This is a genomic window from Pseudanabaena sp. Chao 1811 (genome assembly GCF_027942295.1).
In the GTDB taxonomy this organism is placed as follows: Bacteria; Cyanobacteriota; Cyanobacteriia; order Pseudanabaenales; family Pseudanabaenaceae; genus Pseudanabaena.
Window position 1 is genome coordinate 1,755,172 of sequence record NZ_CP101416.1, and the last position, 57,671, is coordinate 1,812,842.

A 57,671-nucleotide genomic window follows, 5' to 3' on the forward strand; every position below is an offset into this window, starting at 1 on the left:
TGACTTGGAACATATCGCTTTACCGTGTCAATAGTTTTATTAAACCTAAGTTGATATCCATAGGTATATCCCAGATTTCCTGTGTCTCCAAAAAATTCGAGCAAATCAGATGAATAGCTTGATTTCCAAGATTCCAGCCATTCAGAATTATAAACAGGTTTTTTCATAATGTAGTTTGATTCTTGAACAGTATCATGTACAAAATCTAAATAATTCTTGGAATATATTCTAGACTAGGAAATGCCAATATAATATTATTAAATAGTAGTATTCTTGTTTTTAAATTGATTGCATTATTCTCAAATAAACCCAAGGTTAGTAAGACAATATATACTGTTCTTGCTCAAAATCTGCTTGTCAATTATCGGGATATATTTCAAGCCGATTTAAAGGAACAAGAACTAGCAGAAATCTCATTTCTCCAAGAGAAACTCAAGAAACAGGCGATTGCGATCGCTTTGTTTGGGATGGTATCACGGGGGAAGACTTCGCTACTCAATGCTTTATTTGGGAAGAAATTGGGAGAAACGGGGGCGATTAATGGTGTTACGCAGGGGATTAGTACATATGAATGGAAGATCTCGGCGAAATCTTCGATTGATGATCAGGAAAACCAGAAATTAGAATTGCAGTTTATTGATACACAGGGGCTGGATGAAGTTGGTGGCGAAATCGGTGGTATGGCTGCCCTTGAAGCAGCTAAGCGAGCGGATTTGATTTTGTTTGTGATTGCGGGAGATATGACGAGGCGGGAGCAGGAAGCGATCGCCCAATTACAGACTTTCTATAAACCGATTTTGTTGGTTTTTAATAAAGCTGATCTCTATCCTGAAAGCGATCGCGAGGCAATTTACAAGGCACTACAGAACGAAGAAATGCGAAAGCTCATCTCTCCGCAAGAGATTGTCTTAACGGTAGCGGAACCGCTACCTGTGAAAGTGCGCTTGCAATATAGTGATGGGCGAGAAAGCCAAGAAGTGTGGGAACGTCCTCAGCCCGATGTGCAAGCGTTAAAGGAGCGAATAGTTTCTTTGCTGAATACCGAAGGTAAAGCCTTACTGGTGATCAATGTCTTGAGGTCATTGTTAGAGATCCAAGATGCGGTTACCCAACGTCATTTACAGAAGTTGCAAAGATCAACGGCGATCGCTGCAGTAATATTTGTTAGTGAAGCGGTGGGGCTATTAATATCGCCGCATTTATGGCTTGATGGTTTGATTAGTGGTACTTTTAATAGTCTATTTGTGCTTTGGGCGATCGGGAAATATTCTAGTCAGAAGAAGTATTTGTGGTTGCTGCTGATTGTCGCGATCGCCTGTTTATCTGGCGGATTGGGAATCCATAGTGAAGCTGCTCGCTATCTGCAAATCCTATGGGTAGGTTTGAGTATATCGGTTCTTTTTAAGGGAATTATTACGGATATCAACCATAGTCGAGGTTCTGGGAAGTTGGGTGCAAAAGCGTTAATGGCAGAAATTATTCAATCTGTTCCTGATGACTCAATACTGCGACGATTCCAGTAACTAAAATATATAGATCCAGCCTGTTGAGGCTTAAAGTAGCCCAGAGAAATTTTTGAAAGCGTGGCGAATCCGCGCTTTCAAAAATTTCTCTCTCTGGTTTGCAAGACAGCGCAAAGCGCTATAGCTAATTAACGTCAGTTTGACGAAGGCGAAAAATGGTAAAAATCGCTAAGCGATTTTTACCATTTTTCGCCATTTGTGCGGCGCAAAGCGCCGCGCAAATGGCGTTATCGAACTCGCGTTAATTAGTCAAACCCAAAACAAAATAATTACAACAAAATTTCTCTTAAAGGTATTATGATAATGATTATCATTTTTATAATACCCTAATGACTGCAAAAGTGTCCTCAAAATTATCCTCAGACTGGAGTTCACGTAAAGGTAGCTTAAGACTTAAAGCGATCGCCCCTCTCGTAATTGCGATCGCTACTAGTATGACTGCTTGCAGTGTTACTAACAACCCCACTGTTAGCAGTCCCACTGCTATAACTACTGCCAAAAGTGAAAATTTGCCCCTTGTTGTGGCAACTAATTCGGTTGCCTGTGACATTGCTAAGCAAATTGCAGGGGAAACGATCAATCTCCAATGTTTAATTGAGGCTGGTACTGACCCTCACATTTATCAGCCAAAGCCTGAAGATCGTAAAGCGATCGACTCAGCGAAATTAGTTCTTTATGGTGGCTATGACTTTGAGCCAAATTTAATCAAACTGATTCAATCAAGTTCTAATTCTGCTCCCAAAATTGCCGTGAATGAAATTGCTGTGCCAAAGCCATTGATGGATGAAGGTCATGACCATGATCATAGTAAGGAAGATAAAAAGGATGCTAAGTCCGAGAAATCAGCTGATCCCCATGTGTGGAACAATGCTCAAAATGGCATCAAAATTACTCAAGCGATCGGCAAAAGTTTAAGTAATCTTCGTCCTGATCAGGCAGAAATCTATGCTAAAAACACGACTAAACTTGTCAGCGAATTAGAACAAATTGACCTATGGATTAAATCCCAAATCGCCACAATCCCAGAAAGTTCGCGAAAACTAGTCACTACTCATGATGCTCTAGGCTACTATGCTACAGCCTATGGAATTCCTGTTGAGGGAGCCTTGAATGGAATTAGTACTGAGGAACAACCAACTCCCACTAGAGTGAAGCAGTTGGTCGAAGTTATTAAAACTAGTAAGGTTCCCACAATTTTTGCTGAAGTATCAATTAATCCTAAATTGATTACGGCTGTTGCGAAGGAAGCGAGTGTGAAGGTTAGCGATCGCGAACTCTATGCCGATGGACTAGGTGCAAAGGGCAGTGAAGCTGAAACCTATACAAAGATGCTGATTGCCAATACACGCACAATTGTTGAGGGATTAGGTGGTCAGTATACGCCCTTTCAGGTGAAAAACTGATGATTGATATTTTCCCTCCCAAAAAGCCTGCGGTTAGCGCTGAACAGTTGCAGCAGGTCAAAGATTGGCTATATGAGATATTGCAAATCGATAGCAATACAATTATTTCGATCAGTCAGATGCAATGCCAAGATCTTAATTGTCCACCTATGCAAACTGCGATCGCAATAATGACCACCCCCCATCGTGTAATTCGCATTCATAAAGCTATTCCTGACATTACCCATGCTGATGTGGTACAAGCGATCGCTGTACAAAAGCACAAATTAACACAGCCATAAACTCCCCATTTCAAAAACATGCAAACCCTTCAACCCGATATCCCAAAGCGCGGAATGCCTGTGACAATTGTTACGGGATTTTTAGGCAGTGGCAAAACCACACTTCTCAATCAAATTCTCAAGAACCGTCAGGATTTGAAAGTGGCAGTTTTGGTAAATGAATTTGGTGACATTAACATTGATGGACAGCTTCTAATTGATATTGAAGATGGAATGGTAGAGCTAAGTAATGGCTGTATTTGCTGCACGATTAATGATGGCTTAGTCGATGCTGTATATAACGTCTTAGAACGAAGTGAACGAATTGATTACATGGTGATCGAGACAACTGGCATTGCTGACCCTTTACCGATCGCCTTAACTTTTTTGGGGACAGAACTCAAGCATCTTACTCGACTCGATTCCATTCTCACGGTGATAGATGCAGAGACATTTACTTCCGAACATTTCCAAAGTGAGGCAGCGCTGAGTCAGGTAGAATATGGCGATATTGTGCTGTTGAACAAAACTGATTTAGTTCCTGAAAAGCAAGTTGAAGAGCTAGAAGAGTACCTCCGCAAGAAGAAATCCAAAGCGCGAATTTTGCGATCGCAATATGGAGAAGTTCCATTACCCCTAATCCTAGATGTAGATCTAGCCCCAACTAGTGTTTATCAACAAGTAGAGAAAGAGGATGAGATTCATGAACATGAGCATCACGAACATCATAACCATGAACACCATGAGCATGAACATCATCATCACCACTCTGACCATTTAGCCAATGATGGATTTATATCTGTCTCATTTCAAAGTGATCGCCGATTTGATTTAGACAAGTTCACCTATTTCCTTGATAAGGTAATGCCTAATGATGTATTTCGAGCTAAGGGTGTTCTCAGCTTTACATCTCAAGATTTGCGTTTTATCTTTCAGTTAAGTGGTAAGCGTTATGAATTAGCCTACGATCATCGACAAAAGCCTGCTGGAAATCAATTAGTTCTCATTGGCAGGAATCTTGATGGAATATCACTTCAACAACAATTGCAAGAATGCTTGGTATAGTACTGCGATCGCGACAAGAGCTATGGCATAAGGGTGCGACTTCAGGGCATATTCAAAAGCTCAAAAAACTCTATTGCGATTGCGATCGCGATGTGATTTTGGTCAAAATCGAGCAGGTTGGTGATATTGCCTGTCATACAGGTGCGAGAAGTTGCTTTTTTACAGAAGTTCCAATATGAACATTTAACAAATACTGAATGACCGAATTGTTGACTTGGTTAGGGTTGGCACAATGCGATCGCTACGTGCGATATTGTCCAATAAAAACCTACTGCCCCTCAATTCCGTAACTTCTCTCCTAGGCGCACCGATTATTGTCTGGACAATTTTGCGGCGACGATGAGTTAGAGCCATGCAAAAATATTCATCATTCCAATAAAAACTCCATTCACAATAGGCAATATTCAACTTAAATCAGCAAGTCCTTTACAAGCAGCATGAGAAAAGCTTGCTACTTTATCTAGATGGTTCGTCTCAGTTTTCAATTTCCAGTCACCTGTGGTTTCCGCAAGAATCGTGATTTCTCCTGCACATTTTGTAGCTTCAGATAATCCTTTTGTCATAGTTGCGCGATCGCTAGCTGAATGTTTACAAGTGCGCGTAACTTCCGTGCAGATAAATTTATCGAGACGTTTATCTTTGTTGTCCTTTAAATCAATTAGAGCCTTGAAAAGCTCTGGTTGAACATGACCATATCGATTTGTACTGCCCACAGACAGAACTGCAAGTTGAGCATCAATCAAAGTCAATAACTCTTGCAATTCATCACCATTTTTAGGATAGGCTCCATGATGAGGGATTTTGACAATATTCGCTGTAAAGTCGTCACTGTCTGAGTTTGCCTCTAAAAAGCTGAGTAATTCTGTAAGTCCAGCACCTTCAATATCAGCAAGAAGAAATGCAGAAAATTTACTATAGCTAACTCGTAAAACTGTAGAGATTTCGTTTAGCTTACCAGCAATGAGAGCAGAATGATTTTCAACATAGTATTGACTTGGATGTAGGGCTTCAATCTTTAATAGCCCATCAGAATATTCTTCGCCGTCCCTCTCAATGTGAGAAAACTTTGGTTTACGTCTTTTTTCCCATTCTGAAATACTTTTTAGAGCTAATCTCAGTTTTCCAATTTTTGGATCATTATTTTTATCAGATGAAACTTTTTTTCTGGCAATTTCAAATACTTTATAAGGCAAATGAATTTTATCTATACTTATAATCTCCTGCCAATCAGTAATAAAGTCTTTCAACCTGATTAGTGATGGAAAATGATCACTGTGAGCATGAGTAATGTAAATTCTATGTATTCTAGATATTTCATGCTCTTGAAGCCAGCTTTCTAGTACATCAAGCTTACCAAGATCGACAATTATAGTGGAGATATCAGTTTGAATTACGATACTGTCTGCATTACCAACAGGTAAAAAGGTGATTTCGCAGGTCATGATAGAACCTCCAATTCTGGGATTGTCAGAAATTCTTCTAACTCTTCACCAGTTAGATATGCACGTTGTTCATGGCGAAATTTTCTTAAAGCCCAAGGACGCTCTCTAAGTTGTACAAATGTTTTTACATCATGACTTAACTGCACCTCAAATGGAGTACCATCTAATGCCCAACCTGGTAACTCTTGAGGTAAGGGAATCCATTCGCCTTCAGTATCATCATCCATGAGTCTACTGATATACATAAGAACTTGGCTCTTATCCCCAGAAATTTCTAAGACTTGACCAATAGCAGTTTTAGTCTTCTTGATTTTTTGCTCTAACTTCCAAGCTTCTAATTCTGGCGATTTACCTGTACGCTGACGTTTAATCCAAGTGGGATTTCCATAGGATTTTTCTACTAGACGATTTAACTCTTGACGCATAGGATCTGGATCTGGAATAGCTTCACGGGCTTGATTTCGTTTAACCATTTGATCCGTAATTTCGATTATTTGTGGATCAACTATTAAAGGAAGTGGAAATTGTAATAGGACATCTTTTGACAAATGAACATTTCCACGACCTAACATGGATAACTTGATAGCTAAATCTGAAGTAAGAATACCTAATAACCATAATTTTTGTTGTTCGATACTCAGATTTTTCCAGTTTTCGGGTTCCTGATCTAATTTAGCCCCTTTGTTTGTTTTTTGAGCATCATTAACAGGCAAGATACACCAAATACCTGTATTAGGGCATAAGCCTGTGGTATCCAGTTGTACGGACAAAGATCTTTTAGAAGCAATATTTGCTATGCGACCCAAAAATATTTTGGGTTTGTCAAGAAGATCAGAATCTCGCATTCCTTCTAAGGCAATTGGATCATAAATAACCCAACGCATTAGAGGATCGACTCTTGATGGATCAGCCCACAGAGAAACATCTTCCGCCCATATTCTCCGCCATGCTGGTTTGTATGGTCTATCTTTAGGAGGTGTGCCGACAGGTACATCACCTGCCCGATGATTTACTCCATTAAAAACAAAGAAAAGATTTAATAAGGGAGTTGTTGGAACAGATAGATTAATTATGTCTTCTATAAGGTTAGCCCAATCACCATTAGACTGAATTTTTGTAATACGCGCATTGCCTAAGTAACCATTTTCCCGTATTTCTGATGCTTCAGCCCTAGAAATTACAGAGCGTGAAATTGTATAAATCTTGTTTTTAGGTTGTCCAATTTCTCCTATCAGAATGCTTACATCCTGCCTCGCGTCAATACCGATAGTACCTTCAGGATATCGACACACTTCAAACAATTTACATTTTTCGGAAAAGGATTTCCGAATATCTAATACGCCATATTTCGTTCCTGAGATAAATGAACTTGGCAAAATAAACGCGAATTGTGAACCTTCATCTAGCCAGTTGGTAGCTTGTTTTACAAACTCAAAAGCTAATTGCTTCTTCCCCCTAATCTCAAAAGGAGGGTTAGCAATAACTATTCGTGGCTTATGACCAATTTTTTGTGTAATATCTTCCTTGGTGAAAGATTCGTAATCCTCATGATGAAAATTTGGGGATGGGAGAAAATCACCAATACCAATAGATTCTGTAGCTAAAAAATAGCGAAGTTGAGTGATTAAATTGACATCTCTATCTAAATCGTTACCAATGACATGATTAGCTAAATAATCTCTTCGTGATTGTTCATCAGTAGGAATGTCTGACATTTGAGCAAGCCGAGCAGTAGCTGCTAAAAGCAAACTTCCTGAACCAGCCGCAGGATCGAAAATAAAACGTTCTTCTGGTCGAATACGTTCTAATGGCAATAACTCCAGCATTTTTTCGGCAACTTTGATCGGGGTGTAATGTCGATTCAAATCACCCCAAGTATTTCCATTTAAGTCGTCAGGTAATTCTATAATTGCTTTTTCGTATAAACTGCCCACATCACGATGATTAGTTAAAGCAAAGCTAACAGATTGCCCCATATACAGAGCAAGTTGTTGTCGAATTACTTCGTTAGTATATTGAGCAGACTCTAAAGCTCTACGAAAAAAGCCATTGGTACGAGTCACCATAAGATTAAGCAAATCTAAGGGATCGTTTGTTTGAAATAATTCAGCAGTTCCGAAAAAACCTTTGTCCTGCAAAATTCTTGCTGCTAAATAAGCGATTGCTACTCGGATAACATGACCTTGAATCTCATTCCTTGATGAGCCTAGACCTTTAGAGGACTTAACTTTTTTTAATGCTTCTTCAATAGCTTTTTGGAATGCTTTATCAATCCGTTCCTGTTGACGGAGTAAAAATGTAAAACTTCTTTCAGAAATAGTTTCTTCTAAATCTGAAAGTGATAACTGCCCTTGACGAAACTGTGAAAGAGCTTTTGGCGTAAAAAGATGAGGCTTAGGCGAAACTAGAGTTTCACGCCAAGCATTAATATCTAAAGTTTTTTCATCTAACCTTTTAGAAGAATCAGAAGGTGTTACAAGATGTAGATGATCAGAACCAACCAGTAAACCTCCCCGAACTGGCCATTCTTCCAGTCTGCGTCTCCATCGATCTAGATCATTTTCATCAGAGACAGGCTGAACAAAGAAAGCAAGAATATTAGCATTAGGACGTAAACCACCATCTGTCCATAAAGCATCAATTTTTACTATTCCTTGAGTGTCAATTTCTGGCATAGGAATATTCCGCATTGGTTCGATCTCATAACGATCCATCCAAATACGTTGAGTTAAATCTAAAGCTTCATTAAACAGTGCTTGGCTAGTCATGGTGATTCTTAACTTGCTAATGCAAGCCCTGCACGTTTCTCAAAATCAAGTACATGATGCTTTTCAGCCTCCCTGAATAATTCAGTAATAATGTCACCGATCGCACCAACTTCATGGATCACAACCTGACCTTTATTCACTCCTGAAGCCTCCAATACAGTCAAGCCAAACTGCCGCAGATCTTCAACCAAATACAACTGTGAATTTACCAAGACAAGTTTGTGTGCAAAAAAGGAAGGCTCATAATCATGTTCTTTTAGAAAAACAAGTACTTTGCGGATCTCCTGAAGCGTTAAGTTTTCTCTGAGTCTCTCAATAGTTTTAATCTCAAGCACCTGCTGCCAGCTATAAACTACCTTTGGATGCTTAGGATTACCAAATTTCAGAGGTACGACTAGCTTCGTGCGATCAAGATAGCTAAGCCTACCAGAGTCGATCCCTGTCAGATCGATTGCTTCTTGTCTTGTAAAACCATTAGTCATATTGAGTTTAAATACTCCGATGCTAGAATTTTACTCACTTGTTTAAATTAAGCTTTTAAATTCAAACATTTGTTTACATTTACTTTAGATTGTAAATGCCATTAAATCTAGTAGTCTCCTAAAGAAAAATTTCGTGGCTCTAATGATGCACTAACGAGTATGAAAAGCTAATCGTAGATTTGGTCAGTGCAGGCACAATGCGATCGCTTGCCATTCTTGCGCCCGAAATATTTCTTGCTGTTGGTCCCACACGTAACGCAGCTAGACCTCCCATGACAAATAATTCGCAGCCATGCCATCGCAAATGTTCGTCGAGAATTGGAAATCCGTTAACTAGGGGTTGGGGATATTGCTGCATGACTTGATGTAGCAACGGTTCCGCTTTTGCGTCAAACCTTGTACCTGTGGCTAACCAAAGGCGATCGCAAGTAAGTTCCATGCCGTCAGTGCAAACAATTTGCCATTTTGTTCCATTCCAACTGGCTTGAGCAACTTCGCATTCTGGATGAAATTCTAATCTGCCTTGATGATGCTCTCTGCGTAATTGTGTCATCACCGAGGGAGTCATCGAACCACCATCTCTTGCAGTTAAGACAGTTTCCCGCCGTTTTTGCCAATCGGTTTCGGCATGAAAACCCTTGAGATATTTGGGACCAAGCCATCCTGCATCAGCATCAAAGAGTTTTTCTTTGAATTGCCGACGGGAAAGCAATAATACCCTTGCGCCACGGGCGATCGCGCCTAAAGCCAAATGTCCACTAGTTAAGCCACCACCAACGATCAAGATAGTTTCTCCTGCTAAGTGTTGCGATGCTAGATTGAGGTCACTAGAATGCACAAGGCGATCGCTAGGAAAGTTAGGGGCAATCCGCTCGACCCAATTGGGAATTTGTTTAATGCTGTTATTGGTTGCTAAGACAACGCGCTTAGCAGTGATGCTTTTGCCATGATTTAGCCCAAGCCGAAAGCCTCGACGGGGTGACAGAATTGGCTCTAGGTCGATGGCTTTAGCTGTGATTAGTCGCTCATCAAGTCGCTGGGAAGCGATCGCCTTTTGGCAAAAGTCACAAAATAGCTTTGTGGATGGCAAGTCATAGGGAGGAAATAAGTCATTGGGACGGTTTTCAGCAAAGCGTCTTAAGGCAAAGGGATCGGGGTCAGGATGGTGAACGGCAGGCGATCGCAGATGGGGAATTTCTTGGGCGGCAAATTGGCGATGCCATTGGGTGAGCCAATTACCACTGGGATCAAAAATTAGGATTTTTTCTCGTAAATCCTGACGTTTTTGCAAGAGATGTAGGGTTAAGGTGAGGGCATGGACTCCTGCACCAATGATAGCGATGTCAATATCAAAATTGCCTTTAGCTTGAATTTTGGCTTTGCTGTGTTGATAATTCAGGAATTGGGCTGAAGAATTATGTGTAGATTCTGCTAAGCGATCGCCCAAATTAACAATAGACATAGTAAACTAAATAGCAATAATGATAATCGTTATCATTTTATACTGCCTTAACTGCTAAATGTCTATGTCTATTGCTACAGCTTCACCACAGAAATCTGCCGCACCTGTTCAGGTATGGGCGATCGCAGGAGCAGTGGGAATTGGCAAAACTGGTTGGATCTTGCAGCAAATTGAGCAAATATCTGCACCAGTTGTTTATTTCTGCCCTAGTGCTGGTAATGTTCCCATCGATCCAACTTGTCTTATCGCAGAATTTCCCCATGTGCAAATTTTCACCGATGGGCAGGAATTAGAACTGATTGAAAAAGTGGAACAGGGCGCGATCGCTTTAATCGAGTTAGGCTTTCACTTGGATCTGCGTTCGGGCGATATGTTGCTAGAAACACTGGCAGCTAATAGTGCCTTAAAAAAGATTGCCCTTGTACCTTTAGGCTTGGCAAATTCGGAATGGCATCACTGGGCTGATCAAGTCATAGAAGTCAAATATGATTTAGATTTTCATGATTTGCAGATTTGGCGCTCGCCCTTTACAGGACAGGTTTTTGATCCTTCAAGTTTGAATGTCTTGTGGTACGAAATCACCCAAGGTGCTTATGGAGAAGTGACGCGAGTAAAAGGGATTTTTGATCTGTTTGACGGTAGAGCCTTTCATCTTGATTTTGTCGCAGGCATGGAAGATAGCCTCTATTTACCTCTTGATGTCCCGCTTTGGTTAGATGGTCGTCCTGAGCGCTTTAGTGGGATTGAAGTTGTCGGGCGTAATCTTGATGGCAAGGCGATCGCGCAGTGCATTATCGATTGCTGCCTGTCCGAGGAAATCATGCTCCATTATCAAAACCAAATCAAACAATCGCACCAACAATCACGCCAAGTGGCGGCGTAAATCCTATAAAAGTTGGTCAGGCAAAGCCTGACCAACTTTACCTACCTAACGGAATAAATCACAAAATGAAAATCGCTGTAATGTCTTGCATTCATGGCAACTATGAAGCCCTTGATGCAGTTTTGAGAGATATAGACCACCAAAAAGCCGAAAAAATCTTTTGCTTAGGGGATCTCGTTGGTTATGGTCCCTATCCTAGTAACGTCGTGGAAATGGTGCGATCGCTCGATATTCCCACGACACAGGGTTGTTGGGATGAGGATATTGTCGAAGGATTGAACTCCTGTGAATGTAGCTATCCCTCGATGCTTGCGGAAAAGCGCGGTCGGCTTGCCCATGAATGGACAAATGAGCATATTTATCCTGAAACCAAGGAATATCTGGCGGCTTTACCGAAAGTGATTAAGCATAACAACCTCGCCTTTGTGCATGGTAGCCCGCAAAGTCAGCATGAATATCTTTTGCCAGAATTGGATGGATTCATTGCCCTAGAGCGAGTTCTCTCGACGGGAGCCGATACGCTCTTTTGTGGTCATACCCATGTGCCTTATGTGCGAACCCTAGATGCGGGTAATTTGCGCCTCTTGGTGAGAACTGGTACTGAGATTCCAGAAGCAGAAATGCGCGAATTTAATGCACCCTTAAAGCGGATCGTCAATGTTGGCTCGGTCGGTGAGCCGCGTCATGGTCGCCCCAATGCCACCTATGTAATTTATGATACGGATAGCGATCGCGTTACCTTGCGGGAAGTGGAATATGACTATCAAAAGACCTGTGTTGCCATTATTGAGCGAGGGTTACCACCAATTTTTGCATGGCGTTTAGCTAAGGGTTTAGAATTTGCCGAACGTGCCGATGATGCTTCCCATTTGTGCGAGAGAGGTGTGTAGATGTCACATTGGGCAATTTTAAGTGGCATTGAGGCGAATCTCACGGCTTATGAAGCAGTGCTAGAAGACATTAAGCGACAGGTTCCGAAAGTTACCGAACTTTATATTCTTGGTGATGTGATCAATGCGAGTGCTGCCAGTGAAAAAGTCGTAGAGAGAATTCGCAATCCCCGCATTGGTGAGCTAGTGCCGCAGGTCTGCAAAGGCTGGTGGGAAGAGCAAGTGCTGATGCTGCATGGATTCGTTCCCGATCTTGAGCCAAATCCTTTGGTAGAAAAATATGGCGTAGCTGCTGCAAAATCTCTTTGGGACAATATCTCTAAAGAAACCGTGTCATGGATTAGCAATCTCCATTTTGCCTTTATGGAATTTGACTGTCTATTAGTACATGGTAGTAGTTTGAGTGTATTGGAAGTTCTCACCCCTGAAAGTTCGCCTTTACTACTCCTAGATCGCATTGCCCGTAGTAATGCTAATCGCCTATTTTGCGGACGTTCTGGACAAACCTTTCGCTACCATATTAAGGATGGTTCCCTCAATTCCCATGTGTTAACCCTTGATGGTGAAGAGGTTTCGCAAACCTTTAATACTAGCGATAGCCTTGCAATCGGGGTGGGCAATGTCGGTGGCACTCCCAACAAAGCAACCTATACAATCTATAGTCCCAATACGGATATCGTGCAGTTTCGGACAGTACGCTATGGTAAGAGCAAAGGCTTTGGGAAAAGTTAATGCAACATTTAGTTAGCCTTCCAAAACAAACTATTGATGCCTTGAGTAGTACAGAAATATTTTTGAAAGCGTTGCGAAGCAACGCTTTCAAAAATATTTCTGGGTTTTAAGTAAGCGCAAAGTGCTGTACGCCAATTCACGAAAGTGTTGCCACACTTTTTTGAATTGGTATTACATGGCTATTGCTTTTGTGATTCTCAACAAATTGGGCAAAGTTATTAGACACAGAATAATTGGATTAACCCAAAAACCATCTTACTCCTGTAATTAAATAATAAATTCCTGCCAAAATTAAGGCTATGCTTCCTAATTTAGTGATTAGTTCTGAGTGTTGCAGTAATAATCTTGCTTGTTTGGCAAAACCAGCTAATAGACTTGCCAAAAAGATGATCGCGGTGTAGCCAAAGGCATAGCTTGCCATCGTTAAAACTGCCAGTAATTGAGAACCACTAGTGCTGGACGCAGCGAGAACTGCAAACAAAACTGGGCTGGAACAAGGAGAACTAATCAGGGCAAAGGTTAATCCCACACCAAAGGGTCCCCAATGGGAACCATCGATATGGATTCGGGGCAAGGGAATCTGAATCAGTCCCAATAAGCCAATCCCCATAAACAAAATAATTGCGCCCACTACGACATTGACATGACCGCGATATTCCACAATCACAGCACTCGCAAAGGAGGATACCAATCCAAATAGACTGAGGACTATCACATTCCCTAAGACAAATAGCCCCGCTTTGAGTAAAGCATCACGGCGAGAGGTAATATTACGTGTGCCGATGTAACTAAGATTGACGGGCAGCAAAGCCAAAATGCAAGGGGAAACGCTGGCTAGTAAACCACCCACAAAGGCAAGTGGCATCAGAACTAATGGATTGGTTGTATCCTGATTGGAGAACCATTGCTGATAGCTATTTTCAGCTAGGGAAATGGAATGTTCAAGTCCTTGGGAAACGGAACCGTTAGTTAATAGAACTAGTACTAAACCTAGCAAGGCTAGGCTGCCAAATATTAACCATTTTGCAGGGATTTTCATATTATCTAGCCAAAGCCTTGTCTAGCACTTGAGTATAGGCGGCTTTATCGGCATTGTTACGGTACTGCGCTAAGACTTTGCCTGTAGCAGGATCGATAATCGTGAGAGAACCAGTTTGAGTTTTATTCTCGGCAAGAAATTTACTCAATCCTAGCTCTTTAGCAGTGGCTTCCGCAGCAGCCGTAGTGGACTTGTCCGATACATCTAACACCACAAATTCCACTTTGCCTTCGTACTCTTTCTTGAGATCGGATATGGTTGGGGCGATATTTTTACAAGCAGGACACCAAGTAGCATAAACATCAACCACAACGGGCTTGCCTTGCAGCTTTTGAGCAAGCGGTTCACCGATGGAAGTAGATGCAGCTTTTGCTGCACAGGGATTAGCTTTGTCTTTTGCCGCGCAAGGATTGGCTTTATCTTTTGCCGCGCAAGGATTAGTTTTGTCTTTTGCCGCAAAGGGATTTGGCTTAACTTCGGCAGCATTGCTGGCAACCGTATTGGTGGCAGGAGTGGTTGCGCTTGGGCTAGAAGAACAGGACGAGATCGCTACAGTAGATAGTAATGAAATCACAGCTAGGGTGGCAATATGTTGGGCTTTCATGGTTTTGAGTTCCGTTAATAGGGATTTAAAGAGAATAGTGATTAGATAGCGATCGCCTTACCTTCTCGCCAAAGCTGCATCTAACACTCTGGTGTAAGTAGACTTGTTAGGGTTGTTATAGTTTTGTGACAGAATCTTGCCTGTAGATGGCTCAACAATAGTTACTGAACCAGTTCGATTCTTGTTAGCAGCAAAGAAATCACTGAGTCCTAGCTCTTGGGCGATCGCCTCTGATTGAGCCGTAGATGCTCTATCTGATACATCTAGCACCACAAAGTGAACCTTCCCTGCATATTGTTGTTTCAGTTGAGAGACAGTTGGGGCAATATTTTTGCAAGCAGGACACCAACTAGCATAGATATCAACCACTACAGGTTTGCCATGCAATTTCTTGGCGAGAGATCCACCCACAGATTGGGCATAGGCGGCTTCACCTGCGATCGCTTCCGATACGGATTGTTGAATATGTTGAATAGTTTCTGGCTTTACTAAGGCGATCGCCGTACCAAAACTTAGTAAGGCGATCGCGGCAACTGTTGACAGAGACTTAACTTTCATAGGAATTACTCAGGTGAAATATTAGGCAAAATTCAAGACTGAGCCTATTAAAGCCGAGAAAAATGAGTGCCAGATGAGGAGTAGATGGAGATTACATAAAGCTTGCAGACTTGAGAAAGTAGTGGTAATTCATGAATTGCCGCTACGCTAAGCATTACAAGCCTGATTGCCGAGCAGAATACCTGTCTTCATCAAAAATTTATCTTGGAGTCACTTGTCACTCATCTAGAATCCCCAACTTGGCTCTAGACTGAAGAAAATAAACCCATACTTCAGTTTAAGATTTGCTATAGCGGGTTTGACATTAAACTGCCGTAAAAATATAAATCAATGCAAGCGATCGCTCAAGACTGGTTAGTTACTAATGAAAGTGAATGTATTCCCCTTGCGCTACAGCATAATCTGCAAGATCTGCTAGAAGATTCACGCGCATACCCCTATCGACTTTATCGCTTTCTTACTGATGTTGAAAATATCATCTGGCAAGAACAAGATGATCACTTGCGATTGCAAAAAATCTATCCATTAGTACGGCGTTTACTCAATAATTCGGAATGGATTTTAACTAGTTTTGCACTACCTGATCCTGAAACGGGTTGGTCAGTCCAAATACTCTATGATGAGCCAGACTTTGAGCTAACGGTACAGACAGTAGCTTGGTCACCGCAAAGTATTTCGCCAATTCATAATCATGCAACATGGGGAATTGTAGCGCTGATTGACGGCGAAGAGAAAAATACATTTTGGCGGCGATCGCCTACATCAGAGTTTCCCAATCACATTACTAAAACTGGCGAACATATTCTCAATGCTGGCGATATTCTCTGCTTAATGCCCGATGCCATTCATCAAATTGAAGCCATTAGTAATGAACCTACAATTAGCTTTAATCTTTATGGAATTACTGACTATCAGCAACGTTTCGAGTTTGATATCCAAGAGCATAGCGCTAAAATTTTCTAAAAATGCCTAACCCATTCAAAACTTCACTCCAGTTCCGATTGACCATAGAATTGATTGCCATTTCGATCATTGGGTTAAGCAGTGTTTCCGTTTGGGCAGGTTGGAAAATGGAGCAGACCTTGATCACCAGTCATAAGCAGCTATTGGAATATGTGGCGATGCGTTTTCCTGAGCAGGTGGAAATGTATCTGGAAATGGGTGAAGTGAATACGGGCATAGAACGGACAACCAATAAACTCGCGACTGCGGAACTCACAATTTTAGTACAGAGTAACGATGGTAAGGTTCTTGCCAAGTCTAGCAACAATCCTAATTCAGAGGCTGATCCAACAGCTATAGTGGCAACCACAGCAATTCCCACTACGCCACAGGTAATGCGCTTTGGCGATCGCTATCTGGTAATCTGCGGCAATGAACTGAAGGTAAATGGAAAGATTGTCGGTAAAGTGTATCTATCGCAGGACATTACCAATCAGCAGCGACAATTGACGAATGGACTGTATGGCTTGGTGATTACAAGCACTGTGGTGGCGTTAATCTTAATTGGGGCGATCGCCTATCGGATTCAGAATGCGCTCTATCCATTAAAACAAATGAGTGCATCCGCAAGCACCACTGACTTAGAAGATTTGCAATCGCTCAAATTGCAGCTTGCACAGGCTCCCGATGAGGTGCGAGGACTTGTGCAAGCTTTTAACGAAACCCTGTTACGATTGTCTAGTGCTTGGGAACAGCAACATCAATTTGTCGGCAATGTATCCCACGAATTACGCACCCCCCTAACCGTAATCAATGGTTATCTCCAAAGCTTGCTACGCCGAGGCGACAACCTCAGCATTTATCAACAACAAGCCCTTGAAACCGCCAGTGCCGAAACCGATCGCACAATCACGATGCTCCAAGATTTACTAGACTTAGCCAGAGCCGACAGTGGTAATTTGCACTTCCGCCAAAGCCCTGTTTTTCTGAATACCTTAGTGGCGGAAGTTGCCAAAATGAGTGAAAAAGTCAGCGATCGCCCCGTGAAGTTATTAGCCACCGATCAAGATATAGTCGCCCTTGCCGACCAAGATCGCCTGCAACAAGTCCTGATTAATTTAGTGGATAATGCCATCAAATATTCTGCTGAACCTGTGGAGATTCAACTCGAAAGTACTGCCGATCAAGCAATTATCCATATTTGCGATCGCGGCATTGGTATTTCTTTGCAACATCAAAATCGTATTTTTGAGCGTTTTTATCGCGCCGATGAAGCTGCCACACGTTCTAGGGATGGTACGGGCTTGGGACTTGCGATCGCCAAGAGCCTAATTGAAGGTATGCATGGTCGGATTACCCTGCGTTCCAAGCCCAATGAGGGTAGTATCTTTACGATTGCCTTGCCTCTATGGAAATCAACCAACGGAAATATAATATGAGCGATCGCATTCTCTTAGTTGAAGATGACCCAAAATTATCAAAATTCATCGCCTCAGAACTGAGTTTAGAAGGCTATCAAGTCACCGTTGCTAACAATGGTATTGATGGTTTAGCGATCGCCAGAAACTTGATTGAGTCACAGCAACTTGATCTCCTGATTCTAGATTGGATGCTTCCCGAAATTTCTGGACTAGATATCTGTATTCGGCTTCGCAAACATCAACTGGGAGGGGGGCTACAAGTACCAATTATTATGTTGACGGCAAAGGATGAAATTCCCGATCGCGTGACGGGTTTAAATGCGGGAGCTGATGATTATCTAGTCAAACCATTTAGCATTGAAGAACTCCTAGCCAGAATCCAAGCCAGACTCAGACGCATCCATCCTGAAATCACGAATAGTTTACAATTTGCCAACTTGACCCTAAACCGCCTCTCCCGTGAAGTTTATCGCGCTACTCAAAAAATCGAACTAACTGCCAAGGAATTCGATCTTCTAGAATTCATGCTACGCCATCCTCACCAAGTTCTCACCCGCGACCAAATTCTAGAATCAGTATGGGGCTATGACTTTATGGGTGAGTCCAATATCATCGAAGTCTACATTCGCGCTCTACGGATCAAGTTAGAAGTAGGTGATCGACAACGACTTTTACACACAGTACGCGGAGTGGGCTATGTGTTGCGCGAACAGCCCTGAAACTATTAGGACTTACCACATTCACATTATGAAAGTGCGCTATAGCAAGAGCAAAAACTTTGGGAAAGTTGAGACATTCTAAAAATAATTTTTAGGATGTTTTCACTTAGAAGCGATATGATAATGATAATCATTATTAAATAGCAAGCGACAAAAATCCTATGAATACCACATCCTCTGCAATCCCTGTCACTGTGCTAACAGGCTATCTCGGTGCAGGCAAAACCACATTACTTAATCGCATTCTTACCCATGAGCATGGCAAAAAAGTTGCTGTGATCGTCAATGAATTTGGTGAAGTTGGCATCGATCATAAATTGGTCGTTAACGCTGACGAAGAAATCTTTGAAATGAACAATGGCTGTATTTGCTGTACTGTGCGTGGTGACTTGATTAGAATTATCACTAATCTGATGCGCCGCCGTGACAAGTTTGATCATTTAGTGATTGAGACCACTGGACTTGCTGATCCTGCACCTGTAATTCAAACCTTCTTTGTGGATGAAGATGTCAGCACTAAAACCAAGCTAGATGCGGTAGTCACAGTAGTTGATGCAAAGCATATCTCGCAGCATTGGGATGCTGAAGAAGTACAGGAGCAAATCGCTTTTGCCGACATTATTTTATTAAACAAAACAGATTTGGTAAGCGAGGCAGAACTCGAAGATCTAGAGAAACGCATCAAAGCAATGAACTTGATGAGCAAAATCTATCGCACTCAAAACTCAGAAATTGATATGGATGCTGTGTTAGGAGTCGGTGCATTTGAGCTAGAGAGAGCTTTACAAATTGATCCTGAATTTCTCGGTGAAGATGCCCACGAACATGACGACACCGTAACATCTGTTGCGATTGTCGAAGAAGGCGAACTCTATTTACCGAAGGTAAATAATTGGATTAGCACACTATTGCGTGAACAGGGTGTGGATATCTTTAGGATGAAGGGAATTCTCAATATCAAGGGAATTGATGAACGCTTTGTTTTTCAAGGTGTGCATATGTTATTTGATGGTACTCGTGATCGCCTATGGCAACTTCACGAAAAGCGCCAAAATGAGCTAGTATTCATCGGACGTAACCTTGATGCTGAAAAATTAAAAGCAGAGTTCCTTGCTTGCTTGGCTTAATTACTCTGATAGAGATTGTTACAACAATTCACCCGACTCTTGCAAAGAATGTAAGCGATGATAGATACCACCTTGAGCGAGAAGCTGTTGATGGGAACCGATTTCAACGATCGCACCTTTATCTAAAACTACAATCTTATCGGCTTCGCGCACAGTGCTGAGTCGGTGAGCAATCACAATCGTGGTGCGGGTTCCCTGAATGCGACGCATGGCGAGTTGAATCGATCGCTCGGATTCGTAATCAAGGCTAGAAGTTGCCTCATCAAAGACGAGAATATCAGGATTAACTAGTAAAGCTCTGGCAATGCCTAAGCGCTGACGTTGACCACCAGAGAGACGCACACCCCGTTCACCGACGATGGTGTTATAGCCCCTTGGTAATAAATGGAGAAACTCGTCCACACTGGCGATCGCACAGGCTTCTTGAACTTGAGCGAAAGTTGCCGTAGGATTGCCGTAAACCAGATTATCCATCAGGGTTCCATTAAAGATATCTACTTCCTGATGCACGATCGCTAAACGTTTACGGTAGCCCGTAATATCTAGTTCGGTGATATTTGTCCCATCAATCAAAATGCCGCCACTTGATGGCTCGAAGTAACGGAATAGCAATTTAACTAAAGTGGATTTACCAGAACCTGATTTTCCTACTAGGGCAACGGTTTCATAGGGATTGATGGTAAATTGAATCTTTCCGAGGACAGGGCGATCGCGGTCATAACCAAAGGTGAGATTGCGGAACTCGACTTTACCTGTCAAACGATATTGCGGATATTTGGTATCAGGATGCAAGGCGATCGCCGCATCCTGTCCATTGGCTTGTTTCATGAACTCATGGAAGCGCAACATCGAGGAATAGCGACGGGCAAAGACTTCGGCAAGTAAACAAATCGGTTTGATTTCCGAATAAGCCATGCTAGCCAAGGTGGAAATGGTGATGAAATGCCCAATGGACATCTTGCCACCAAAAGTAGCGAATAGGGCAGCTCCAAATACGACAAATTGACAAGCTTCCAACACCGTATCGCGCACCATGCCTAATTTTACATAGCCAATGTGAATGCCCCAAAGTGAGACTTTTGCTTCCCGTTCAAGGCGATCGCTTTGGCGTTTATATTCTTTCGCTTCATTAGCAAAAGCTTTGACAGTCTTGATGCTAGTAATAATTTCGGAAGTGCGACTTTCGGTATTCTCTTGATAGATATCGAGATTCTCTTCCGTTTTGACTAATCCCTTCAGTTTTTGCAAACTTCCTAATAGCACTAAAATAAATGACACTAAAAAGAATGCCGAGATCCACCATGCGATCGCACAGATGATTACAAAAATACCGAGAATTCGCACGACTTTTGGAATCAATTGCCCTGCGATTTCGGGATATGACCACATGTGATTGGCTAAACCTCGCGCCACACGTCCTGCAATCCTGCCCGCATTATTCTCATCGTAAAACTCGATGGGTAGGGTCAAAATTTTGGCGATCGCTTTTTGAGTCTGATCGCGGCGTGATTTGAGGGCAATTTCCCAGTGGAAGTTATTGGCAATCCAGACCTGAATCGGTGCGCGTAAAACCGTCACCACAAAAATCAAGCCTGATAACATAATTAATGCGGTAGTGGGATTCGGAGACTGTCCAAAAATACCCGCCATTGCGATAACAAGGCTATTGATTTCAGGATCGAGCGATCGCCCTGATAACACATTCAGAATTTGCCCAACGGTATAGGGAACGGCGAGATCGATGATTTCAAATAGACTGGAACCTGTAATGCTCCATATCGCCGTGTTGCGATAGCGTTTAAAGTAACGGACAATGTCCCAAAAGTTAGCGGTCATGCTCATTCAAAGAAATTAATTGGCGATCGAAGAACTGTTGCTGAAACAGGATTTCATTGGCAGCTTGGATAAACTGTTTGGTAATAGTTGATGATTGCGTCGATGATTCTGCTGATAAATGATCGGTGGCAACAGAATTGATGCGTATGTGAGGATCATCTAGTTCACCATTACTTTCATTATGAACGATCTCCACAACATAGCCATATTGTCGCAATTCCTCAAAGCCAAGCTGCAAGACACTTTGATCTTCGATTCCCAATTTAGCAATTAATTGCGATCGCTTGATTTCTTTGCCTGTACGACTAAGGTATTTAGCGATACCCACAAGGGTTTGCCATGCGATCGCACCATTAATCTTTTCAGGATTGGTATAAACTAGCGCTAAGGCTTGATCGGATTGCGCCGCTTGCTCGATGAGCATGTTTAAATCATGCCAACTCGTGGGACAGCGATCGCAGATTGTAGCTTCTAATTCTTGTTCTAACTGCCCATGCCCCCGCCGATCGATGATTTTCAGATTGGGATTGCACTTTTTGATGGAGTTTGATGCAAGCGTAGATTCCTCGGACTTTAGTGGGGCGCTTTGAGCATGGATATCCAACAGACGTACATCATAGCGTTTGCGAAAAGCATTATCCACTAGCTCGATCACCACATCACAGGCGGTATCTGGCAACTCATAGCTATAATGTCCCCACCAATCGCCATGAATTTGATTGCCTTGGCGATCGCTTAAGGTAAATTCGGTTTTGATATATTCAACTTTTTGTCCTTTATGAGTGCGAATATTGGCATTGGATATATCGACAAACTCACAGTTCCGTACTAGTAACTTCGGCGCAGGATTACCCATACCAAAAGGTTCTAACTGCTTGAATTCATTAAATAAATCCTTATTCAAATCGGCAATTTTTACTTCCAAATCAATAGTTATAGCTTTACTCTGTAACTGTCCATATTGACTCCAAAAGCGCTGATCGATCGCCTCAGCAAGTACCTGCAAATTCTCTAGCGCAAAGCTCAAACCACCTGCGAGGGGATGTCCTCCAAAGCTCAGCAATAAATGCTCTTGTCCCTTCAGTAGTTCATAGAGATTAATCCCTTCTAGCGATCGCGCACTGCCTTTCGCGATACCATCCTCAACCGTACAGAGAATCGTCGGGCGACCATATTCCGCAACCACTTGACCTGCGACTAATCCCAAAACTCCCACCGACCATTGCGGATCGGCAAGAATAATAATTCCCGTTGTTGATAAATCAAGCTGTTCAATTTTTCCTTGTACCTGTTTGAATACTCTTTTCTGTAAAGCTTTGCGTTGTGTATTCGCTAGTTCTGTTTGATCGATTAAAGACTTGCAAATTTTCTCATCACGGGTGGTGAGAAGTTCCACACATTTGCGGACATCGCCCCAGATGCGGCTGACGGCATTAATGCGTGGCGCAATGCCAAAGCTGATATCAATCGGGCGATCGCCAACGCGCTTACATTGTTCTAGGAGCATCCGTACACCGAGACGTTTCTTTTGTCGCAAAACCTCAATTCCCTTTTGGGCAAGATAGCGACAATCGCCTGTCAACTGCACTAAATCTGCAACTAGCCCGATCGCTACTAAATCTAATAAATTCTCTAGGGGCTGTTGGGGAACTTCAGGCAGTTTTTCATACAATGCTTCCATTAATTTATAAGCAACTGCCACACCCGATAAATGGAATAGTGGATGCTCATTACTTAAATAACGCGGATTGATAATTGCGACGACATTGGGACGTGTATCAGGCAAGGTGTGATGATCGGTGACAATCACATCGATTCCTAGTTCGTTAGCGTAATTAATTGCCTCTAAACTAGTGCTGCCCGTATCACAGGTAATAATTAAATTGACAGATTTTCCTATGGATTCATATTGCGATCGCAGATCATCTAATCCTCTGATCGAGATGCCATGAGATTCCTTAAGGCGAGCGGGGATATAAAAAACTAAGCGATCGCCTTGTGTAAAAAACTGCCCTAAGCCTTCCCACAATACCGATGTAGCCGTAATCCCATCCGCATCAAAATCTCCCCAAATCGCGATCGTTTCACCTTGTTCATAGGCTTTTTGAATTCTGGCGATCGCCTGCTGCATCTCAGGAAAAGCAAAAGCACTAGTTGGTTGATAAGCTTCCGTTGATAAAAATGCGTCTACTTGCTCAGGCTCAAATATGCCTCTTTGATAAAGTACCTGCGCCGCAAATTTGCCAACTTTAGTAACTAACCAAGTGGGTGGTTCAACGGTTTCTAAAATATGCCAATTGGTCGGTGACATGTTTATTACAATAGTTTTTTCTCCCCAAATAACACATGAACTATTTGTAGACTTAGCTCAATGGTAGTCTTGATAACTTTCCATCATCTGAATGGTGGCGATTAATTTTTTGGCGATCGCTTAGGTTTAGACGATTTAGGCATCTTGGATTTTTGGGAAAGCTTTTTTAGTTTTTCAACTTGTTTGAGGGTGAGTCCTGTAAATTGAGCAACTAATTCTACGGAAATATTGGAAAGCAACATATTTGTGGCAATTTGATTAGCTGTTTCAGCTTTGCCTTCAGCCTTACCTTCAGCTTTGCCTTCAGCCTTACCTTGGAGTAAAATCTCTTGATAAATTACTGATTCTTTCATGATCTCGCTCCTCAAAAGTCTTTGGATGATTTCTTTATTCAGGGCTATACCTGATATTATAGCGGTCGAGGCAGCTACGTTACTTTGTACTTCTTTATCTTGGATATTTTCGATTTGCTTGGCAACTTGTCTTAGCGTTTCTTCGGGGTTGCTGGTTTGAGATAATGTTGCAAAAGGAAATAGTCCCTGATATTGCTGAAATATTTCTGTAGGCTGTTCCCATAGCCTAATTACGCTAAATTCATGATTTAACTTGCCAACCCTAAAAGTTGTTTCATGTACTAATGGTGATTGGCTGGCACTGAGATAGATAACGACCTGATGAATTTGTCTATCGGGAAATTTACGATATAGCCTGAGCCGATAATCTGCCATACGGAAGGGAATATTTTTATTTGGCTCGGTCTGAAATTCAATATGCAGGATTATCTTGGTTGATTCGAGGAATATCACTGAGTCAGCACGGATTGGCTCAACCAAAAGTTCGGATGGTTCGATTTTGGTTAAGGCGATCGCTTCTCCTAATATCCAACTGGCGAAGTCTGCGGAGAAACTTTCGGCTAGAAACTTACAGATATTATCAATCATGGCAAGATTTTAGCAGCTTAAGATTTGAGCACGGACTTCTTGGAGAATTTTGCCTAACATATTTTTGCCAGAGCCATCGGCTCCACAACCCCAGTAATAATCACCTGAGGCGTTTTCCACAATTTCCTGATCGCCTGTGGAAATCAACAGAGAGCTGAGCTGTGGATGAGTCTGAAACTTCTTAAGGACTGCCTGCCGCATTACATCATCTTTGATCTCTTCCCAATCATCTCTGATGGGAACATCACGACTTCTTCCTAAATTGGCAGCAGTTTTCGGATCAGGCGCGAGACGAATTTTTTCTTGATAGGCTTTGTCTAAAAATTTTTGCGCTTGAAAATAATGTTCAGTAGTACGCCACCATTGTCCATCTAGCTCGATACCAAAGGGAGCAAAGTTAGAGAACTCTGCGTAGGCTTGGTTTTGACTGTAGAAATAGATTGTCATAGGTCATGTTTTTGAACAATAATAAAAGTTTTAGAGCGTAGTTCATCTTTATGGAATTTAAAAATTGGGAATACGTCAAACTTTCTTGAATTGGTGAAGTAATATAGCGCCATTTAAAGTATTATTCCTGCGTAAATGGCGATAAAATAAAGCTTTTAAACAGGAAATTTATAGGTTTCTTGCTTTGAAAACACCTGTTTGGGGTAATTTATCTCATCCCTTTGTAGGATGATGATATATGGGTTTAAGACCTAGACTTTTGTTGAAAGATTGGGATTGCAAAAGCAGTGTTAAACAACCGATGGAGGTCATGTTATGAATACACAAGAAGCGACCATCGAAGTATTACAAAATCGTATTAAGTACCTAGAAGCTCACCTCCAGATGGCTTTACAGATTTTAGGTGAAATGGAACGAGATACAAGAGACTATTCTCAAGAAGTAGTTACGGATTTGCAGAGACAGTTTATTGATGTAGTCCCTACGAGTGAGGTGAAGCTACCCACGTTCCTCAATTCACGCACATGGAAACATCCTTATCCTGAGCCAGCAAATTTACGAGAGTCTCGCGATCGCTTAGTAGCTAATGCTTCCTAAATAAACGTGAGTTTGATATTGCTATTTGCATCGTGCTTGGCACAGTGAAAATAGCGAAAAATGGTAAGAATCGTCTAGCGATTCTTACCATTTTTCGAAACAAAAAAGAAGGCTTGCATAGCAAGCCTTCTTTAGTTTCATGTAAACCTTGCTGGGCAGGGCTTGTGAAAAAGTTAAACTTCGCCGATGTATTTCAAGACAACTACGCCTAACGGTGGAGCAGTCACATCAACGGAATAGGGCTTGCCGTGAGTGCCATAGTCATCGCTATATTTGCCGCCCATGTTGCCAATGCCACTACCACCATAGATTGGAGCATCACTGTTGAGAACTTCTTTGTAGAAGCCTTTTTCAGGAACACCGATGCGATAGTTATGGTGGGGAACGGGAGTGAAGTTACAGACGACTAGTACAAATTCACCATCTACACCTTTCCGTAGGAAAGAAATAACGGAATTTTGGGTGTCGTTGCATTCAATCCATTCAAAACCAGATTCTGAGAAGTCTTGGGTATAGAGTTCAGGTAGCGATCGCAAAAGTTTGTTGAGATCACTGACATAGCGCTGGAGGGTTTTGTGGCTAGGATATTGCAGCAAATGCCATTCTAAATCGCCCCAGACATTCCATTCCGCCCATTGACCGAATTCCATGCCCATAAACATGGTTTTCTTACCAGGGTGGGTGAACATATAGCCATAGAGACAGCGCAGGTTCGCAAACTTCTGCCATTCATCCCCAGGCATCTTGCCGATCATCGGACTCTTGCCATGCACGACTTCATCATGGGAGAGCGCCAGCATGAAATTCTCACTAAAGGCGTACCAAATGCTGAAGGTGACATAGTTGTTGTTATGTCCACGGAAATAGGGGTCAAGCTTGAAGTAATCGAGCATGTCATGCATCCAGCCCATATTCCACTTCAGGTTAAAGCCTAAGCCTCCTGAATAGGCGGGCCATGTCACCATCGGCCAAGAAGTTGATTCTTCAGCGATCGACAAGGCTCCAGGGTAATAGGTGAAGAGAATGCTGTGTAAATGGCGGAATAGCTCGATCGCTTCGAGGCTTTCACGACCACCATATTCATTGGCAAGCCATTCGCCATCTTTGCGGTTGTAGTCGCGGTAGATCATCGAAGCTACGGCATCGACACGAATCCCATCAATGTGATATTTGTCGAACCAGAACAGGACATTGGCGATCAAGAAGTTTTTGACTTCACTGCGCTTGTAGTTAAAGATTTTGGTTCCCCATTCCTTATGCTCACCAATGCGGACATCCTCAGGCTCATAGAGAAATGTACCGTCAAAGAAGGACAAGCCATGACCATCTTTGGGGAAATGGGCAGGAACCCAGTCCACAATGATGCCAATGTCGTTTTGGTGACACTTGTCGATGAAATACATCAAGTCTTGGGGTGTGCCATAGCGTGAAGTCGCGGCATAATAACCTGTGACCTGATAGCCCCATGACCCATCAAAGGGATGCTCGGCGATCGGCATCATTTCGATGTGGGTATAGCCCATTTCCTTGACGTAGGGGATCAGGTCTTCGGCGAGTTCGCGATAGGTGAGAAATCTTGCCCCCGGCTTGAGATCGGCGGCGGATACGGAGGGGTAACCACTAGCGGGAGGATTGGCAGTGGCAGCGTGCATCCATGAACCGAGATGTAGCTCATAGACTGAGATGGGTTTTTTTAATGGATCTTCAGTACGACGGGTTTCGAGCCACTTTTGATCACTCCATTCGTAGGTATTGAGATCAGTAACGATGGAGGCAGTTTTGGGGCGAATTTCTTGGAAGAAGCCGTAGGGATCGGACTTTTCGTAGATATGTCCTGCGGGGCTTTTAATTTCGTATTTGTAAACTGTGCCAACCTTGAGTTCGGGGATAAACAAGTCCCAAATGCCTGTATTTCCTTTACGCATTTGGTGTTTGCGTCCGTCCCAGCTATTGAAATCACCAATGACGGAGACATTACGGGCATTGGGAGCCCAGACGGAAAAATAAACGCCATCTACACCGTCAATGGTGGTGGGGTGAGCGCCCATTTTTTCGTAAATCTGGTAATGGGTTCCTTCACCAAATAAATAGCTGTCAAACTCAGTTAGTAAGGGAGATTTGAAGTAGTAGGGATCGTGAATGAGGCGATCGCTATTGCCCGACTTAACTTTAAACTGATAACTAAAGAGGTGGGGCGCGTCAGTAATTATACATTCAAAAAAGTGGGGGTGATGCACCGAATGCATCGGATATTCCTTGTGCTGATCGGGCGTAACTACGGATACCGCCTCTGCGTCGGGTAGATACGCTCTAACCACCCATACCGACTTACCATCTTGCTCAATTTCATGGGGACCAAGGACTGTAAAGGGGTCGTGGTGTTGATTCCACACAATGCGATCGATTTGCTCGGTGGGGAGGGTTGGGGTCATATCTCTTTAAATAAACACACATAATTAAATTACTGCATATTACTCACCAAATTACAGTGTGTAACCTAAACTAAAGACGGATGTATAATTTCTTCTATTTATTAGATATATAATATATAGCTGTTTTTATATAAATTGAAGATCTTTAAAGTCCCGAATATTGAAATGTGATAATTCACGATGCGCTTCACATTTTGAGTTTTGATTGGTAGCTATCTGTAAAACGAGCTTTGAGACTGAAACATCTTAATAAAATCTGAGTTCTCTATAGCTGTTTAAGCTATGTAAAAAATGGTGAAATGGCGAAAATAAGAATTGTTTGGCAATTCTTATTTTCCACAACCAGTTATGGATAAATTCAAAATCCAGAAGAGAGTTGCGGTGCAAAGCACCGCAACTCTCTTCTGGATTTTTATTTAGGTAGAGCACACACAGCGTGCGCTACAGGTTTTATAGCTTCATATCTCAACTTAATAAAAAATTTATATTAAAAAATGCCACAAGTATATAAATCCCTAAAAGCATCTTGAAATGGAGCAGTCTTAAATGGTTTATGGAAGCCTAATCCTTGGAGTTAGGCTTCCATAAATCCAAAAATCTACAGAATGATTGAGGAATACTATATGTAAGTTAATAGATCTAGAACTAGGGCTAAAATGATGTTATGGATATGATAGGGAAGTGTTTACTAATTCTTTATGCACTTATGTAAATAACCAGTAAATAAACCTATCAAACCTGATTCTTTAGATAATTTAAAAAGTCTCACTATGTCGTTTAACTTGTCTAGCAATAGCTTAGGAGAAATTTTAGAGCGCATTACCGCGCTCTCTTTGCGAATAAATTCTGCTGCTAGTTTAGATGAGATGTTAAACATTACTGTCCAGCAAACAAGAGAGCTGTTAGATTGCGATCGCGTATTGATCTATCAGTTCCTGCCCGATGGAGATGGGGCAATTACGGCTGAGTCGGTGGGGGCAAAAGTGCAATCAATTCTAGGGGAATTGATTTACGATCCTTGCTTTGCTCAAAAATGGTGGGGGCTTTATCTAAAAGGAAAGTTTAGTGTGATTGAAGATACACAGACTAAGCCGATGGAGCCTTGTTATGCCAATTTGCTAGCGAGGATGCAGGTTAGGGCAAATCTAGTCATGCCGATTTTGATTGGACAAAAAGTATCAAAATATCTATTTGGGTTGCTGCTTGTGCATCAGTGCGATCGCCCCCGTCAATGGCAAGATCAAGAGATTAGCATACTGCACAATATTGCTACACAACTGGGACTTGCCCTACGCAATAAGACCCAAAGGAAGAAAATAGAAGAAAATATCATTGCGAGTACGAAACGTTGGCAATATGCTATGGATAGTAGTGGCGATGGTATTTGGGATTGGAATCTCCAGACTAATGAGGTTTTCTTCTCACACCGATGGAAAAATATGTTGGGATTTGCCGATCATGAAATTAGCAATAAATTAGAGGAATGGAAGAATCGCGTTCATCCTGATGATCTTGAGCAAGTTTATGTAGATATTGAGAAGCATTTGCGTGGTGAAACTCCACAATATGTGAATGAACATCGACTGAAATGTAAGGATGGGAGCTATAAATGGATTTTGGATCGAGGTTTAGTTTTTAGCTATGATGCCGATGGAAAACCCTTACGATTTATTGGTACGCATGTTGATATTAGCGATCGCAAAAAAGTAGAATCGGAGCTACAAAAGGGTGAAGCTAGGCAGAGAGCCATCCTTGAAGCTCTGCCCGACTTGATTTTGCGCGTTGATCGTGATGGATCATGTTTAGATTGTATGATGCCTACAAACTCGGAACCTAACCAGTTTGTACCAATTGCTAAGCATTTATCTGAAGTCTTACCTCCCGACCTATTAACAATTCAACTGCAAGCAATTGAACGGGCGATCGCCACTAAAGATCTGCAAATATCCAATCATCAACTTTTTAAATTTGGAAAACTTGCCTATGAAGAAGTACGGATCGCAGCAATTAATGAGAATGAAGCTTTAGTCATCGTTCGCGATATTACCTCTCAGGTAGAGCTATCAAGACGATTGGAACAGATCTCGCACAATGTGCCTGGGGTGATTTATCAATACCGACTGAGAGCCGATGGTAGTTCGCATTTTCCCTATGCTAGTCAAGGTATTCGCGATATTTACGATCTTTCCCCTGACGATGTGTGCCAAGATGCTTCTGCTATTTTTGAGCGTCTCCACCCAGATGATATAGAACATGTGGGACAGACAATCATAGAATCCGCTCAAAAACTAACTGTGTGGCAATGTGAATATCGAGTATGTTTTGACGATGGTCGGATCATTTGGGTTGAAGGTCAGGCAACTCCACAAAGAGAACCTGATGGCAGTACTCTCTGGCATGGATACATTACGGAATGTACGAGGCGTAAACAATCAGAAATTGATTTACAGCAGAGTGCTACAAAATTGAGAGAAGCCTATGCTGAGCAAAATGCGCTATTTGCGGCGATGTCTGATTTGGTGTTCATTCGTAATTCTGAAGGGAAGTGTCTTAAAATCGTAACTAATGATATCCATAACTTGTTAGGTACTCCTGAGGAAGTGCTAAGCCGATCAATTATGGAGGAACTTCCTCAACCAGCAGCTAGCATTATTATGTTGGCAATTCGAGAAGCTCTATTTACTAAGAAAATTGTAAATTGTGATTATTCTTTAGAGCTACATGGCAAAGTTGCGTGGTTTTCATCAAATATTTCACCAATTGCCCACGATAAAGTTATTCAGATTGCCAGAGATATTACAGAGCGTAAGCAAGCGGAACTAGCCCTTGCACAGGCTAAGGAAACCGCCGAAGCTGCAACCAGAGCTAAGAGTGAGTTTCTAGCTAATATGAGCCACGAAATTAGAACTCCTATGAATGGGGTCATTGGCATGGTAGATTTGCTCATAGCTACACCACTCAATAGCGAACAGTTGGAATATGTGCAAACGATTCGAGATAGTGGAAATATTCTGCTTTCTATCATTAATGACATTCTTGACTTTTCTAAAATTGAAGCAGGAAAATTAGAACTCGAACAACGTTCTTTTATTTTAGTAGATGCGATTAAGTCCGTTAGCCAGATTTTGAGTAGTCAATGTGCTAATCAAGAAAATACATTCAAATACGCGATCGCGGCTGACGTTCCTAATGTGATTATTGGTGATGTTTCGAGATTAAGTCAAATCTTGATTAACTTAATCGGGAATGCTATTAAGTTTACGAAAAAGGGAGAAGTCACCTTAACCGTGAATTATCTGCGACCTTCCCAACTACAATTTGCCATTCAGGATACAGGTATTGGCATATCTAGCGATCGCCTTAACAGCTTGTTTCAAGCCTTTGCACAGGCTGATACTTCGATCAATCGTCGCTATGGTGGTACAGGGCTAGGTTTGGTAATTTGTAAATGTCTAGTGAAGTTGATGGGTGGTACTATTTGGGTAGAGAGTAAAGGTGGTATTGGTGGCGAACCTCCTATGTTCTGGCAAACAAGATCTGCTACTACTCAAGGTTCTACCTTCTACTTCACCCTCACTTTGCCCTTGACTGCCAAGGCGATCGCGACTACAGATATGCCTGTGAATATGGGGAATGAGAGTTTGATGGCTGAGCAATTTCCTCTCAGGATTTTAGTTGTAGAAGATAATCCTGTAAATCAAAAAATTGCTATGCTCATGATTCTAAAACAGTTTGGTTATCATGTTGACGTTGCTAACAACGGCATAGAATCTGTCAATAAGGTCTCTCAAGGGGCTTATGATCTGGTGTTTATGGATGTACAGATGCCTGAGATGGATGGATTGACAGCGACTAAACTAATTCGAGCTAATCTCTCCATTCCTATCCAACCCTATATTGTGGCGATGACTGGAAATGCTATGCCAGAGGATCGCCAAGCTTGTTTTGATGCGGGGATGAATGATTACATCAGTAAACCAATAAGAAGTAACGAAATTGCACGAGTGTTTGCTCAATATAGAAATTTTGCTCTTAATTCAAAGATAAATTGACTATTCATATCTATTTTTCTTCCAAATCTTGATTCTAGTTCTGTTTTGAGACTGGCGCATTTTAATATATTCGATTCCATTAGACTTTACAAAATTATCAACTAAACCCTCTCTCAACGTCAAAAGGCAAAATCCTTGCTAAGCAAGGATTTTGCCTTTTGGCTTTTAAAATTTTCCAGCTTAATCCGAACTGACGTTATCCTTAGGAGGGAAGTTAAAGGATAAAATCCTTACTCAAAGTGGCACGAACTGCAAGTGTATTAATGGCGACAATCTGTGATATTCCTGACTTTGATACTGCTGAGCAACTTAGCGATCCGCACCCTAGCCCCAACAAACTAGCAAATAACTTTTTCATAACCATAGAGTTGTCACTTACCAATATTTCATGTAAGAATTCATGGGATATTTTGTGCTTGTGACAAGGGATCAGGAATTATGCGTTTAGGACAATTGCTTGCGTTAGCAGGGTATCAAAATTCTCAGCCTGAACTAGATGGGCTAGAAGTCAAGCGTTTAATTACCGATTCACGGGCTTGTCAAGATGGGGACTTGTTTATCGGCATGACTGGTACACAGGTGGATGGGGGCAAATTTGCGCCACAGGCGATCGCGCAGGGCGCGATCGCAGCAATCATCTCCCTTGAGGCTCATGCAAATTTGGCGGTTAAGGATAAAGCGATCGCCGTCGATGATGTGGTTGTCGCTTGTAGCAAATTGGCGACAGCATTTTATGACTATCCTGCTCAAAAGCTAAAACTGGTGGGCGTGACGGGGACAAATGGCAAAACGACGACGACCCACCTGATCGAGTTTTTATTGCAAACCCAATATGCTGCGGCCCTATTTGGCACACTCTATACCCGTTGGGCGGGCTATTCCCAGACTGCAAGCCATACCACACCCTTTGCAGTAGACTTGCAGGCGCAACTATCCCAAGCGATCGCCGCAGGTTGTGATGTCGGTTTGATGGAGGTTAGCTCCCATGCTCTAGATCAGAGGCGCGTGTTAGGTTGCCCCTTTGAGGTTGCCGTATTTACCAACTTGACCCAAGACCATTTGGACTACCACAAAGACCTAGAGGCTTATTTTCAGGCAAAGTCTCTCCTGTTTAGCGACACCTATTTACAAGGTCGCGCCATTATTAATCTCGATGATCCCTTTGGGCAGAGATTAGTGCAATCTCTCACGGACAAACCAGTTTGGACCTATAGCATTAGCAACTCTCAAGCCGATTTTTATACAGAGGATTTGACCTATCTGCCCAATGGCGCGACGGGAATCCTGCATACCCCACAGGGAGCAATTACTTTCAAATCGCCTCTAGTGGGGCGCTTTAATGTCGAGAATATTTTGGCAGCGATCGCTACGGCTTTGCATATGGGCATGGGCTTGACGGAAGTAATCAGCCGCTTGCCAGAGTTTAAGAGTGTCCCTGGCCGCGTAGAACGGGTACAGGTCAGCGATGACCAAGATGTAACTGTGGTGGTGGACTATGCCCATACTCCCGACAGTCTCGAAAACCTACTCAAGGCAATGCGTCCCTTTACGCAGCGTGAATTAGTCTGTGTATTTGGCTGTGGTGGCGATCGCGATCGCACCAAGCGTCCATTGATGGGTGGGATTGCTGCCCGACTTGCCGATCGCGTTTATGTCACTTCCGACAATCCGCGCACCGAAGATCCTCAGAGAATTCTTGATGATGTTGTAGTTGGTGTAAAGGCTGACATTGGGGATAAACCTCTGACCATCGAAGGCGATCGCCATAAATGTATCCAACTGGCGATCGCTGAAGCCCAAGCAGGCGATACGATTTTGATCGCAGGCAAAGGACATGAAGACTATCAAATTATTGGACGCGAAAAAATCCATTTTGACGATCGCGAAGAGGCACAATTAGCTTTGAGCAACCGTCGATTAGGTACTCACTAAGAAATTGGTAATACCTTCTAAAGCTTTGCTGAGTCAAGCAAAGACTACTTAAATATGTGATAAATCCTCAGCAAAAACACGTAAGGAGGATCGGTTATGATGCAAAAGGAAGTATATTCAGAACCAAGTTAGGTTTATCACTGCTAGATAGGAAGAAGTAGCTACATGGGTTCGCAATCTGCCCCTAAACCTAAGTTGCTAGTTATCGATGATGAACCCGATAACTTAGATTTGCTATTTCGGACTTTTTATCGAGAATATCAAGTTCTCAGGGCTAATAGTGGCTTGGAAGCCTTGGAATTGCTCGATCATGAGGGGGAAGTTGCGGTAATTATCTCTGATCAGAGAATGCCGATCATGAGTGGAACGGAATTTTTGAGCCAAATGGCGGTCAAATATCCAGACACCATGCGAATCATCCTCACGGGCTATACCGATGTTGAGGATTTGGTCGAAGCGATTAATACCTGCAAAGTCTTCAAATATGTCACCAAACCTTGGGATGAAGATGAACTGAGAAATGTCGTCAGTCAGGCGATCGACACTCACAATGTATTGCGAAATCGTACTGCCGAACTGCGCCGAACCCTCCGCCAACAGTCACTTATCAATGCGATCGCTGCCTCCGTCGATAACGATGCCCCCTATCGCGAAAGTATTGCCGCGATCGCCGAATTTATTGCCCGTCATTTTGAAGTCTCAGGCAGTATTTTGAGACTATTTGAGAATGGTCAACTGTTAGAAGATTATTTTGCCTATTGCCATGAACCAATTGCTAACTTGCCGCAGTTAGCGGCATCACTACCTCTCCAAGCGCGGATTGTGGCAATTAGCAATATCGAAACTGATGTGCGGATTACTGAAGCTGACAAAGAGATCTATGCCCAAGCAAATATCAAATCTGTTCTTTTTATTCCCCTCGAAGTTCAGAAAGAATGCTTAGCGATGCTAGCGCTATATCATTGTGGAAGCCCCCATGAATGGAGCAAAGATGAATTGGATTTAATTGAGTTAGCAAGTGATCAGGCGGCGATCGTCAGTTCCCGTGCCAGAGCCTATGATCGTATTCAAGAACTTGCCAAGAGAGAAGCTCTACTCAATACGATTACCAGTACAATTCGTTCCAGTCTCGATCCCAAAAAGATTTTTGCTTCGATTACCCAACAGTTAGGACAGGCTCTCAATACCGAAAGTTGCGCCCTTTCTTTATGGACTGAAGAAGATCATTATTTACGCTGTGTAGGTTTGCATTTGCTCGATCCTGATGAGGTAATTGGTAATACAGATAGTTCCAACGAATCAACATTACCTCAATCCATTGTCAATATCTCCGTTAATCCTGTATTTCTCGCACTAATTGAAACGAAGCAACCCGTAGCAATTACCGATTTGCATGAGAATCCTGAATGGAATCTGATTGATTTGCCCTTGCGCTCCATTGCTCGATCACTATTGATCGTCCCCTTGCTCTCCGATGGCAAGATTATTGGCAGCATTTCCATGCGTCAAAACAAAGAGCCTCGCCAATGGCAGCCTGAAGAAATCTCTCTAGTCCAAGCCGTAGCTGCACAGGCGGCGATCGCCGTCCAACAGGCAAATCTCTTTCAAAAAACCCGCCAACAAGCCCAGCAACTGCTGGAACTCGATCGCCAAAAAACCGAGTTCTTTCAAAATCTATCCCATGAATTTCGTACTCCGCTTACCTTAACCATTGGCCCCCTCGAAGCGGCGATCGAGCAATCTAATCCATTGCCCTACGATCAATCTGTGATCGCTCTGCGTAACTGTCGGCGGTTGCTACGATTAGTCAATCAATTGCTGGATATCCAACGCCTTGATGCTGGCAAAATGCAAGCCTGTTTCCGCCCTTGCAATCTCGTCGAATTTACCAGTCAAACCATTGATGCGTTCCGTCCCTATTGCGAGCGCAAAAATATTCATCTCTTTAGCGAATTTAGCGAATGTCCTGATATTTATCTCGACCTAGAGAAGTTTGATAAGGTTCTCTACAATCTCCTGTCCAATGCCATGAAGTTTACGCCCAGCAATGGCAGTATCAACATTAGTATTGATGTAGATGAAGAGCAGAAACGATGTATTCTTCGGGTACATGATACAGGTATCGGCATTCGCCAAGATCAGATTCCTTTTCTCTTTGATCGATTCCGTCAAGCGGAGGGTTCTGTCAATCGCAGTTATGAGGGTAGTGGCTTAGGTTTAGCACTAGTCAAAGAACTCGTTAGTCTGCATGGTGGCGATATTTCAGTCACGTCAGATTATGGCTATGGGACAACCTTTGCGATCGCCATTCCGATGGGTAAAAAACACTTACCCGCCGATCAAGTTACTAACTTACCTGCGGATTTACAAATTTCTAGAGCCTCAGTGGAACTTGCCGATATTGAAACAGAACTCAATTTAGAAGAAGACACAATTCCCTCACTAGCTAATGATAGTGAATTTCCCATTTCTGACCATCCTCAAACAGGCACAATTCTAATCGTTGATGATAATCGGGATCTGCGAAGTTATTTGCGGCGCGTTCTCAATCAATCTGGTTATGACGTGGTTTCAGGACATAATGGCGCTCATGGATACACCCAAGCTCAACAATATCGACCTGATTTGATCGTTACTGATTTGATGATGCCACAGGTTTCAGGTTTAGATTTGATTGCGATGATTCGCAAAGATCAGGAATTGTCAGGTACACCGATCATTTTGCTAACCGCTAAGGCAAACGAAGAGACCCGCATCGAAGGTACGGAAATGGGTGCAGATGGCTACTTAGCCAAGCCCTTTAACGATCGCGAATTATTAGCGGAAGTGCGGAATCTACTCGCCCTCAAAGCCAATGAACGCCGCATTGCCCAACTCAATCTCTATTTAACGGAATCTGTCCTCAAACGTTTTTTACCGCCTAGTCTGGTTGCTAAAGCCGCTACAGGTGAACTCAGCCTCGATCTCCGTCCTGAGCCAAAGATGATCACAGTTCTCTTTACGGATATTGTGGGCTTTACTTCCCTTGCTAATACTTTGCGATCGCGTCGCGTTGCGGAACTGCTCAATCAATACCTCGGCGCGATGACTGAGGCGATTTTTGCCAATGGCGGCACTGTGGATAAATTTATGGGTGACGGCATCATGGCATTGTTTGGTGCGCCCGAAGATTGCAGTCCAAACGAACAAGTGCGTCGTGCTGTTCAGACTGCTAAATCGATGCAGCGATCGCTTGCCCAACTCAATGAACAATGGGCAGCCCAAGGCATTCCTACTGTTAGGTTTCGCTGTGGCATCCATCAAGGTACTGCCGTTGTGGGGATGTTTGGCAGTGCAGAGCGATCGGACTACACGGCGATCGGCCCGACGGTAAATATTGCGGCGCGGATTCAGTCGGCGGCGGAACCTGATTGTATTCTCGTATCGGCAGCCGTGGCGGACTACCTAGATGATGAGGAATTGCGTAAACGTGAACCGCTTAAGCTCAAAGGTGTAGACGAGACGGTATTGACGTTTTTTGTGGATAGTTAAAATTTCATTTTTACCGTAGGTAAAAATGAAATCTCTATATAGCGTATATCAATCTGAAGTACAGGGTTGTGTCTCCGCCGAAGGCGGAGACACAACCCTCTGTACCTCGCTTGCTTGAAAAGCGCTATATAATATTTAGGACAGATGACAGCGGCTCTCATCCTAAATATCGCTCAGTGCGACCCTCTCTCAATATGGATCTTGAACTTTCTCGATTTTATAAGGCTTGCAATCCCACGCATCCTCTCGACTCCAGCAATGAAGAGGATCGCAGTTATTATGTTGACCTCTCAACGGTGCGGGGAGAAAAGCTGATTGAAAGTTTATCGCGCAAGATTGTGAGAATTTCGCCCGATGAGTCAACCTGTCAGCTATTTACAGGGCATATCGGCTGTGGCAAATCGACGGAGCTTTTGCGGCTGAAGCATGAGTTGACCGAGAAAAAGTTTCATGTGGCTTATTTTGAATGCGATCGCCAGTTGGAACTGAGTGATGTTGATGCCAGCGATATTTTGTTAGCGATCGCGGGTCAACTCAGTAAAGGATTGGAACAGGAGGGCATTAATATCATCCCCGAATATTTCAAAAAACTATTTGGCGAACTGAAGGATATTTTGCAAACCAAACTTGATTTGAGCGCAAATTTCAAGCTATCAGTGGGGATTGCCGAGATTACAGCCCAAGCGAAGAATAGCCCGTCATTGCGTCGGCAAATGCGCGAACGGTTGGAATCCCGCACCAATAGCATTATTACTTCCATTAATAAGGAGTTACTGGCTCCTGCCAAGGAGAGATTGCAAGCTGCTGGTAAAAAAGGCTTAGTTGTGATTGTGGATAACCTCGATCGCATTGAAAATCGCATTGATCTTAAAGAGCAGTCCAAGGCTGGATATTTGTTTGTCGAACGGGGCGATCAGTTGCGAGGGTTAGATTGTCATGTGGTTTACACAGTGCCTTTGTTGCTAACTTTTTCTAACGATGCGGCGATCGTGACCAGTCGATTTGGAACCGATATTAAGACTTTGCCGATGGTTCCTGCACGATTGGCAGATGGTAGTGAGTGTGAAGAGGGACTTGCTTTGCTACGTCAGATTGTGATGGCAAGGGCTTTCCCGAAGGCAAATCCATTACAGCGCATTAATGATGAATTTGTAAACAAAGTATTCGATAGTCCCAAAACTCTCGATCGCCTATGTCAAGCTAGTGGTGGTCATGTTCGCAATTTATTTCGATTGCTGTATGGTTGCCTAGAGCAGGACGATCCGCCGATTACCGCAAAATTAGTTGAGAGCATCATCGCTAAGGAACGGAATAAGATGGTAAAGACAATCACTGATGATGAATGGGATTTGATTAAGAAGGTACAACAGGATAAACGGGTACGTGGTGAGGCGGAATATCAAACCCTGATCAAGAGTCAGTTTGTGTTTGAGTATGAGTATCAAGGTAATAGTTGGTTTGACCGAAATCCGATTTTAGATGATTAAGACTCTCCCACCGATAGCTAGTATGTGTACACAAGTCTCAAAAACCCCCTTTAATTCCCCCTTGCAAAGGGGGAAAACTAGAAATCTTGTTCCCTCCCTTATTAAGGGGAAGACTAGAAATCTTGTTCCCTCCCTTATCAAGGGGGAAGACTAGAAATCTTGTCCCCTCCCCTTGTCAAGGGGAGGGTTAGGGAGGGGTTATTAATGAGAGCAGGCAGATAGAGGACGTTTTTATGAATGATCGCACCGATATAATTGCCGATAATAATCGCGATGCTTTACGTCGATTGACGAGAATTGTGACGCGATCGCAAGGTTTTTCATTGTCGATCGCCTTATCTAACTATCACGTATTACAAAAGCGCGTACTACAAGACTTGCGATCGCAACTTACTGAGAATGGCTTACCTGAAACTGCGATCGCGACACTTGAACTCAAACCTGATGCGAAGACTTTGCTAGCACCGATTCAGGAATTGATGGGGGAGGTACATCAATTGCCAAGTGAGCAGAAGCCCAAGGTGTTAATGGTTTTGGGATTGGATGCGGTTACGGAAATCGAAGCGGTTTTGAAGTCGGCAAATCGGGTAAGAGAAGAATTTGCCAATTGTTTAGAGTTTCCGATGGTATTGTGGCTAAACGATCGCACTCAGGATATTTTGACCCGTGAGGCGAGTGATCTAGCGAACTGGACTACGGCAGGGGCGATCGAGTTTCAGCTTGAGACGGAGGAACTAAAGAATTTAGTCCAAGCATCGACGGAGGCAATGTTCGATCGCTTTCTTGAGATTGACAAGCAAGAAACTTCTCTTCACGCTGAAATCTCCCCTAGTGCACAGCATTTTGAACTGATGTCCGCGATCGCCGAATTAGAGGAGCAACAAATTGCGATCGCGCCAGAATTAAGAGCTAATCTAGATTTTGCCTTTGGGTGTATTGCCTTTACAGACAAGGAGATTACACAGGCGCAAGAATTTTTTCAAAAAAGCTTAGCAACTTTTGCAGAATGCGATCGCCTCAAACAGGCGATTTGTTTGCTGCAATTGGGAATGTGCGAGTTCAATCGCGCCTTTGGCGATCGCTATCACAAGCTACCTTTTTACGAAGCTTCTCAAAAATATTTTGCTGAAAGTATCAATCTTTTCCGTGAATTGGAACGTTGGGATTTGGTGGCAGCATATATTAACTTTTTGACTGCGACAACAGAGGAGTTATTGAGTCGGGAAGCCCTCACCCCCAACCCCTCTCCCAGAGGGAGAGGGGAGCAAGAAGTAGATCTAACTCCCCCTCTCCTGCGGGAGAGGGGGCTGGGGGGTGAGGGCTTAGAAGCTCTCGCCCATGAAGCCTTATCCCTACATCAAACCTATCCCAATCAATTGCGAGAGGCGCACGATCGCGCCATCATTGCGTCGGTCAAACTTAGAGAAAAGGACTATCAATCGGCGAAAGAGTTTGCAGAATTGGCTTTGGCTCTCTATCACGAAGGAGAAGAACTGAAACTATCGAATTTAAGTTTTTCCAAGCGTTATGGCTATGGGAAGTATGAGATTTGGTTAGCGAGGGCTTTGGAGGGATTGGGCGATCGCCAAGGTGCGATTAGGCGGCTCGAAAATGTCAAGGCTAGCTGGAATCATCAATACGATGCTCAGATTTATGTGGCAGTTTTGGAGGAGTTGCGATCACTCTATACCGCCGCAGGTTTATATCTAGAAGCCTTTGAAACTAAGCAACATCAGCGATCGGTGGAGCAGCAGTATGGCTTACGCGCTTTTATTGGGGCGGGTACGCTCAATCCGAAACGAGAAGGCAATAATCCTGATCCCTATACGAATGTTGCGCCGCCGCCCGATGAAATTGCTCAAGAGATTGCGGCTTCAGGAAGAATGCAAGATGTGCTGAACTTGGTCGATCGCATTGGTCAGGCAAGATTTCCGTTAACGGTGGTGCATGGTGATTCGGGGGCAGGGAAAAGTTCGATTTTGAGTGGTGGGGTGATTCCTGCGTTACGGCTCAGAGAGAGCTTTGATGGGCGTAGGGTTTTAGTTTTGGCGGTGAAAACCTATAAAGATTGGAGTGGCGAAATTCGGCGGCAGTTACAGAATTATTTCCCCAATCGCTCTCCCGATCTCGATCCGATCCATCATTTCAAACGGAATATTGAAGAGAATTATTTGACGGTATTAATATTCGATCAGTTTGAGGATTTCTTTTTTAAGAAGGAAGATTTTCGCGATCGCCTACCGTTTTATAAGTTCCTGAAGGCTTGTTTGCATACAGATTTTGTGCGGGTAGTGTTGTCATTGCGGGAGGACTATTTGCATTATTTGTTGGAATGCGATCGCGCTGTGGATTTGGAAAAGGTGGAGAATGATATTCTCGGTAAGCAGGTGCGCTACTATTTGGGGGATTTTACGCAGGAGCAGGCGCGGCAGGTAATCGAGGCGTTGACTAGGCGATCGCAGTTACGTTTAGAGCCTGAGTTGATCGAGCGTCTCGTGACGGATTTGAGTGGTGAGCAGTTGCGGATTTTGCCGATTGAGTTGCAGGTGGTGGGGGCGCAGTTGGAGTCGGAGGTTCCACCAATCTCGAATCTGCGTGAGTATCTTGCATTGACAGGGGATACGCAGCGTAAGTCGAGTGAGGTATTGGTGGAGCGGTGGTTGGAGAATGTGGTGAGGGATTGTGGGGTGGGGAATAAGGAGTTGGCGGAGAGGGTGTTGTATGCGTTGACGGGGAATGAGGAGAAGCGTCCGCAAAAGACGCAAGCGGAGCTTGCGGCGGAGTTGTTGCCATCTTCAGCCCCCCTAGCCCCCCAATTCTGGGGGGGACAAGAAAATGACCGTGTTTCAAAGTCCCCCAGTATTGGGGGATTTAGGGGGCTAGATAACATTGCATCGGAGAAGGGAGGAGCAGAAAATCTCTCGCTAGTGCTAGCGGTTCTAGTTGGCTCTGGGCTTGCTTTTCGGGTGAGTAGTGCGCCTGATGATCGTTTTCAGTTGATTCATGATTATTTGGTTAGCTTTATTCGCAAGAAGTATGTCTTCGGTATGGCGGAAGAGTTGCGGATGACTAAAGAACAATTGCGATCGGCGCTAGAGGCAAAAGATTTAGCTCTAGCAGAGAAAGAAAAAGAACTCCAACGCGCTGAAATTGCTGAGATCGAAGCGGTGAGTATCACCTGTGAGGCTTATTGGCTAGCGCATAAGGAGTTAGATGCGATGGTGGCAGGATTAAGAGCCGCAAGGCGCATCTTCGATCCTGATATCCGCAAGATTGTTCCTAACTATACCGAGGGTAGAACCTTTGGGCGACTGTGGGAAGTTATCCATAACATTCACGAAGCCAATCGCCTTGAAGGACATCGCAGTGGGGTTAGGAGCGTTGCCTTTTCTCCCGATGGCAAAACCATCGCCTCTGGCAGTTATGACAAATCCATCAAATTATGGAACCTCGAAGGAAAAGAACTGAGTACCCTCACGGGGCATAGCAATTGGGTTAGGAGCGTCGCCTTTTCTCCCGATGGCAAAACCATCGCCTCTGGTAGTTATGACAAATCCATCAAATTATGGAATCTGGAAGGAAAAGAACTGCGTACCCTCATGGGGCATAGCAATGGGGTTTTGAGCGTCGCCTTTTCTCCCGATGGCAAAACCATCGTCTCTGGCAGTTCTGACAACTCCATCAAATTATGGAATCTGGAAGGAAAAGAACTGCGTACCCTCACGGGGCATAGCAATGTGGTTAGGAGCGTCGCCTTTTCTCCCGATGGCAAAACCATCGCCTCTGGCAGTTATGACAAATCCATCAAATTATGGAATCTGGAAGGAAAAGAACTGCGTACCCTCACGGGGCATAGCAATGTGATTAGGAGCGTCGCCTTTTCTCCCGATGGCAAAACCATCGCCTCTGGCAGTTCTGACAACTCCATCAAATTATGGAATCTGGAAGGAAAAGAACTGCGTACCCTCACGGGGCATAGCAATGGGGTTTTGAGCGTCGCCTTTTCTCCCGATGGCAAAACCATCGCCTCTGGCAGTTCTGACAACTCCATCAAATTATGGAATCTGGAAGGAAAAGAACTGCGTACCTTCATGGGGCATAGCAATGGGGTTTGGAGCATTGCCTTTTCTCCCGATGGCAAAACCATCGTCTCTGGCAGTTCTGACAAATCCATCAAATTATGGAATCTGGAAGGAAAAGAACTGCGTACCCTCATGGGGCATAGCAATGTGGTTAGGAGCATCGCCTTTTCTCCCGTTCGCGCAGCGTTTCCGCAGGAAATTGGCAAAACCATCGTCTCTGGCAGTTCTGACAAATCCATCAAATTATGGAACCTCGAAGGAAAAGAACTGCGTACCCTCATGGGGCATAGCAATGGGGTTTTGAGCGTCGCCTTTTCTCCCGATGGCAAAACTATCGCCTCTGGCAGTTCTGACAAATCCATCAAATTATGGAATCTGGAAGGAAAAGAACTGCGTACCCTCATGGGGCATAACAATGGGATTTGGAGCATCGCCTTTTCTCCCGATGGCAAAACCATCGCCTCTGGCAGTTCTGACAACTCCATCAAATTATGGAATCTGGAAGGAAAAGAACTGCGTACCCTCACGGGGCATAGCAATGGGGTTTTGAGCGTCGCCTTTTCTCCCGATGGCAAAACCATCGCCTCTGGCAGTTCTGACAACTCCATCAAATTATGGAATCTGGAAGGAAAAGAACTGCGTACCCTCACGGGGCATAGCAATGTAGTTTGGAGCATCGCCTTTTCTCCCGATGGCAAAACCATCGTCTCTGGCAGTTCTGACAACTCCATCAAATTATGGAATCTCAAAGGAAAAGAACTGCGTACCCTCATGGGGCATAGCAATGAGGTTTGGAGCGTCGCCTTTTCTCCCGATGGCAAAACCATCGCCTCTGGCAGTTCTGACAACTCCATCAAATTATGGAATCTGGAAGGAAAAGAACTGCGTACCCTCACGGGGCATAGCAATGGGGTTTTGAGCGTCGCCTTTTCTCCCGATGGCAAAACCATCGCCTCTGGCAGTTATGACAAATCCGTCAAATTATGGGATATCGACTATGATCGCGCAATTTCTGAAGCCTGCGATTGGCTACGCCCTTACCTCACCAATAACTCCAATGTTTCTGAAAGCAACAGACAACTTTTGACAAGTCCTGTAGAGGCGTAGCATTTGCGCCACAATCTTGCACACCAACAGATAAACTGCAAATGCTGCGTTCTCTAAAAACTCAATTTCGCAAATTAATATCTCTTGGCTCGTCATACATTTGCCCTCCCTGCCTTTTACGCATAGCTGGTAAATTTTTGCCGATCTAGACATCTAGCGATCGCCTATAGCCTATGAAATACAGGTTGGACACAACCCTCCACACCTCGCTTGCTTGAAAAACGCCTATCTAAAAATACAAAATCTAAAAAACTTTAGAGGATGCGATCGCGATAACATGAAAAAAGCCATGTTATCAAAGCAAGTTAGAAATTAATTTATGTCGAAAATTTGGGAGTTAGATTTTTATTCCCGTCCTGTGTTGGATACTAATAATAAAAAGGTCTGGGAATTACTGATTTGCGATCGCGATCGCCAGTTTGAATGGGTACGTGAATGCCCATCCAACGAAGTCAACTCCGAATGGCTAGCCAAGCAACTTGCGGAATGTGTAGAAACAACGGGAGAAACCCCCATCAAAATCCGTTTCTTTCGTCCGAGCATGACCAATATTATTATTCGGGGTTGTACGCTAGCAGGTATCACAGGACAAGCATCGCGGCGGGTATTTACGATGTCTGCATGGCTCGCCGAGAGAATGGCAAATATTTACCCTAATCGTGAAGGTTTTCAGGCAGTTGATCCCAATCCATTGCCCTTAAAAGTACTAGCCGCCCAAGATCCCAAACCCGTTCCTGATGCCTTAATGGGAGAGCGTTGGATCTCCGTATCGCTAAAAGCGGGAGACTTTGCCGAAGCGAATGAATGGTCGATGGATTTTAGTGAACTACTCGATATCAGTCACCTCGATCCTGAAACGATTGTATCGGGGATCATCATTATTTCAGCAAGGGCAACAGCTCTGGCGGCGTGGATGTCAGGCGTTGATCCTGTATTTATCAAATTTGAACGCTTGCTAGGCGATCGCACCCAAATGCAATTGGAAGCCAGTGCCGATGCGCGATGGGTATTAGCAAATTTACAAGCACCAAAAGATAAACAGGCGATCGCTCAAGGTGCAGCCTTTGAAAAGTCTAAACAAAATGCCCAAGGGTTTCATTTCCTAGCCGTACAAACCAAACCTGAAGAAGAACATTTTGCGGGATTTTGGATGCTGAAAGAAGTTATTTAGACGATAAAATAAAAGCTTCCTAATAATTTAGGGGGATTTCTATGCAGGGCAATTGGCTATTACGGAAAGGGGCTTTGAGTTTTACGATTCTCAACCTGCTAATAGCGATTGCCTATGCGATCGGCGTAAGACTAAGCCATGAATTTGCGACCTTACCAGCTACGGTAGCTTCTGTTTGGTTTCCGTCAGGAATGACATTAGCTCTAGTCTATTTACTAGGCGATCGCGTCATTTTAGGAATTATTTGCGGATCAACCTTGGCACTTGTTCCTGCTTTACTGAAAATGCAGCCGCCAATATCAGGTTTTAGTTTGATCTTGATTTTGATAGCCTGTGCTTGTGGCAATGTTCTCCAGCCAGTGGTTGCCAACTATCTGATTAAAAAGTTTGCTCGACACAAAGACATTTTTAGTCATGTTAGTACAGTAGTTTTGTACATTATGGCAGTAGTCTTTGCCCCGACAATATCGGCATTATTTGGGGTTACTAGTCTCTGCATAACTGGACTGATTCCGTGGACGAGTTATGGACTGAGTTGGATGACATGGTGGCTAGCTAGCGCTCTCCCCCACTTAATCTTTACTCCGACCATCCTCCTATGGCAAAACATATCTTATAAAGACATTCAGCATAAAGTTGGGGAAATAGGCTTAGGACTGAGTTTGTTCTTATGTGTTAGTTGGATTGCCTTTGTGAGTGGCTATCCTTTGGCTTATTTCTTTCTACCGATTCTCATTTGGGTCGTCTTTCGGCATGGTAGTTTTTTTGCCAGCTTATTAGTGAGTATTGTTTCCTTAATCGCAATTTTAGCCACTGCCAAAAATCACGGACTCTATATCCCCAATGAACCCAATGCTTCTCTATTACTATTGCAGTCCTTTATGGCGGTATTTTCTCTAACATCACTAATTCTTTCGGCAGTAATTGACGAAAAAAATGCAGCCCAATTATCTCTCAAACAAGCAATGGAAAATCTCGAATCGCAAGTAATGGAGAGAACAATGGAACTGCAACATAGTGAATATCTGCTCAAACAAGCAAATTTAGAATTAGAAAAGTTGGTCAATGTTGATGGATTGACCCAAGTTGGTAATCGTCGATGTTTTGATGAACGGATGCAAATAGAGTGGGATCGACTTTGCCGAGATTCACAACCTTTATCCTTGATCTTGTTTGATATTGACTATTTCAAACACTATAACGATTGCTATGGACATCAAATGGGTGATGATTGCTTAACGGCGATCGCTCAAACCGTCAAACATGCTTTAGCACGTCCCGCCGATGTAATTGCTCGCTATGGTGGGGAAGAGTTTGTGGTGATATTACCTAATACTAATGCGAAAGGAGCATTCATGGTTGCCGAAAAGATTCGCCTTGAGGTTACAAATTTAGACATTCCTCACCAAAAATCGGATATCAGCGATATAGTTACGATTAGTCTTGGGGTAGCGAGTGTGCTACCGAACTCTATGCAGGAACCAGCAATCCTGATTAAACAAGCTGATATTGCTCTATATCAGGCAAAACAGCAGGGGCGTAATCGATCTATAGTCTTTTTAGAATAAGCCGCAAACTACCATGTCACATCTGCGCCAAAACGTGATTACTAAAGACTGGGTGATTTTTGCTACGGAGAGAGCTAAGCGCCCCCATGAGTTTGCGCGATCGCTAGATGAAATCCCCCCCGACTTACCCACCTACAAGCATAATTGTCCCTTTTGTCGGGGGAATGAAAATACGGCGGAACCTGAATATTTGCGTATAGAAGACGAGCATGGCTGGCGAATCAGGATTATTCCGAATAAATATCCTGCCTTGTCGCCAATAGGCGATCGCATCCGCCATAGCGAGGGAATTCATCGTGCTATTACAGGTGTAGGCTACCACGAAGTTTTGATCGAGCATCCCGATCATAATGCGACGATCGCGCTCATGCAGCTTGATGATGTGATTAATATTTTCAAAGCCTATCGCCAGCGCTATAAAGAGATTCGACAAGACAATCGCATTGAAAGCATCATTATCTTTAAAAATCATGGCGAAAGTGCTGGTACTTCCCTCGAACATCCCCATTCGCAAATCACCGCTACCCCTGTAGTTCCTTCACAAATTCGTTATCGCCTAATCGAAGCAACTAACTATTTTGATGATATCGGTGAATGTTTATTTTGCCATACTCTTAGAGATGAGCTAGCTGCTAAGGAGCGGATTGTTTTTGAAACAGAACATTTTGTCACTTTCATGCCCTATGCAGCTCTATCTCCTTTCCATATGTGGATATTTCCTCGCCGCCATAGTTCTTGCTTTAGCGAAACGAACGATGTTGAGCTTGCCGATCTTGCCTATAATCTCAAAACAGTTCTCGCTAAACTTTATTATGGGCTCAATAATCCTGCCTACAATTACACAATTCGCTCAATGCCAACGGACGAGAAACAGTCTGATTACTTCCATTGGTATTTAGCGATCGTGCCACGGGTTTCTAAGGCGGCGGGCTTTGAACTAGGCAGTGGCATGTATATTAATACAGCCATGCCTGAGGATAGCGCCAAGTTCCTACGAGAAGTACAAATTCCTTAGAGCGTGTTTGAGAAGTTTTTACCCCCTCTAACTCCCCCTTGGAAGGGGGAGAACTTAGACTTCCCCCCTTGGAAGGGGGGATTGAGGGGGGTAAAAGCAGAAATTTATTACTTCTCAAACACGCTCTTAATAGCAAAAATGGGTTGTGGAAGCGCACCCCGAAGGGGTGCGCTTCCACAACCTACAAATGATTTAGGATTGCTATCTGGGCTAGGTACAGTAGCGATCGCGTCCCTGTTGTTTTGCTTTGTACAAGGCCTGATCTGCTTGCTCAATTAATCTATTTGCTTGACCTTCTATCGTAGGCATCATTGAGGCAATTCCGAGGCTAATTGTGACAATTGAACTCACACTAGACTGCTGATGGGGAATTGCTAAATCCTGAACAATCTGCTGCATTCTTTGGGCTACGGAGATAGCTCCATCTAAATCCGTACTAGGAAGCAGTACCACAAATTCCTCACCACCATAGCGAGCCACCAGATCACCAGCCCGATCAATTGCTTTGGAGATAGACTGGGCGACCCTCTCTAGGCAATCATCCCCCGCGAGATGCCCATAGTAGTCGTTATAGAACTTAAAGAAATCAAGATCAAAGATAATTAACGAAAGCAATTGTTGTTTTCGGGCTAGTCGATTCCATTCTTCTTGGAGTCGAATATCAAAGCATCGACGGTTTGCGACCTTAGTTAATCCATCAATATTTACTAAGGATTCGAGTTTTTGATTCGATTCTTGCAGCGCAAGTTCTATTTTCTTCCGTGCAGTAATATCGCGCACGGTAACTGCTAGCCCGTCATCTAACTTGACGGATGCAAATTGATACCAGTAAGAATCCCCCCAAGGATAATAAAAATCTTGTTCTAAAGGTTGTCCTGTTTCCACAACTTGAACAAAGCGATCGAACAAATCTGGCTCAATATTATTAAGGAACTTTCTCGATACTAATTTCCCAATTAGTTCTTCTTGATTGGCATTAAAGGCTCTGACAATAATGGGATTAATCATTAAGCAACGGAAACTTTCAATGTGAGCAGTCGTAGGTTCACGTATTGACTTTAGAGCCACAATGCCATCAAGAGAACTATTTAAAATCCCGCTAAGGATATTTTCTATTTCCCTCCGTTTATTGATCTCATCCTGTAATTTGATAGTTCGATCTTCTACACGCCTTTCTAAATCGGAATTCAGTGATTCTAATTCAGTGTAGGCTTTATATGATCGTAAAGCCGTAATAATCGCTGTAAACAGCTTTTGGGAGGTAAATTCTGTTTTAGTTTTGTAATCATCAATATCATAATCGACAATCACCTGTCTTTCGGGTGCTTGTCCCGGTTGCCCCGTCCGTAAAATAATCCGAATTGCTCGATTCTGAAGGGTTTCGCGGATATACTTAGCAGTAATTAATCCCGCATCGTCAGATTCCATAATGACATCGAGCAATGTAACTGCAATGTCAGGATGTTTTTTCATGATCTGGCGTGCATCCGTTCCAGAATAAGCACTAAGAAACTTAAGACTCTTGTTGTCAAAACTAAAATCTTCTAATGCAAGTCTAGTGATGTTATGAATTTCTACTTCGTCATCAACGATTAGAACTTTCCAAGACTCTAGACTTTCAGACAATGTTTGATCAACTTCATCAGCAAATTCCAATTCATCTGCAATTATTAACTCATCATCAACCATTGAGAACATGAAGTATCTATAACTCTATAGAATTATACAGCTTCCCCAGAGAAATAGTTGACACTAAGACTGCGATTTAATAAGGAAGCAAATTTTTGTGACGTGGCGAAGCCACGTCACAAAAATTTGCTTCCTTATTTTCCTGTATATCCCTTATGAAGTGGTAAATGGACTGCAAAGCAACTACCTTGACCAATCTCGCTGCTGAAACTGACATAGCCGCCGTGGAGTTCTATAAGTTGCTGCACTAGTGCTAGCCCTAACCCTGTACCTTCATATTTGCGTGTGAGCCCTCCATCAATCTGAGTAAATGGCTGAAATATCTGGGCTTGATGGTGAGGAGCAATCCCAATACCTGTATCAGTAACTAAAAACTGAATCCAAGGATCAGAATCCTGCTCATTTTCTATTTTCACATCTAGACTGACCTTGCCTCCCGCTGGTGTAAATTTAATGGCGTTATCTAACAAATGGACTAATACCTGTCTTAATCGTTGCTCATCCACAGCGATCGTTGTTAAATGAGCCACTAGGCTCATCTTAAGTTGAATTTGTTTTTCCAGAGCCTTGTGTTTAACGAACTTGAGGCTAGAGCTGCACAAATCAGCGATCGCTACGGTTGTGATATCTAGATTGAGCATGCCTGCCATGATTTTGGAGGCATCCATCATGTCGTTAATCAATTTCAGTAAATCCTTACTGCTACTTTTAATGATTTCGAGCGCTTCCTCTTGGTTAGAATTGATTGTGCCAAAAAACTCTCCAAGTAAACATTCTGTCATTCCTAAGATCGCGTTGAGGGGGGTGCGCAACTCATGATTCATTGTGGAGAGAAATTCATCTTTTAGTTTAGTAGATTGAATGAGTGCTGCATTAGCATGTTCTAAATTGGCATTCAATGATACTAGTAGGGTATGTGCTCGCAAAGATGTGACAATTGTTGTAAATAGCTTTTGGGAGGTCAGTTCTGTTTTTGTCTTGTAATCATCGATGTCATACTCGACGACTACTTTTTGTTCGGGTACTCGTCCCGGTTGACCTGTTCGCAAAATAATTCTGATTGCTCGATTTTGAAGGGTTTCACGGATATACTTGACGGTAATTAAACCTGCATCATCGGATTCCATAATCACATCGAGCAGAGCAATCGCAATGTCAGGATGCTCTAACATAATCTGGCGAGCTTCTATCCCAGAGTAAGCACTGAGGAACTTGAGACTCTTGTTATGGAAGCTGAAATCTTCTAAAGCCAGTCTGGTGATCGTATGAACTTCTACTTCGTCATCAACAATTAGAACCTTCCAAGTCCCTAGACTTGGTGACGAAACTTGATCCATTTCATCAGCAAATTCTAATTCATCCACGATTGGTAGCTCATTATCGGCCATTGAGAAAATGAAGTATCTATAAAACTATGTAGAATTATACAGCTTACCTAGAGAATTACTCTAAACTAGTCTAAATGCTAGGGGATAGATTGCCTAAGTTCTATGCAACATCAGTTAACACTTTCTAAAATTAAATGATATAGAGGGATTTTTTCTGCCCCTTCAGAGGTAAACGGACTGTAAAACAACTTCCCTCACCAAGCTGGCTGGTGCAATCGACATAGCCCCCGTGGAGTTCTACGAGTTGATGGACTAACGCTAATCCTAATCCTGAGCCTTCATATTTGCGGGAGAGACCACCATCAATCTGGATAAATGGCTGAAATATTTTGTCGTGATCGCTAGGGGCAATACCAATACCTGTATCGGTAACTGAGAAATAAATCCAACTGCGCGAATTCTGCTCAGTTTTTAAGCTGACATCCAGCCTTACCTTACCGCCAGAGGGGGTAAATTTGATGGCATTATCGAGCAAGTTGATTAATATCTGTCTCCATCGCCGCTCATCAACTTCAATAACTTCTAAATCTGGAGATAGACTCATAGAAAGTTGAATTTGCTTTTTGAGGGCTTTGAGTTGAATAAATTCTAGACAGGAGCTACATAAATTAGCGATCGCTACAGTTGTGATATCTAGCTTGAGCATACCTGCCATAATTTTGGAGACATCAAGCATGTCAGCAATCAGTTCCAGTAAATGCTCACCACTGTTTCTAATAGTCTCGAGAGCATCCTCTTGGCTCGAATTAATTGTGCCGAATAATTCTTCATGTAAGCACTCGGTCATCCCTAGAATGGCGTTGAGTGGTGTCCGTAACTCATGGCTCATATTGGCAAGAAACTCATCTTTGAGTTTAGTAGTGCGTAAGAGTTCGGCATTAGTACGTTCTAAATTGATGTTGAGAGCTTCTAAGGTGGTATAAGCCTTGTACGATCGCAAAGCCGTAATGATCGTTGTAAATAGCTTTTGGGAAGTAAATTCTGTTTTGGTTTTGTAATCATCGATATCATAATCGACCATTGCTTGGCGTTCAGGTACTTGCCCCGGTTGACCTGTGCGGAGAATAATCCGAATTGCCCGATTTTGAAGGGTTTCACGGATATATTTAGCGGTGATCAATCCTGCATCATCAGATTCCATAATCACATCCAGTAAAGTGACAGCAATGTCAGGATTTTCATCCATGATCTGACGTGCTTCTTTACCAGAATAGGCACTGAGGAACTGGAGCTTCTTGTTATCAAAGCTGAAATCTTCTAAGGCGAGGCGCGTGATGTTATGAATTTCTACTTCATCATCAACGATCAGTACTTTCCAAGACCCTAGATCCTGTGACGATGTTTGATCAATTTCTTCTTCATCTGCAAATTCTATCAAGTCATTAATCATGAACTTCTCGCCAAATCATTGAAAACATAAAGAAACATAAATATTTACTGGGATTAGACCTAGTATTTTTGTTGAAGGGGGAGTAAAGTAATACTTCTAACCATAGGACTCACCCAATAGCCCTGTAACAAATTACAGGCTTAAAGCTTAAATACATTGTAAAGAGTTGCTTTAAAGTATTCTTTAGTCTGCTTTAGCAAACTTTTTAGCTTTGAGTCAAGAACTGTAGTTCTTGGTTTGTTAGCATAAGTCCTAAACAAAAATCCTATACTTCTCTTCCTCGCAAATTACTGTAAGTACTACATAATAATCATAGAGGAATTTGAATGATAAATTTAGTACCCACGCCAACTTGACTTTCACAGGTAATACTACCTTGGAGCTTTTGGGTTACAAGGTTATAAACAATGTGTAGACCCAAACCACTGCCTCCTTGCCCACGTTTAGTTGTATAAAACGGATCGAAAATTTTGCCAATGTTATCCGAAGAAATACCTTTACCATCATCACTAAATTCAAAGATGAGACGCTGATTTTGTTCAGAAATAACAAAGAGAATTGTCCCATTGTCATTAGGATCGTAGGCGTGGATTAAGGAATTCATCACTAAGTTAGTAGTAATTTGGGAAATCAAACCCGGAAAACTGTCAAGGATGATATTGTCGGCACAATCAATTTGCACATTGATTTTTGTCCGTTTGAGTTTTGGCTGAAGATTGAGTAAAACTTCTTCAAGGTAGGCTTTGAGATTAAACGATCGCCTTTCTTCACTAGATTGATCAACGGCGACCTGCTTAAAGCTCTGAATCAGTTCGGCAGCACGATTTAAATTGGACATAACAATCATGCTGCTTTGTTGGAGGCTATCCATAAATTTTTCGAGATCAGATCGCTTCAGTGAGCCATTTTTAATCGCATTGGTAAGACTTTGAGTTTTATCGGCAATTAGGGATGCTGCTGTGACACCAATGCCAATGGGGGTATTGATTTCGTGGGCGATACCTGCGACTAGTCCTCCTAAAGCCGCCATTTTTTCGGATTCGACTAGTTCTGTTTGGGCTGCCTTGAGGTTAGTGAGAGCTTGGGATAGCTCTTGGGTGCGATCGCTCACTAGTTGTTCTAAATTTTCGTTAAAGAGCTTAAGGTTGCTATACAAACGGGCATTATTGATGGCGATCGCTGCTTGGCTAGAGAGCAGCGTCAGGACTTTGAGGCGATCAATGGTAAATGCTTCGGTAACAAGATCATTTTCGAGATAGAGAATTCCCGCAAGTTCACCTTGATTGATTAAAGGCATACATAGTAATGATTTTGGTTGATGCAGTTGAATATAGTCATCGTTGGTAAATTTGCCTTCTTGGGTGGCATTACCCAGCACAACACTTTCTAAGGTGCGGGCAACAAAATTGACGATTGAGACGGGGACAGCATTTTCCATAGAGCGAGAGCCTAGTACTTCGATTTCATCGCTACCTGCATTGCCGATTGCTTCAATTTTTAGTCCTTCTTCTCTTTCAAGGATGAGATAGCCAACCTGCGCCCCAGCATTTTCAATCAAGATCTTCATGAGTTTAGCGAGGAGCTTTTTTAAGTCGATTTCATCGGAAAGAATTTGGAATGTCTTCACAACTGAAGCTAAATCGATTTCCATCGATCTATTTGCCATCATTGTCGTTGTACTCAGACTAGAGTAGCGATTATCAAATAACTGTGCATCTTTATGCGCAGCAAACCTGTGACTGAAAAATTGTAAATAGTTTACTTGTAAATGCTGTACCTTGGCGATCGCACCCCAACTTTGATAGCAAGAGGAAGCATCGATAAAATAAGTTTGGGCAATTTTATCTCTACCATATTGGAGATGGAACTTACCCGCCCTCTCATTGGCTAGAGCTTCTTCTTGAATATACTCATTTTTTCTTGCCCCTTTAATAGCGCGATCGTAGTATGCCATTGCTTCGATTTGCTTACCTAGTAATGCGTATCGTTCTGCTTCTACTAACTCATATTTATGTTGAAAGTTCATCGGACAATGTTTTGCCCAGCGCCGCATTTTATTCTGGTTTTTAGCAACTTGCTTAAGATAAATTTGGTGGGAAGATTTCGGCAAACTTCTGCACAAGCCTAAGCAAGCAAGGGATTGATAGAAATTATGGAGGGCAAATCCATACGCACTGACAATTGATCTCGCGAAGGGTATAGCTTGTTCAAAAGCAGGGATTGCCTCTTTGTAGTCGTAGAAGAAATAATGCGACATGCCCTTAGCGGTGCAGGTATAGTAACTGGGAATTCCATTCTTTTCTGCCAAAAAAGTGGGAAGCATCTCGAACTCGTCTATAGCTGTACCAACCAGAAATGGCATATTTTCTCCTAATCCTACAAAATTGAGGGCTAGCTGATGCCAAGCTCGGTGCTGATCAACGATCTGGGGTTGTTTGATTTTATTTAATAGTAAACCATCATAATTTTGAAAATCTTGAATAACTACCCCTAGAGGATCGCCGACAAAAAAACGATGCATACAGTAAGCCGATACACTAAAGCTAATCGCTTCATATTCTCCAAATTCAATACCGATTTGGATGGCTTGGCGTAAGTTGGGTACAGAGTCCCTGAGATGTTCTTTCCAGTGCCTCAGACAAGCTTCAAAGGCTGATATAGATAAAGAAGAACCAGCCCGAACATGATTTTGTTCGATTAATTGTAAACTAACTAAACCAATCCGATAGCTCCTTTCGATATCCTGAAAAGCAACCCAGCGAATTAATCCATAGGCTGCACCGATAATGAGTGAATCTGGTGAAACTCCATATTGAAGGATCAAATTGACAATACGGAGAATTACGATCCCCACGAGTAAAGGATTCAAATTAATCGCCGATGTTGCGATGGTAGTCATAATATAGACCGCCGCAATTTTGTAGGGATCGGTCATCGCTGGTAAAGCTGTCCAATCCTTAATTCCCCGTAAGCGAGTGCGTAGTTCTGTTCGCAGCAGTTCTATCCCAACTTGCAACTCACTCGGAAAAGGTGGAATCGGCTCACCTAAACGAATGAGGATCGAATTTACGGTTGTGGGAACTTCGTGGAATTTTCTCTGGGCGGTATAGGCATTAATCTTTACCTTGTAGGACTTAATCGTATCGAGAATATGATTGGCATGATGCATAATGCGATCGACTAAGCGATGACACTCATCAAAGTCAGTATTCAAATAGGCTGATTCTGCTGCCGCCTCATAGAGTTTTAGGGTCAGTGGATAGTGAATTTCCCATGCTGTGTCTGGTAATAGACCAATACCGATCGCTAGGTAGTTTTGGGCATCCGCATAGGCATTAGAATCTTTAGCTTTTTTGCCTGCGATCAGATTTAATTCTGCTAGGGCGAGGCGTTCTTCAGGATCGCGAATTAAGCCCATACCCATATTTAGGTGATTGGCAATCCGAAAGGCTTCCTCTTCGATCGCTAAATTTTTGCCATTTTCTTCCTTGTGATGGCAAACTTTTTTGAACAGTTGCCGACCAATTTTTAGATGGGTAACTTGTTTCTCGGATTCAGGAATCATCACATAGGCAGCCTGTTGAACCCGATCATGGAGAAATTTGTAGTCAATGAAAAAATCCTCAGAAAACTCATTTTCGGTGTCAACGATCGCAAATTTATAGTTGTTAGTTAACGGCAAGATTAATCCTTCAGTTAAAACTGGCAATAGATCTTGCAGCACTAGCCGATGGGGTCTTTCGGTGGCGATCGCAAGGGTTTGCGAATCAAAATGGTTACCAATACAGGCAGCAATTTGAATCATTTTCTGAGTGTCGGGGGTGAGCTTTTGGATTTTGTCCAACATCAAATCAACCACATTATCGGTAAAATCTGCGGACTGGATTTGGTCTAAGTTCCATTGCCAGACTCGTTTTTTTAAATCAAAATAGATTAATCCCCCTTCGTACAAGGATTTGAGAAATTCGTTAATAAAAAAAGGATTACCATCGGTTTTTTGGAAGACAATTTCAGATAGTGGTTTGATCGTTTCGCGATCGCATTTGAGCGTATCTGCAACTAATTCATCCACATCTGATTGCTCTAGGGGCAGTAGGACGATATCGTTAATAGCAGTTCCAGTGGCTGCAATCTCATTGAGCGTTAACCTTAAGGGATGAATAGCATCGACTTCATTATTACGATAGGCTCCGATAATGTAGAGAAACTGACTATCTGTGGAAGTGACGAGTAGTTCTAAAAGTTTTAAAGAGGCAGCATCAGCCCATTGGAGATCGTCTAAAAAGATCACGAGGGGATGGTTGGGTTTGGTAAAAACATGTACGAAGTTCTGAAAAACTAAATTGAACCGATTCTGAGCTTCAGTAGGCGGAAGTTCCAATACTGGGGATTGCTTGCCCACGATCTTCTCTACTTCAGGGATCACATCAATAATAATTTGGGCATTTTTTCCCAAGGCATTCAGTAATTGATCGCGCCATGTTTGGAGTTGGCTTTCAGTTTCAGTTAGCAATTGTGTGACGAGGTCGCGAAAGGCATTGACAACGGCACTATAGGGAATATTACGTTGAAACTGATCGAACTTTCCTGAAATGAAGTACCCCCTTTGTTTGGTAATTGGCTTATAGATTTCGTGAACGAGTGCGGATTTACCAATGCCAGAGAAACCCGTGACCATGATTACTTCGGCTTTCCCAAAGCGCAGACATTCAAATACCGCTAGTAATAGCCAAATTTCTAGTTCTCGACCATAGAGTTTTTGGGAAACTTGAAACTTATCGGAAATATCCTCTGTGCCTAGTACAAAATTGGTAATTTCGCCTTTAGTTTCCAATAGTTTTTTACAAAGGTTTAAATCCGCTTTTAAACCCTGAGCACTTTGATAGCGATCTTCTGCTGTTTTTGCCAATAGTTTCATGACAATATCCGAGACGACTTGGGGAATCTCAGGATTGATGCTGCATGGTGCTATGGGGATTTTGGCAATATGGCAATGGACTAACTCGACAGGATCGTTAGCAGTAAAAGGAAGTTGATCGGTGAGGAGTTCATATAGGGTTACGCCCAAAGAATAGAGATCGCTACGGTTATCAAGGGTACGGTTCATCCGACCTGTTTGCTCAGGGGACATATAGCTAAGCGTCCCTTCAAGCGTATGCGGATTACGGATGGTGGGATTTTCTCGCGACAAAATGTTTGAGATGCCAAAGTCAATAATTTTGACTTGAGATGTCCTTGGATTAAACACGATATTAGAGGGATTGATGTCTTTATGAATGACATTTGCCCCATGAATTTCGCTAAGAATATCGGCAACTTGGGCAGCGATCGCTAAAATTTCAATCAGATTAAAGCTGCGCGATTTCTTTAAGATG

Annotated in this window: 39 protein-coding genes and 1 pseudogene (2 of these 40 only partly in view); 21 read left to right on the forward strand and 19 right to left on the reverse strand. The window is 42.9% G+C overall.

The window, feature by feature from the left end:
* Nucleotides 1-167, reverse strand: partial view of a class I SAM-dependent methyltransferase gene (locus NMG48_RS08275; RefSeq protein WP_271254779.1) — the beginning only. Its footprint begins 640 nt before the window's first position; only the first 167 of its 807 coding nucleotides appear in the window; it begins with the start codon at nt 165-167; its stop codon lies beyond the left edge, outside the window.
* 117 nt (nt 168-284) lie between these two features.
* Here NMG48_RS08275 and NMG48_RS08280 point away from each other — a divergent pair, with 117 nt between their 5' ends.
* The 5 genes and pseudogenes from NMG48_RS08280 to NMG48_RS08300 form a co-directional block, all read left to right on the forward strand.
* Nucleotides 285-1,523, forward strand: a complete 1,239-nt coding sequence (locus tag NMG48_RS08280) for an Era-like GTP-binding protein (protein WP_271254780.1) — start codon at nt 285-287, stop codon at nt 1,521-1,523.
* 329 nt (nt 1,524-1,852) lie between these two features.
* On the forward strand, nt 1,853-2,926 hold the full coding sequence (locus NMG48_RS08285) for a metal ABC transporter solute-binding protein, Zn/Mn family (RefSeq protein WP_271254781.1): 1,074 nt from the start codon (nt 1,853-1,855) through the stop codon (nt 2,924-2,926).
* A complete protein-coding gene (locus NMG48_RS08290) occupies nt 2,926-3,207 on the forward strand; it encodes a hypothetical protein (protein ID WP_271254782.1) in 282 nt (93 codons plus the stop codon). The genes NMG48_RS08285 and NMG48_RS08290 overlap by 1 nt, the downstream gene beginning before the upstream one ends.
* 18 nt (nt 3,208-3,225) lie before the next feature.
* Complete coding sequence (locus NMG48_RS08295) at nt 3,226-4,251, forward strand: CobW family GTP-binding protein (protein WP_271254783.1); 1,026 nt, start codon at nt 3,226-3,228, stop codon at nt 4,249-4,251.
* A 5-nt stretch (nt 4,252-4,256) separates the two neighbouring features.
* A pseudogene (locus tag NMG48_RS08300) lies at nt 4,257-4,430 on the forward strand (phosphoribosyl-AMP cyclohydrolase); the annotation flags it as partial.
* Nucleotides 4,431-4,434: 4 nt separating this feature from the next.
* On the opposite strand, the gene NMG48_RS08305 reads toward NMG48_RS08300, so the two are convergent.
* The 5 genes from NMG48_RS08305 to NMG48_RS08325 form a co-directional block, all read right to left on the reverse strand.
* Nucleotides 4,435-4,605, reverse strand: coding sequence for a hypothetical protein (locus NMG48_RS08305; RefSeq protein WP_271254784.1), 171 nt, complete (start codon nt 4,603-4,605; stop codon nt 4,435-4,437).
* 50 nt (nt 4,606-4,655) lie between these two features.
* On the reverse strand, nt 4,656-5,693 hold the full coding sequence (locus NMG48_RS08310) for a ComEC/Rec2 family competence protein (protein ID WP_271254785.1): 1,038 nt from the start codon (nt 5,691-5,693) through the stop codon (nt 4,656-4,658).
* Entirely contained in the window at nt 5,690-8,461 is a 2,772-nt protein-coding gene (locus tag NMG48_RS08315) for an N-6 DNA methylase (RefSeq protein ID WP_271254786.1), read from the reverse strand. Before NMG48_RS08315 ends, NMG48_RS08310 begins: the two co-directional genes overlap by 4 nt.
* Nucleotides 8,462-8,469: 8 nt before the next feature.
* The gene (locus NMG48_RS08320) at nt 8,470-8,943 is read right to left on the reverse strand and encodes a MerR family transcriptional regulator (protein WP_271254787.1); all 474 of its coding nucleotides are present in this window, start codon (nt 8,941-8,943) and stop codon (nt 8,470-8,472) included.
* Nucleotides 8,944-9,082: 139 nt separating this feature from the next.
* Nucleotides 9,083-10,405 (reverse strand): FAD/NAD(P)-binding protein, encoded by a 1,323-nt coding sequence (locus NMG48_RS08325; protein ID WP_271254788.1) that lies wholly within the window; start codon nt 10,403-10,405, stop codon nt 9,083-9,085.
* 64 nt (nt 10,406-10,469) lie between these two features.
* Here NMG48_RS08325 and NMG48_RS08330 point away from each other — a divergent pair, with 64 nt between their 5' ends.
* The 3 genes from NMG48_RS08330 to NMG48_RS08340 all read left to right on the forward strand — a co-directional run bounded on the left by NMG48_RS08330 (nt 10,470) and on the right by NMG48_RS08340 (nt 12,910).
* Nucleotides 10,470-11,288 carry a GTP-binding protein gene (locus tag NMG48_RS08330; protein ID WP_271254789.1) on the forward strand — a complete coding sequence of 273 codons (819 nt, stop codon included), beginning with the start codon at nt 10,470-10,472 and terminating at the stop codon, nt 11,286-11,288.
* Nucleotides 11,289-11,353: 65 nt separating this feature from the next.
* The gene (locus NMG48_RS08335) at nt 11,354-12,178 is read left to right on the forward strand and encodes a metallophosphoesterase family protein (protein ID WP_271254790.1); all 825 of its coding nucleotides are present in this window, start codon (nt 11,354-11,356) and stop codon (nt 12,176-12,178) included.
* Nucleotides 12,179-12,910 carry a metallophosphatase gene (locus NMG48_RS08340; RefSeq protein WP_271254791.1) on the forward strand — a complete coding sequence of 244 codons (732 nt, stop codon included), beginning with the start codon at nt 12,179-12,181 and terminating at the stop codon, nt 12,908-12,910.
* A gap of 238 nt (nt 12,911-13,148) precedes the next feature.
* Here NMG48_RS08340 and NMG48_RS08345 read toward each other — a convergent pair whose 3' ends face one another.
* The 3 genes from NMG48_RS08345 to NMG48_RS08355 are packed head-to-tail and all read right to left on the reverse strand — an operon-like array spanning nt 13,149 to nt 15,111.
* On the reverse strand, nt 13,149-13,949 hold the full coding sequence (locus NMG48_RS08345) for a cytochrome c biogenesis protein CcdA (protein ID WP_271254792.1): 801 nt from the start codon (nt 13,947-13,949) through the stop codon (nt 13,149-13,151).
* Nucleotide 13,950: 1 nt separating this feature from the next.
* On the reverse strand, nt 13,951-14,553 hold the full coding sequence (locus NMG48_RS08350; protein ID WP_271254793.1) for a TlpA family protein disulfide reductase: 603 nt from the start codon (nt 14,551-14,553) through the stop codon (nt 13,951-13,953).
* 57 nt (nt 14,554-14,610) lie between these two features.
* Nucleotides 14,611-15,111 carry a thioredoxin family protein gene (locus NMG48_RS08355; RefSeq protein ID WP_271254794.1) on the reverse strand — a complete coding sequence of 167 codons (501 nt, stop codon included), beginning with the start codon at nt 15,109-15,111 and terminating at the stop codon, nt 14,611-14,613.
* Nucleotides 15,112-15,441: 330 nt separating this feature from the next.
* Between NMG48_RS08355 and NMG48_RS08360 the strand changes: the two genes are divergently transcribed.
* The 4 genes from NMG48_RS08360 to NMG48_RS08375 all read left to right on the forward strand — a co-directional run bounded on the left by NMG48_RS08360 (nt 15,442) and on the right by NMG48_RS08375 (nt 19,320).
* Nucleotides 15,442-16,074: a cupin gene (locus tag NMG48_RS08360; protein WP_271254795.1), complete on the forward strand. Its 633-nt coding sequence runs from the start codon at nt 15,442-15,444 to the stop codon at nt 16,072-16,074.
* Nucleotides 16,075-16,076: 2 nt separating this feature from the next.
* A complete protein-coding gene (locus NMG48_RS08365) occupies nt 16,077-17,492 on the forward strand; it encodes a sensor histidine kinase (protein ID WP_271254796.1) in 1,416 nt (471 codons plus the stop codon).
* Nucleotides 17,489-18,193 (forward strand): response regulator transcription factor, encoded by a 705-nt coding sequence (locus NMG48_RS08370; protein ID WP_271255261.1) that lies wholly within the window; start codon nt 17,489-17,491, stop codon nt 18,191-18,193. Before NMG48_RS08365 ends, NMG48_RS08370 begins: the two co-directional genes overlap by 4 nt.
* Before the next feature lie 161 nt (nt 18,194-18,354).
* Nucleotides 18,355-19,320, forward strand: a complete 966-nt coding sequence (locus tag NMG48_RS08375; RefSeq protein WP_271254797.1) for a CobW family GTP-binding protein — start codon at nt 18,355-18,357, stop codon at nt 19,318-19,320.
* Between the two features lie 18 nt (nt 19,321-19,338).
* On the opposite strand, the gene NMG48_RS08380 is transcribed toward NMG48_RS08375, so the two are convergent.
* The 4 genes from NMG48_RS08380 to NMG48_RS08395 form a co-directional block, all read right to left on the reverse strand.
* Nucleotides 19,339-21,156: an ABC transporter ATP-binding protein gene (locus NMG48_RS08380; RefSeq protein WP_271254798.1), complete on the reverse strand. Its 1,818-nt coding sequence runs from the start codon at nt 21,154-21,156 to the stop codon at nt 19,339-19,341.
* Nucleotides 21,146-23,467, reverse strand: coding sequence for a single-stranded-DNA-specific exonuclease RecJ (gene recJ, locus NMG48_RS08385; protein ID WP_271254799.1), 2,322 nt, complete (start codon nt 23,465-23,467; stop codon nt 21,146-21,148). Before recJ ends, NMG48_RS08380 begins: the two co-directional genes overlap by 11 nt.
* Nucleotides 23,468-23,568: 101 nt before the next feature.
* The gene (locus NMG48_RS08390) at nt 23,569-24,408 is read right to left on the reverse strand and encodes an Rpn family recombination-promoting nuclease/putative transposase (RefSeq protein ID WP_271254800.1); all 840 of its coding nucleotides are present in this window, start codon (nt 24,406-24,408) and stop codon (nt 23,569-23,571) included.
* 9 nt (nt 24,409-24,417) lie between these two features.
* The gene (locus NMG48_RS08395) at nt 24,418-24,855 is read right to left on the reverse strand and encodes an NADAR family protein (protein ID WP_271254801.1); all 438 of its coding nucleotides are present in this window, start codon (nt 24,853-24,855) and stop codon (nt 24,418-24,420) included.
* A 315-nt stretch (nt 24,856-25,170) separates the two neighbouring features.
* Between NMG48_RS08395 and NMG48_RS08400 the strand changes: the two genes are divergently transcribed.
* Nucleotides 25,171-25,452, forward strand: coding sequence for a hypothetical protein (locus NMG48_RS08400; protein WP_271254802.1), 282 nt, complete (start codon nt 25,171-25,173; stop codon nt 25,450-25,452).
* 173 nt (nt 25,453-25,625) lie between these two features.
* Here the strand turns inward: NMG48_RS08400 and glgB are convergent, their stop codons facing one another.
* Nucleotides 25,626-27,884 (reverse strand): 1,4-alpha-glucan branching protein GlgB, encoded by a 2,259-nt coding sequence (glgB, locus tag NMG48_RS08405; RefSeq protein WP_271254803.1) that lies wholly within the window; start codon nt 27,882-27,884, stop codon nt 25,626-25,628.
* A gap of 770 nt (nt 27,885-28,654) precedes the next feature.
* Here glgB and NMG48_RS08410 point away from each other — a divergent pair.
* Nucleotides 28,655-31,936, forward strand: coding sequence for a PAS domain-containing protein (locus NMG48_RS08410; protein ID WP_271254804.1), 3,282 nt, complete (start codon nt 28,655-28,657; stop codon nt 31,934-31,936).
* A gap of 214 nt (nt 31,937-32,150) precedes the next feature.
* Here NMG48_RS08410 and NMG48_RS08415 read toward each other — a convergent pair whose 3' ends face one another.
* A complete protein-coding gene (locus NMG48_RS08415; RefSeq protein ID WP_271254805.1) occupies nt 32,151-32,294 on the reverse strand; it encodes a hypothetical protein in 144 nt (47 codons plus the stop codon).
* 80 nt (nt 32,295-32,374) lie between these two features.
* Between NMG48_RS08415 and NMG48_RS08420 the strand changes: the two genes are divergently transcribed.
* The 7 genes from NMG48_RS08420 (at nt 32,375) to galT (ending at nt 47,829) form a co-directional block, all read left to right on the forward strand.
* The gene (locus NMG48_RS08420; protein WP_271254806.1) at nt 32,375-33,868 is read left to right on the forward strand and encodes a UDP-N-acetylmuramoyl-L-alanyl-D-glutamate--2,6-diaminopimelate ligase; all 1,494 of its coding nucleotides are present in this window, start codon (nt 32,375-32,377) and stop codon (nt 33,866-33,868) included.
* A 165-nt stretch (nt 33,869-34,033) separates the two neighbouring features.
* Nucleotides 34,034-37,399 carry a response regulator gene (locus NMG48_RS08425; RefSeq protein WP_271254807.1) on the forward strand — a complete coding sequence of 1,122 codons (3,366 nt, stop codon included), beginning with the start codon at nt 34,034-34,036 and terminating at the stop codon, nt 37,397-37,399.
* A 194-nt stretch (nt 37,400-37,593) separates the two neighbouring features.
* Entirely contained in the window at nt 37,594-38,886 is a 1,293-nt protein-coding gene (locus tag NMG48_RS08430) for a P-loop NTPase fold protein (protein WP_271254808.1), read from the forward strand.
* A 233-nt stretch (nt 38,887-39,119) separates the two neighbouring features.
* Nucleotides 39,120-44,075: an NACHT and WD repeat domain-containing protein gene (locus NMG48_RS08435; RefSeq protein ID WP_271254809.1), complete on the forward strand. Its 4,956-nt coding sequence runs from the start codon at nt 39,120-39,122 to the stop codon at nt 44,073-44,075.
* Between the two features lie 319 nt (nt 44,076-44,394).
* Nucleotides 44,395-45,246, forward strand: a complete 852-nt coding sequence (locus NMG48_RS08440) for a Tab2/Atab2 family RNA-binding protein (protein WP_271254810.1) — start codon at nt 44,395-44,397, stop codon at nt 45,244-45,246.
* Between the two features lie 41 nt (nt 45,247-45,287).
* Entirely contained in the window at nt 45,288-46,814 is a 1,527-nt protein-coding gene (locus NMG48_RS08445; protein ID WP_271254811.1) for a sensor domain-containing diguanylate cyclase, read from the forward strand.
* Nucleotides 46,815-46,827: 13 nt separating this feature from the next.
* Nucleotides 46,828-47,829, forward strand: coding sequence for a galactose-1-phosphate uridylyltransferase (gene galT / locus NMG48_RS08450; protein WP_271254812.1), 1,002 nt, complete (start codon nt 46,828-46,830; stop codon nt 47,827-47,829).
* Nucleotides 47,830-48,039: 210 nt separating this feature from the next.
* Here the strand turns inward: galT and NMG48_RS08455 are convergent, their stop codons facing one another.
* The 4 genes from NMG48_RS08455 to NMG48_RS08470 form a co-directional block, all read right to left on the reverse strand.
* The gene (locus tag NMG48_RS08455) at nt 48,040-49,527 is read right to left on the reverse strand and encodes a diguanylate cyclase domain-containing protein (protein WP_271254813.1); all 1,488 of its coding nucleotides are present in this window, start codon (nt 49,525-49,527) and stop codon (nt 48,040-48,042) included.
* A 125-nt stretch (nt 49,528-49,652) separates the two neighbouring features.
* Nucleotides 49,653-50,906, reverse strand: coding sequence for an ATP-binding response regulator (locus NMG48_RS08460; RefSeq protein ID WP_271254814.1), 1,254 nt, complete (start codon nt 50,904-50,906; stop codon nt 49,653-49,655).
* A 130-nt stretch (nt 50,907-51,036) separates the two neighbouring features.
* On the reverse strand, nt 51,037-52,296 hold the full coding sequence (locus NMG48_RS08465; RefSeq protein ID WP_271254815.1) for a hybrid sensor histidine kinase/response regulator: 1,260 nt from the start codon (nt 52,294-52,296) through the stop codon (nt 51,037-51,039).
* A 310-nt stretch (nt 52,297-52,606) separates the two neighbouring features.
* Nucleotides 52,607-57,671, reverse strand: partial view of a trifunctional serine/threonine-protein kinase/ATP-binding protein/sensor histidine kinase gene (locus NMG48_RS08470; protein WP_271254816.1) — the 3' portion only. It continues 278 nt past the right edge of the window; only the last 5,065 of its 5,343 coding nucleotides appear in the window; its start codon lies beyond the right edge, outside the window; it ends in the stop codon at nt 52,607-52,609.

What these genes read in the sequence shown, in the direction of transcription:
- NMG48_RS08375 (WP_271254797.1), top strand. Translation starts at nt 18,355, where the DNA reads ATGAATACCACATCCTCTGCAATCCCTGTCACTGTGCTAACAGGCTAT.
- NMG48_RS08305 (WP_271254784.1), bottom strand. Translation starts at nt 4,605, where the DNA reads ATGGCTCTAACTCATCGTCGCCGCAAAATTGTCCAGACAATAATCGGT.
- NMG48_RS08285 (WP_271254781.1), top strand. Translation starts at nt 1,853, where the DNA reads ATGACTGCAAAAGTGTCCTCAAAATTATCCTCAGACTGGAGTTCACGT.
- NMG48_RS08380 (WP_271254798.1), bottom strand. Translation starts at nt 21,156, where the DNA reads ATGACCGCTAACTTTTGGGACATTGTCCGTTACTTTAAACGCTATCGC.
- NMG48_RS08460 (WP_271254814.1), bottom strand. Translation starts at nt 50,906, where the DNA reads ATGGCCGATAATGAGCTACCAATCGTGGATGAATTAGAATTTGCTGAT.
- NMG48_RS08320 (WP_271254787.1), bottom strand. Translation starts at nt 8,943, where the DNA reads ATGACTAATGGTTTTACAAGACAAGAAGCAATCGATCTGACAGGGATC.
- NMG48_RS08390 (WP_271254800.1), bottom strand. Translation starts at nt 24,408, where the DNA reads ATGATTGATAATATCTGTAAGTTTCTAGCCGAAAGTTTCTCCGCAGAC.
- NMG48_RS08400 (WP_271254802.1), top strand. Translation starts at nt 25,171, where the DNA reads ATGAATACACAAGAAGCGACCATCGAAGTATTACAAAATCGTATTAAG.
- NMG48_RS08290 (WP_271254782.1), top strand. Translation starts at nt 2,926, where the DNA reads ATGATTGATATTTTCCCTCCCAAAAAGCCTGCGGTTAGCGCTGAACAG.
- NMG48_RS08440 (WP_271254810.1), top strand. Translation starts at nt 44,395, where the DNA reads ATGTCGAAAATTTGGGAGTTAGATTTTTATTCCCGTCCTGTGTTGGAT.
- NMG48_RS08455 (WP_271254813.1), bottom strand. Translation starts at nt 49,527, where the DNA reads ATGTTCTCAATGGTTGATGATGAGTTAATAATTGCAGATGAATTGGAA.
- NMG48_RS08340 (WP_271254791.1), top strand. Translation starts at nt 12,179, where the DNA reads ATGTCACATTGGGCAATTTTAAGTGGCATTGAGGCGAATCTCACGGCT.
- NMG48_RS08425 (WP_271254807.1), top strand. Translation starts at nt 34,034, where the DNA reads ATGGGTTCGCAATCTGCCCCTAAACCTAAGTTGCTAGTTATCGATGAT.
- NMG48_RS08350 (WP_271254793.1), bottom strand. Translation starts at nt 14,553, where the DNA reads ATGAAAGCCCAACATATTGCCACCCTAGCTGTGATTTCATTACTATCT.
- NMG48_RS08370 (WP_271255261.1), top strand. Translation starts at nt 17,489, where the DNA reads ATGAGCGATCGCATTCTCTTAGTTGAAGATGACCCAAAATTATCAAAA.
- NMG48_RS08330 (WP_271254789.1), top strand. Translation starts at nt 10,470, where the DNA reads ATGTCTATTGCTACAGCTTCACCACAGAAATCTGCCGCACCTGTTCAG.
- NMG48_RS08415 (WP_271254805.1), bottom strand. Translation starts at nt 32,294, where the DNA reads ATGAAAAAGTTATTTGCTAGTTTGTTGGGGCTAGGGTGCGGATCGCTA.
- NMG48_RS08325 (WP_271254788.1), bottom strand. Translation starts at nt 10,405, where the DNA reads ATGTCTATTGTTAATTTGGGCGATCGCTTAGCAGAATCTACACATAAT.
- NMG48_RS08420 (WP_271254806.1), top strand. Translation starts at nt 32,375, where the DNA reads ATGCGTTTAGGACAATTGCTTGCGTTAGCAGGGTATCAAAATTCTCAG.
- NMG48_RS08365 (WP_271254796.1), top strand. Translation starts at nt 16,077, where the DNA reads ATGCCTAACCCATTCAAAACTTCACTCCAGTTCCGATTGACCATAGAA.
- NMG48_RS08355 (WP_271254794.1), bottom strand. Translation starts at nt 15,111, where the DNA reads ATGAAAGTTAAGTCTCTGTCAACAGTTGCCGCGATCGCCTTACTAAGT.
- glgB (WP_271254803.1), bottom strand. Translation starts at nt 27,884, where the DNA reads ATGACCCCAACCCTCCCCACCGAGCAAATCGATCGCATTGTGTGGAAT.
- NMG48_RS08315 (WP_271254786.1), bottom strand. Translation starts at nt 8,461, where the DNA reads ATGACTAGCCAAGCACTGTTTAATGAAGCTTTAGATTTAACTCAACGT.
- galT (WP_271254812.1), top strand. Translation starts at nt 46,828, where the DNA reads ATGTCACATCTGCGCCAAAACGTGATTACTAAAGACTGGGTGATTTTT.
- NMG48_RS08410 (WP_271254804.1), top strand. Translation starts at nt 28,655, where the DNA reads ATGTCGTTTAACTTGTCTAGCAATAGCTTAGGAGAAATTTTAGAGCGC.
- NMG48_RS08435 (WP_271254809.1), top strand. Translation starts at nt 39,120, where the DNA reads ATGAATGATCGCACCGATATAATTGCCGATAATAATCGCGATGCTTTA.
- NMG48_RS08345 (WP_271254792.1), bottom strand. Translation starts at nt 13,949, where the DNA reads ATGAAAATCCCTGCAAAATGGTTAATATTTGGCAGCCTAGCCTTGCTA.
- NMG48_RS08465 (WP_271254815.1), bottom strand. Translation starts at nt 52,296, where the DNA reads ATGATTAATGACTTGATAGAATTTGCAGATGAAGAAGAAATTGATCAA.
- NMG48_RS08310 (WP_271254785.1), bottom strand. Translation starts at nt 5,693, where the DNA reads ATGACCTGCGAAATCACCTTTTTACCTGTTGGTAATGCAGACAGTATC.
- NMG48_RS08430 (WP_271254808.1), top strand. Translation starts at nt 37,594, where the DNA reads ATGGATCTTGAACTTTCTCGATTTTATAAGGCTTGCAATCCCACGCAT.
- recJ (WP_271254799.1), bottom strand. Translation starts at nt 23,467, where the DNA reads ATGTCACCGACCAATTGGCATATTTTAGAAACCGTTGAACCACCCACT.
- NMG48_RS08360 (WP_271254795.1), top strand. Translation starts at nt 15,442, where the DNA reads ATGCAAGCGATCGCTCAAGACTGGTTAGTTACTAATGAAAGTGAATGT.
- NMG48_RS08395 (WP_271254801.1), bottom strand. Translation starts at nt 24,855, where the DNA reads ATGACAATCTATTTCTACAGTCAAAACCAAGCCTACGCAGAGTTCTCT.
- NMG48_RS08295 (WP_271254783.1), top strand. Translation starts at nt 3,226, where the DNA reads ATGCAAACCCTTCAACCCGATATCCCAAAGCGCGGAATGCCTGTGACA.
- NMG48_RS08335 (WP_271254790.1), top strand. Translation starts at nt 11,354, where the DNA reads ATGAAAATCGCTGTAATGTCTTGCATTCATGGCAACTATGAAGCCCTT.
- NMG48_RS08445 (WP_271254811.1), top strand. Translation starts at nt 45,288, where the DNA reads ATGCAGGGCAATTGGCTATTACGGAAAGGGGCTTTGAGTTTTACGATT.